Genomic DNA, 57,671 nt, shown 5'->3' on the forward strand with positions numbered 1-57,671 from the left:
AAGCTTGGCGGTTTTACCGAGAACTTCCATCAATTTCTGAGGATCTTGCAAACCTGGAACCTGAACCAGAATACGGTCATTTCCCTGACGCTGAATATTCGGCTCAGTCGTCCCCCCGAAGTCGATACGCTTACGAACAACCTCAATAGCCTGCCCTACAACACGTCGAATGCGATCATTAATGCCTTCATCGGTGTAATTGAGTTGAATGGCACCTTCAGGCGTTACAGTCACATCAATATTCTTTGGCCCACCAGAGAATGCGCCACCGATATCCTGTGGGATAGTCTCACGTATTTTCTTTAAAACACGTTCCTGGTCTGCACTTTGAGCCAGACGAATCTGCACGCCACGCGGAAGGGTCTGAATCCCCCCCTCAAGAGCGACACGTTCTGAACGAATAATATTACGCACATCATCACGAAGCTGCGCAACCATACCCGAACGACCACGGATAAGATCATTGGAATCAATTTCCAGCAGAACATGTGAGCCGCCTTGAAGGTCGAGCCCCAGTACAATTGCACGCTGCGGAACCAGCCAGTGTGGCACCCATCCCGGCAATGAGTTCATAAAGGCTTCGCGGCCTTTCTCATCCATAGTGCTTGGGAAGGCCAGAAGCAGACCAACGAGAATGACAGCAATTGTCGAAAACAGTTTCCATTTGGAAAAGCGAAGCATAACTTCCGGCTCACCTAAAGCTTATTAATACAGATAAAATCAGGTCACCCTGATACATCAAAACCAGAGCACATATCAAATACGTGCTCTGGATGATCAATTGAACAAGAAATAAGGCAAAATTATTTTACCTTATAGCCCTGTTTACTTCTTTTCAGTGGAAGCATCTTTGCCTTTGACAGGCTCGCTGCGGGTACGAACGTCTGCAATCATTGAGCGGACAAGCTGTACCTTAACGCCATTGCTGATCTCAACTTCGATATCAGACTGTTCGTCAGTTACCTTTGTGACCTTTGCAACAAGGCCACCGGCTGTAACGATTGTGTCTCCACGGCGAACGGCATTCAACATCTGGCGATGCTCTTTTGCCTTGCGCTGCTGTGGACGTATCATAAGAAAATACATCACAACGAAGATAAGGATAAAAGGTGCAAAGCTAATCAGCGGGTTAGGTGCCTCAGCTGCTGCAGCAGCACCTTGGGCAAAAGCAGGTGTAATCAAGCCAGTTTCTCCATTTATTAGTATGCGCTCGATACCAGAGAAAGGCGCTCTAAGCAAAGACCTTATGATCTGAGCGCCGTGTTTTCCGGGAAAATCGGTTCATAGTTATCTAAAACATGAGAATCGCCCCGTAAACAAGTACTTTCCCGACATTGAAGCATATTTGCAGCAAACGAATGTCTTGTATAAATAGGCAATGAATTCTGAAAGATAAAATCATGCCGCAGCAAACACCTGACACAGACCAGCTATTATTGCGTATCGCAGAAGCTTTAGAACGCCTGTCTCCTCCAAAAACAACTTCTGCTGATTTTGACGCAGCTGATGCCTTCATCTGGCAGCCTCAAACCAAACAGCTCATACCAGTCCCGAAAGTAAACCGGGTTGATATGGTGCTTTTGCGTGGCATTGATCAGGTGAGAGATATTCTGGAAGACAATACGAAACGCTTTGCCCGCGGGCTCCCTGCCAATAATGCATTGCTCTGGGGTGCGAGAGGTATGGGTAAATCATCCCTTGTGAAAGCAGTCCATGCGCATGTGAATACAGACAGTAACAGCAAAACAGCTCTCAAGCTGGTTGAAATTCACAGAGAAGACATCGACACCCTCCCCGATCTGATGACAAGCATCCGCCTGTCACAACACCGCTTTATCGTATTCTGTGATGATCTGTCTTTTGATGGCAATGACACAACTTACAAATCCCTGAAAGCTGTCCTTGAAGGTGGGATTGAAGGTCGCCCGGATAATGTGATCTTTTATGCCACATCCAATCGTCGGCATATTCTGGCCCGTGAGATGGTTGAGAATGAAAGTTCGACAGCTATTAATCCGGGAGAAGCCGTTGAGGAAAAAGTCTCCCTGTCAGACCGCTTCGGACTATGGCTAGGTTTCCATAAGTGCTCTCAGGATGATTATCTGGAAATGATCTTCTCTTACGTGAAGCATTTCAACCTGCCTATTGATGCTGAACAGGTACGCCGGGAAGCCCTTGAATGGTCAACAACACGCGGCTCACGTTCAGGCAGAACGGCATGGCAATATATTCAGGATTTAGCGGGTCGCCTTGAGCGCCCACTAACCAACTAACACAAATTAAAAGAGGACAGCGACTGAGCTTCGCTGCCCTCTTTTCGTGATCGGCTAAGGGTCTCGAGAAGCCGATCAATAGTGGTATCTGTGTTGAAATATACTTAAGACTTAGGTCAGTTTGTCTCTGGAACAAGTCCAGAGACTGTTTTTTAGCTACCCAGATATGGAACCGGATCAACCGGTGTCTGGCCTTTACGGATTTCAAAGTGCAGCTGCGGAGATGTTACATCACCCGTCTGTCCGGACTTCGCGATAACCTGACCGCGAGAGACTCGCTCACCACGCTTCACATTGAGAGAACCATTGTGAGCATAGGCACTGATGTAACCGTTATCATGCTTGATCAGTACAAGGTTGCCGTAAGATTTCACATCATCGCCAGCAAAGGTAACAGTACCAGCTTCCGTTGCACGGACTGGTGTTCCTTCCGGAACGGCAATATTGATGCCTTCATTACCACCGCCTGAGCCGAACCCGGAAATCACACGCCCTTTTGCAGGCCAACGAAAATCAGAAGAAGGTTTTGCAGCTGTTGCAATACTTGCTGTCTGTTCAGCATCTTTCTGAGCATTGGCAGTCGCAGCACTGGCTGTCCTTACAGGCTCTGCAACTGCACTCTGAGCAGTATTGGAAGCGGTCTGAACCTGTGTTTTTGCTGTAGCAACAGGCTGCGCAACCTGCTTCTCAGCAGCAGCTACCTTTGTATTAACAACCTGCTTGGCCTTACCGGTTGCATTTGTGGCAACAGCTTTTGCCTGATTATTCAGGGACGTTGCAGCCAGATTACCAGACTGCGAACGCACAGGAACCGGCACTGGCGTCGGAACAGCTGTTGAAGCTGCTGCAACCTTTGTTCCAGCAAGGTTGGAACTATAAACCGGAATGACGATATTCTTACCAGCAGCAACCTGAGAAGATGCTGTCAAACCATTCGCAGAGAGAATGGCATTAGCAGGAACACCGTAACGATTTGAAATGCTCGTCAGGTTATCACCCTGCCCAACGACAATGGCAGTACCACCGCTTGTCGTCCAACCACCACCAGCGACATTAGCTACCGGCTGCAGTGGCTGAGATGAATAGCTCGGAGTTGGCGCATATGTAGCCATCTGCTGCGGCGCAGGCTGATAAACAGGCTGCACAGGCGCTGATGCCACTTGCTGCGAAGCTCCGGCACTATTGTTAAAAGGATTCGAAAATGGATTCTCGGAAAACCGAGATGTATTATCACAAGCCGCAACCAATCCGCCAACAAGGCCAACCAGTGCGACACGAGATAACAAGGCTCCCCGCCCAGCACTCATCTGTTTACGCATCAACTAATACTCACACACAGTACGCAACTAAGATGAGAATAGTTAAATAGGATTTAGGTTAAGTAAGTGTTTCCAAAATCAAAAAACTTGGAGATTCTTATATTTTTTTGAATTATTTTTTTCCCTGCATGGTCAAAAATGGTAAATTTTAACCAAAAACAACGGCGTTCTCAGGAAGAAATCGTATCTTTATTAACCAAAGGAGATAATCGCAAAGGCGCTCCCAATTCCTGATGAAGTGTGCCTTTTTCCTGTTTGACGATTTTTACCAGCCTCGGAAACCCTTCAAGCGTTAATGCACCAACCAGCTTTGCGCCATCAGAGAGCAGATTCGTCATTGTCTGGGGAATCGCTAAGCCTGAGCCATTGAGAAGAATTCTGTCGTACTTCGTTCCACGCAGACGTGTGGCGAGCCCATCCCCAACCTCAAGGCTAATATATTGTTCATGCCCAGATATCTTGATTCTTTCCTGCGCACTTTCTGAAAGCTGTTCATAGCGTTCAACAGTTGTGACCTTTGCCCCCATCTGGGCAAGCAGTGCGGAAACGTAACCAGAGCCTGTTCCGACTTCGAGAACAGAATGCCCGGGCTGTACATCAAGAGCAGACAACATCAGTGCAATAGTCGTTGGCCCTGTCATTGTCTGACCACAGGGCAAAGGCAATGCCACATCGGTACGAGAAAGGTCGCGGAAACGCTGGGGAGCAAATAACTCGCGTGGTACCTGCTCCATAGCTCTCAACACAGGCGTATTACGAATGCCTTTTTCACGCAAAGCCAGCACAAATATAGCAGCACCGACATCAAGATCGGTACCGTCATGAAATTCATGCTGGTTTACGTCTGCATCCATTCTCTAACCTGTAGCCTGCTGAATAAATTATGAGCGTGATGCTTTATCAAGAAAGCCCTGAGCATATTGAGCCAGAACAGAGTGATCTGTCATATCAATGCGTAAAGGCGTTACAGCGATACAGCGGTTGTTAACGGCCCATAAGTCTGTGCCCTCTTCCCATGTTTCACTTCGGCCACCAAAAGTAAGCCAGTAGTATGGAATAGCACGCCCATCCTCACGCTTCTCAACCTGAATAATATCCTGACTGCGGCGCCCTTGGGTTACAACCTCAATACCTGCAACATCACCCGGTTCACATCCGGGGAAATTGACATTAATACACCCACCTTTTGGGATACCGATTTCAAGAATTTTGCGAACAACCTCTGCACCATGCATCTCAGCACAGTTCCACGGAACAGAGGCCCTTGCCCGATGGTCATAAGCCTGAGACATGGCAATAGCAGGAATGCCGATAATAGTTGCCTCAACAGCACCGGCAACCGTTCCTGAGTAAATAACGTCTTCTGCTATATTCTGTCCGCGGTTTACGCCGGATAGCACCAGATCCGGCGCCTTATCCTGCATAAGATGACGAACAGCCATAATCACACAATCTGATGGCGTACCACGAACAGCATAATGCTTTGGCGATATTTCCCGCAGACGCATGGGATCGTTCAGTGAAAGCGAATGAGATACACCACTTTGATCATAATCAGGCGCAACAACCCAGACATCATCGGATAGCTGTCTGGCAATATTTTCCAGAACCGATAAGCCCGGACCATGAACACCGTCATCATTGGTGCATAGGATTCGCATAATCACCCTCCGATTTTTGTTAGCCCACCCATATAAGGCACAAGTGCTGTTGGTATCGTGACACTACCATCCGAATTCTGATAGTTTTCCATAACAGCAATCAGCGCACGGCCAACGGCAATTCCCGAACCGTTCAGAGTATGGACGAAACGTGGGTTTTTACCCTCGCTAGGACGATAACGTGCATTCATACGGCGCGCTTGAAAATCCCCACAGACTGAACAGCTGGAGATTTCACGATAGGTTTTCTGCCCAGGCACCCAAGCTTCAATGTCGTATGTTTTCATGGAAGCAAAGCCCATATCACCTGTACACAGGGTCATGACACGATATGGAATATCCAGCTTTTTCAAAACAGCCTCAGCACAAGACAGCATACGCTCATGCTCTTCAGCTGACTGCTCTGGAGTTGTGATTGAAACAAGCTCACATTTCATAAACTGGTGCTGACGGAGCATACCGCGCGTATCACGACCTGCCGCCCCTGCCTCCGCACGGAAGCATGGTGTCAAAGCTGTAACGCGTAATGGAAGCTCTTCCTCACTCAGAAGGCTCTCACGAACCAGATTCGTCAAAGGTACTTCGGCAGTTGGGACAAGCCAGAGACCATTAGAAACAGCAAACTGGTCATCACGAAATTTTGGCAGCTGAGCTGTGCCATACATAGCTTCATCACGCACCAGAATTGGCGGGTTAACTTCTGTATAGCCATGCTCGGTTGTGTGCAGATCCAGCATGAACTGACCAAGAGCACGCTCAAGACGCGCAAGCTGGCCACGAAGAACAACAAAGCGAGAACCTGAGAGCTTTGCGGCAGCCTCAAAATCCATCAACCCCATAGCTTCGCCAAGCTCAAAATGCTGCTTGGGATCATCGATTTCACGCGGCGTTCCAAAATAATGGCGCTCAACGTTATCGGCTTCATCCTTACCCACAGGGGTGTCTGCACCTGGAGTATTCGGAATTGCAGACAGCAGCTCATCAAGCTCCTGCTGAATTTGCCGCTCTTCAGCCTCAAGCTGAGGAATAACCTCTTTCAGCTTTGCAACATCAGCCATTAACTGCTGGGCACGGGCCTCATCCTTGGCAGCCTTTGCCTGACCGATCTCTTTGGAAAGACTATTGCGCTTCTCAAGAGAATTCTGCAGTGTGGTAATTGCAGTTTTGCGGCGATCGTCCAGAGAAATGATGGATTGAGCCAATGGTTCCAGCCCACGGCTAGCCAATCCCTTATCAAAAAGCTCCGGAGTTTCCCGAATAAAACGGATATCGTGCATATTCGACCTGTAAATTCTGTTGAGGCTAATGAAATAGGTTCTAGCGGGAAAATCCCGCTATGTCACGCAAAGCAGGTTAGTTCTAACATTTATCTTGAGACTGAAGATATATCTTAAACCTGAAGGTCCTGCCCCGGCTCTGATGTCTCATCATTGCCACGACGTTTCTCTACCATACGCACGGCAAGGATACCTGCTTCATAGAGAAGTAAGGTTGGAATAGCCAAAGCAAACTGACTGATTACATCAGGTGGCGTAAAAATAGCAGCGATGACAAAGACAAACACAATCGCATGCCGACGCTTATCAGTCAGAAAAGTAGAGGTCACCATCCCTGCCCGCGCCAGCAAAGTCAGAACAACCGGCAACTGGAAGCAAATACCAAAGGCAAAAATCAAGGTCATAATCAATGACAGATATTCACCAACCTTTGGCATAAAGGTGATTGTTGGCGCCCCTTCTGCTGCAAGCTGCTGCATGCCGACAGAGAATCGCATTAACAGAGGCATTGCAATAAAATAGACAACGCATGCCCCGACAAAAAACAGGACAGGTGTCGCAACCAGATAAGGTACGAAAGCCTTACGCTCATCCTTATAAAGACCAGGGGCTACAAACTTGTAAATCTGGACAGCTATAACTGGAAAGGCAAAGAAACCGGCCCCAAAAGCAGCAACCCATAGCTTGGTCTGAAAGAACTCAAGACCATGGGTATAAATCAGATGCGCTTTTTCAGGGCTACCAACCGCATAAACATAGGGTTCAACAAGGATGTTATAAATTGGCGTCGAAACAGCAAAGCAGACGATAAACATAACAAAGAAAGCAGCAAGTGCTTTAATCAACCGTGCTCTCAGTTCGATCAGATGGTCGATCAAAGGCGCACGCGAAGCTTCGATATCATCTTCAATTTCACTCATTTCGCTTTTCCACCCGCCTTGGCTGTTTTAGCTGCTGTTGTTTTGCGGGGCTTTGCTTTTTCAGACGTTGTGGTCGCAGCTACCTTACGCGCCGGTGCCTTCTCTGCAGGAGGTTTGGCATTTGATGCTTTTGGCGCTGCTTTCTTAGGCTTGGCAGATACTTTCTGCTTCTCAGCTGCAGTTTCCGTTTTTGCCTCATCATCAAAGACTGGTGGCAAAAGTGTCGCCGGATTTTCAACCGCCTTCTGAATATCATCAGCTATATTCTGCAAAGGCTCAAAAGGATTAATTGAAGGGCCAGAATCTGTCACGTCAGAAGCTGCTTTTTTCAGCTCCTCAAGATCAGCCTCACGCATGGCTTCCTGAAACTGCGACTGAAACTCGCCAGCCATACGCTTGAGCTTCCCGACAGTGGTGCCAAGAGCTCGAAGTGTTTTCGGTAGGTCTTTAGGGCCTATGGCTATCAGTGCAACGCCACCGATAACCAGAATTTCCCCCCAGCTCATGTCAAACATGGTCCGGTTCACCTCTCAGGAAAAGTAGCGGCATCAGCCGCCACCAGATTAAGAGCTAGCCTTCTTACGTGTTGTAGAAGCTTTAGCTGCTGTTTTCTTTGCTGGAGCCTTTGCCTTTGAAGCTGCGGCCTTAGGAGCTGCTACTTTCTTAGGGGCTGCGACCTTCTTAGGTGCGGCAGCAGCTGTCTTCTTAGGAGCCGCAGCCTTTGCCTTTGGAGCTGCGGCCTTAGGAGCAGCCGCACGCTTGGCAGGAGCAGCAACTTTTGCAGCAGGAGCGCGCTTTTTAGCAACTGTTTTTACTGGCTCAGCAATTGCTGCTGGAGCTGGAGCGGCCTGCTCAATAACCTTTGCTTCGTCTGCGCGCGCCGGCTGAGCTGGCTGAGCAGGAGCTTCATCTTCACTAAGACCCTTCTTGAAGGATTTAATCCCCTTCGCGAAGTCACCCATAATGTCAGAAATTTTGCCACGTCCGCCAAACAGGACAAGTACAATTGCAATAACAATAAGCCAATGCCACAGACTTAAACCGCCCATAAAATCCTCCTGTGCCATCTCTTCAAGGCACTTTGAACACAAAAACTAATGCGAAAAACGCTTGTGTTCTAAATGATGTAACTTGCTATATCATACAATCTCAAGACTGTCGTCGTCCACAGAGCAAGCGCGTTCTGGAGTAAAAAAATCCTGCTTATGACTGTGCAGCTTCACTTTTTGATATCTTTGACCGACCTTTCGGTCGCCTTAGAGGCAAAAAGTCACACGACAGCGTAAAGTCAATTAGATTTCACCATCAGGTTCAGTCTCATCTTCATCCTGATTCTCAGTATCCATTCCGTAGAACAGATCTCCTTCATCCAACGGATCTTCGTCTGGTAACAGCGTATCGGTATCATTAGGTAATGGCAGATCAAGACCAGCAGGCAAACGCCCTTCAAGCAGCCCTGCCCCTTTAAGCTCTTCCAGACCTGGTAAATCTGTAATGGCATCCAGTCCGAAATGATCAAGGAAGACACGCGTTGTACCGTAAGTTACGGGCCTACCGGGGGACCGCCGGCGCCCTCTTAAACGTATCCAGCTTGTTTCCAGCAACGTATCAATCGTTCCTTTTGAGGTTGTAACGCCTCTTATCTCTTCAATTTCAGCACGTGTTACAGGCTGGTGATAGGCAATGATTGCCAGTGTCTCAATTGCAGCTCGTGAAAGCTTTCTGTTTTCGACGATATTTCTTGCCAGCATAAAGCCAAGATCAGTCGCCGTTCTAAAAGCCCACCCGCCTGCAACACGAACGAGATTAACCCCTCTCAAAGCATAAAACTGCTCAAGATCATTCAGAATACGTGCAACATCTGAACCTTCAGGCAAGCGACCGAGCAACTCCTCTTCCGTTACAGGAGCAGCTGAGGCAAACAATATTGCTTCTGCCAGACGAATACATTCTTCATGGGTTGGTGGAATAAGGGCCTGCCCCGCATCTGAACTGTGATGATTCTCAGGAGTATCCTGTTCCATATCACTCTTCTTTCTTCTTATTGGCTTTTAGCCAGACCGGGCCAAACGCATGATCCTGATGCACAGAAAAGCGCCCCTCTTTCACCATTTCAAGCGTGGCGGAAAGCGCGGAAGCTAAAACGGTCGGACGCATAGATGGCTCAACCAGATATTTTAGAAGATGCTCATCAAGGCTCACCCAGTCACTGGCATAACCTATTAAACGTTCAAGAGCCGTGCGCGCTTCGTCAAGAGACCAAACCTTTCGGCGTTTAAGCGTTACGCGGGCATTAAACTGTTTTTCCCTTTGTGAGGCATATGCAGCCAGTAGTTCATATAATGTCACATCCCACTTTGCCTGTGTTGTATCAACAACAGGCTCAGCCGCACCACGAGCAAAGATATCACGCCCCAAACGATCTCGCTCTGAAAGCAACTGCGCCGCCTCCCGGATAACCTCAAGGCGTTTAAGACGAGAAGCCAAAGCTGCAGCCAGCTCCTCAATACTGGGCTCATCATCCTTTGGTGGCTCAGGCAGTAATAATCTGGATTTCAGATAGGCAAGCCATGCCGCCATCACAAGATAATCAGCAGCAAGCTCAAGTCGTAAACGACGTGCTTCTTCAATATAGGCTAGATATTGCTCTGCCAGCGCCAGAATTGAAATGCGATGCAGATCAACCTTCTGGCGGCGCGCCAGCTCAAGCAAGAGATCCAGAGGGCCTTCAAAACCATCAATATCAATCAGCAGAGCATTTTCGCGCTCTGCCCGATCAATTGGTTCGTTGCCATCAAATTGGAGTTCTTGCTTCATGTCACTCCACTATAAGGCGAACGTACGATTAAACGTCAAGCAGAGAAAACAGAATTAAAACGTTGACGCATATCAGCCAGATCAACAGAAGGACGTGGCGCAGCAATCATTTCCAAAGCTGAAACAGCTCTTTTTAAAGCCTGCCCGTCCAGAGCCGGAACTTCAGCCATAACAGCAATCATTTCATCCATCTGGCCATTACAATGCAGGGCGACATCACAACCAGCCGCAAAAGCTGCTTTTGCGCGTTGACCAAGGCTGCCAGCCAGCGCCTGCATAGAAAGATCATCGCTCATTAGCAGGCCACTGAAACCTATATAACGACGAATGATTTCATCAATCACAATTTTGGATGTTGTTGCCGGATTATCTGCATCAATAGCGGAATAGATAACATGAGCCGTCATTGCCAACGGCATATCAGCCAGCTTCGTGAATGGTGCAAAATCCTGCTCCAGCTCTTCACGGGAGCACTCAACGATCGGCAAGCTCAAATGACTGTCAACGCCTGCCCGACCGTGTCCGGGTATGTGTTTGATAACCGGTAGAACTCCACCATCCAACAAACCGTTGGAAGCGGCCAGCCCAAGTGTTGCAACAATCTCAGGCTCATTTCCATAAGCACGGTTACCAATAACATCATGAGCACCCACAACCGGCACATCAAGAACCGGCAGACAGTCAACCGTAATGCCAACTTCTCGCAAGTCACTGGCAATCAGATGAGCACCAAAACGCGTCATCTCAATACCAAGTTTTTGATCGCGAGCATAAACCTCTCCATAAGCATTGCCCGTTGGATAGGCAGGCCAGTCTGGAGGCCCCATACGCTGCACGCGCCCCCCCTCCTGATCAATCAGGATTGGTGTATCATCGCGGCCCGTAATATTACGTAAGGCGTCACAAAGGCGACGAACCTGTTCACGATCAGCGATATTCCGCTTAAAGAGGATAAAGCCCCAAGGATTATTATCCTTGTAAAAAGAGATTTCATCCGGGCTCAGCTCAAGTCCGGAACAACCAATGATTGCTGCACTTATAGCCATGGCAATATCACTCTTTCAGCCAGATTAGTTTCTGGCCACGTAACAATCACCACCAGCAGCCTTAAAGCTGTTGCATAGTGAATTACTATCTTCACGGCTCATACCAACAGAACGAATGCGATAAATTGTTCGACCATTACTTTCAGCAGCCTGAATTGATGGTGAAACATTTGCAAGAACATCCGGATATTGCGCTTTCAGTCGATTGAACCGCGCCAATCCTTCAGCCTCACTGCTTCCCAGACCGAACTGAACAGCATATGGGCCAGTTGAACGCGCAGCCGATGCTGGTGTCTGGGCAGGTGCTTCAACAGCAGCAGTTCGTGTTGGCTGAGCAGGTGCGGTTGCGCGTGGCTCAGGCTGTGGTGCAGGAGCTGGAGATACAGGAGCCGGACTTTCATACGTATCTTCTGGCTCTTCCAGAGCCTGAGATGTCGCGGCTGACTGTGTCTGAATGCTAGTAGTGCTTGTACCAGGAGCAGCAGGCGAAGCTTCACCACCGATCACTGTTCCGTCTGGACGCACAGCAACCGTACGAACACGCCGTGCTTCACCAAGACTATTTACGAAAGCAGCGTTAGCCCGCGCCCCCGTTGCTTCCTGAACATCCACAGGCTGCTCTTCACGATTGACAACCTGAATATTTCCTTCTGAAGCAGCGTTACCCTGATAAATTTGCTTGTTCTGATCAGGAAACTCTTTTCCACCAGGCGTTTCGGGTGCAACCTTTGTAGGTTCATCAGAAGCCGTGACAAGTGGCGGCTCGTTATCTCCGACAATACCCGTATTACGAAGCATCATATAGCCACCAACGGCAGCTCCAGCAACGATTAAGGCCGCCAGACTGATTGCAAGTTTCTTTTTGCCAGACTTCTGAACGGGCATATGAGAGAGTTCTTCAGTCTCATAATAACCCGGCTGATATCCAAGATTTGGGTTGGCATAAGATGGCGTATAACTTTCTGGTGGCAATGTAGCCGACGGAGTCTCCGCAACCTCATCCTGATAAGCGGGTGCCTGAGAATCAAGGTATTGATCTTCCGGCAGAGCAGCCTGAGGAGCTGAAGGCTGGCGTGAATATGTGCCATAAGGACTAGCGGCTGGAGCTGCCTCTGGCTGCTTCACCCCTGCAAAGCCGTCAAATCCTGAGGAAGGCGGCAACGGAGAGTTTGAAAAGCCCTGAAACGGCTGGTTGCCAGCAGGCTTTGAAGCACCACCCAGAATATTTTTAAAAGGATCATCCTGCCCAACAATACGGGCCAGTTCCTGCAACGGATCCGGCATATTTTGTGCAGAAGGCTTAGGCGCAGGCTCCTGCGGCTGAGGCGGGAAGTCTGGCGCAACAGGCGGTAACGCCGGTTCGGCAGTCAAGGTTTCTGCCACAAAAGAATCTTCTGAAGCAGGCTTGATCTGAGGCATGGATGGCGCATTTATCGGCTCACCCGTGAATGAAGGCTCCTGCCGCACCTGTGTCGGCGACGCAGCCGCACGTCTTAGCTGACGATCAATTTCATCAAGATCAACAGTAAACCGCGGTTTTGTCGGCTCATTCATGCGGCCGCCCTCCTATTACTCAAATAAAAACTATCTCATCTCGTCTGGGGCTGAAACACCCAAAACACCAAGACCTGACGCCAAAATATCCCGAACAACAGTCACAAAGACCAAGCGGGCCTTTGTAAGCATTGCATCATCCTGATTAATAAACCGTAATTGCGGCAAGTCCTTGCCTTTATTCCACAAACTATTAAGGCAGCTAGCCAGTTCATAGAGATAAAAAGCCACACGATGGGGCTCATGACTTGCAGCCGCGGCTTCAATAAGACGCGGATACTGGGCAATAAAACGAAACAGCTCAATTTCTGAAGAATCACTCAGGGCAGAAAGATCGACATCTGAAAGCCCCTTAGCCGAAACATCCATGTCTGGCAGAAGTCTCTTCACTTCACGCAGAACGGATGCACAGCGAGCATGGGCATACTGCACATAAAACACCGGATTCTCTTTTGCCATCTCAACCACTTTGGCAAGATCGAAGTCTAACGTACCGTCATTCTTACGGAAAACCATCATGAAACGCACAGCATCAGGCCCGACCTCATCGACAACCTCACGCAGTGTTACAAACTCACCGGCACGTTTGGACATCTTCACCGGCTCACCATTCCGGAGCAAGCGCACCAACTGGCAGAGCTTTACATCAAGCTTGCCCTGCTGATTGGTAATGGCCTTTACAGCAGCCTGCATACGTTTGACATAGCCACCGTGGTCAGCGCCCCAGACGTCAATCATTGATGGGAAGCCACGCTCATACTTTGAATTGTGATACGCAATATCTGCAGCAAAATATGTGTACGACCCATCCGATTTCATCAGTGCACGATCAACATCATCACCAAAATCAGTTGATCGGAAGAGTGTCTGCTCACGATCTTCCCAATCTTCTGGCAGCTGGCCTTTTGGTGGCGGCAGGCGTCCCTCATAGATCAGACCGCGCTCACGCAACGTCTCAATTGTTTTGCGGATTTCATCTGTTCCATTCTGGGTCAGAGATCGCTCTGAGAAAAAGATATCGTGTTTGATATCAAGAGCAGCCAGATCTTCACGGATCATGTCCATCATGGCATCAATGGCGAAGTTACGAACCACTGGCAGCCATTCAGCTTCGCTTTGAGACGTCAGCTCATTGCCATATTTCTTGGCTAAAGACTGACCTACGGAAACAAGGTAATCTCCCGGATAAAGCCCTTCCGGAATTTGCCCGATCTCTTCACCAAGAGCTTCGCGGTAACGCAGATAAGCTGAGCGTGCCAAGACATCAACCTGTGCGCCAGCATCGTTGATGTAATATTCACGCGAGACATTATATCCAGCGAATGAAAGCAGACCTGCAAGAGCATCACCAAATACCGCACCACGACCATGACCTACGTGCATTGGCCCTGTCGGGTTTGCAGATACATACTCGACATTAACCGCCTGCCCCTTGCCCTGCTCGCTCCGTCCAAATTCCTGACCAAGTGCAAGAGCATCTTTCAGAACTTTATGAAACACTTCTGGGACAAGTGTCAGATTGATGAACCCTGGACCTGCAATATCAACCTTAGAAACAAACTCATCACTTTTGAGCTTTTCAATGATCATCTCAGCCAGTGCCCGCGGATTGCTCTTGGCATCTTTTGCGAGAACCATGGCAGCATTTGTTGCGAGATCACCATAAGTCGCATCCCGCGGAGGTTCGACAACAACGCGCCCGGTATCAAGCCCCTCAGGCAATCGCCCTTCGGCAACCAGTGTATTGATAATATCTGTTACGCGACGCTCAAAAAATGCAAAGATATTCATGATCTCTATTCGCAAGGATTCGTTCTGTTTCGGTATATGCAGGACTTAAGGCAGATGTTTACGACTAGCGCAAGCTGGGAACGCTGCCAAATAGCCTCTGATACGCAAGAATAGCATATCTATCAGTCATACCGGCAATATAATTGGCAACTTGCAGCGCTTTCTGAGGCATATCCTGTGTCTGCACCTGCCATTCTTCAGGCATATCACCCTCGTGCTCCATATAGTGCCGGAATAAACTCTCAACGATATTCTCAGCATCCTTGCGAACACTCATCACCCGCTCATGGCGATACATATGCGGATAAAGGAAACCTTTGATTGCCTGATCAGCGGCATGCATCTCAGCAGAAAATGTTACCTGTGTTTTTGATGCATGACGGATATCATCTGCGCTCTTTGGATTAAGAGCCGCAAGATTAAGATCACTTTCGCGTACAACATCTTCAACAAACCGGGTAATCAGCCGACGTGTCAGCTCATGACCACGGCGCTCAGTACTCAGATCTGGATAGCGGCTATCAATCTCATCAAGCAACGCATTCAACAGGGGAATTTCACGCAGCTCATCAAGCTCAAACAGGCCTGCCCGCAAACCGTCATCAATATCATGGGTGTTATAGGCAATATCGTCGGCAATTGCAGCGGCCTGCGCCTCACCGCTGGCATATGTATCCAGCCATAAATCCTGCTGTTTATTGTAATCCAGAATAAGCTGAGGAATACCACTGACTTTATAACGCTCGGTCGGCGTGCCATCCTTATTCAGCAACGGGCCATTATGTTTGACGAGACCTTCCAAGGTTTCCCATGTCAGATTCAGACCATCATGCTCGGCATAATGGTTCTCCAGTCTGGTCACAATGCTGAGTGCCTGCGCATTATGATCAAACCCACCATAGCTTTTCAGACAACGGTTTAAGGCATCCTCTCCGGAGTGCCCAAATGGTGTGTGACCAAGATCATGCGACAGCGCCAAAGCCTCTGCCAGATCCTCATCCAGCCCAAGTGACCGGGCAATAGCACGGGAAATCTGAGCAACCTCAATCGTATGCGTCAAACGTGTCCGGTAATGATCACCTTCGTGATAGACGAAAACCTGTGTTTTATGCTTAAGGCGACGAAACGCAGATGAGTGAATAATACGGTCTCTATCGCGTTGAAACTCACTTCTGGTCGGGGATGTATCGGTAGGAAAAAGCCGACCCCGGCTGTTTGCAGGATCACAAGCATAAGGAGCCCGCCACCTTTCACCAAAAGACTTCACCCGTTTCTCCTCCTGACACATCCATGTGTCACCACACACGACCTTTACGCATATATGAATATTCTTCTTCAGGGCTGCTTGAAGCTGCCATGATTAGTACTTAGTTTTAACAGTAAAGGATTCGCAGGAGAAAAACCTGCAAATTATGAAGCGGAAACAATGAGCATTACAGTTACTGAGCGTGCGGCAAAGCGCATTAATACCATTCTGGCGAAAGAACCTGAGGGAGCGATGCTCCGTATCAGCGTCAATGGTGGCGGCTGCTCAGGCTTTCAGTATGCCTTTGATATTTCACCAGATAGAAATGCCGATGATACTGCCATTGAAAAAGATGGCATCACCGTTCTGGTTGACGAGATTTCCCTGCAATATCTGGATGGTGCCACAGTTGATTTTATTGATGACCTGATGGGGCAATCATTCCGTATTGAGAACCCCCAGGCAACAAGCTCGTGTGGCTGCGGAACCTCCTTCTCAATATAAGTTTTCCTTAAAACAAAAAACCACCGGTTACATTCAACCGGTGGTTTTTCTTATATGACATCAGTTTTTAAACTGATCTTATTTCTCTGGCAGATTCAGACGAATGCTGAGTTCACGTAGCTGCTTTGGCGAAACGTTTGATGGGGCACCCATCATCAGGTCTTCTGCGCGCTGGTTCATTGGATAGAGAACAACTTCACGCAGGTTCTGCTCATCACACAGCAACATCACAATACGGTCAATGCCTGGTGCGATACCACCGTGCGGAGGAGCACCAAGGCTCAGGGCCTTCAGCATGCCACCGAACTTCTCTTCCAGAACATCACTGCCATAGCCAGCAATCTCGAAAGCCTTATGCATAATGTCCGGGCGGTGGTTACGAATAGCGCCAGAAGACAGCTCGTAACCGTTACAGACGATATCATACTGGAATGCATTGATTGACAGGATTGTATCCTTGTCATTCGGATCCAGAGCCATAAAGGCATCATGATCATAGTTTGGCATGGAGAATGGGTTGTGTGAGAAGTCGATGCGCTTCTCATCTTCATTCCATTCATACATTGGGAAGTCTGTGATCCAGCAAAGGATGAACTGGTCTTTATCACCAAGACCAAGGTCATCACCAATGCGGACACGTGCCTTACCAGCCAGAGAAACAGCCTTATTCTTTTCATCAGCGGCAAAAAAGACCGCATCACCAGCTTTAAGGCCTGCTTTCTTGGCGATGATTTCCTGTACGTTTTCAGGAACGAACTTGGCAATTGGCCCCTTACCGACCAGCTTGCCATCCTGCTCTTCAAAGATGATGTAGCCAAGACCTGGAGCACCCTCACCACGAGCCCAGTCATTGATCTTATCGAAGAATGAACGTGGCTGTGTTGCGGAGCCCGGAGCCGGAATGGCGCGAACCACACCGCCAGCTTTGACAACATTCTTAAAGGCATTGAAGTTGACATCATCACGAAGGAATTCTTCGGACACATCAACAATTTCAATCGGGTTGCGCAGGTCCGGCTTATCAGAGCCGTACTTCAACATAGATTCAGCATATGGAATACGCTGGAAGACTTTACTGACAGGACGTCCATTAGCGAATTCTTCAAAGACACCACGCAGAACCGGCTCAATCGCCTGGAACACATCTTCCTGAGTGACAAAGCTCATTTCAATATCGAGCTGATAGAACTCACCCGGGCTGCGGTCAGCACGCGCATCTTCATCACGGAAGCAAGGAGCGATCTGGAAATAGCGGTCAAAGCCCGCAATCATCGTCAGCTGTTTGAACTGCTGAGGAGCCTGAGGCAATGCGTAGAACTTGCCGGGATGCAAACGTGACGGCACGAGAAAATCGCGAGCACCTTCTGGAGAAGAAGCTGTCAGGATTGGCGTCTGAAACTCAAAGAAGCCCTGATTTTTCATACGCGTACGCAGCGAATCAATGATTGCACCACGCTTCATGATATTCTGGTGCAGCTTCTCACGGCGCAGATCAAGGAAGCGATAACGCAGGCGTACATCTTCCGGATATTCCTGATCACCGAAAACAGGCATTGGCAGTTCAGCTGCCGGGCCAAGAATTTCCATATCAGTGATAAAGATTTCAACCATACCGGTTGGCAGTTCAGGATTCTCGGTTCCTTCAGGACGCTTGCGTACCTTGCCATCAAAGCGGACGACCCACTCAGAGCGAACGGTTTCAGCCATCTTGAATGCTGCGGAATCCGGGTCAACAACACATTGTGTCATGCCATAATGGTCGCGCAAGTCGATGAAGAGCAAACCACCATGATCTCGGATACGATGGCACCAGCCTGACAATCTGACGGTTTCGCCAACGTGGCTTTCGCGGATATCTCCGCAGGTATGACTGCGATAACGATGCATGGTCTGATCTGCTCTTGTTGATCTGCTCGGTTGCCAGATTTCTCTGACAATGAATATGTTAGAAAACTAAAACACCCCACGCGCAAGAGCCCTTGCCAAACGTGAATGTTTCCAAGAAACATGACTTAGCCATTTATTCCCAAAAGACCAAGGCTAATTTGAATTTTTCTGACGAAACATACCCATATTTCCACGTTTCCCTAAAAAATTCCTTTTCTAATGCTTACAGATCAGGCAGTTACATACCCCAAGCACAGCTGAATCGCTGGTATATTATCTTGAGAGATAATAATCTTATAAGCAGTCAGCTTACGTCACTTAGGATATCTGAACGCTGCCCATGGAACTGAATACGACCCCAATAACAACAACAGATGCTTTGCGTGCAGTCTGTGACCGTCTGGCCCAACATCCTTTTATTACTGTCGATACAGAGTTTATGCGCGAAAGCACGTATTACCCTGTGCTTGACCTTATTCAGATTGCCAGTCTTGATGAAGCTGTTCTGATTGACCCGCTGGCAGACAAGATTGATCTTCAGCCATTTCTAGATCTCATGGCCAATGAGCGCGTGATTAAGGTTTTTCACTCCGCGCGTCAGGATCTCGAGATCATCTGGAATCTTGGACAGATTATCCCTACCCCGCTTTTTGATACCCAGATTGCCGCAATGGTTTGCGGCTACGGTGATTCCGTCTCTTATGAGCAGCTTTGCAATGATCTGGCGAATGCCAAGATTGATAAATCCTCCCGCTTCACAGACTGGTCACGTCGCCCACTCAGCGAAGCACAGCTGACCTATGCCCTGAGTGATGTCACTCATCTGACAAAAATCTACCAGAAGCTTATAGCTGAGTTGGAAGAAAGCGGACGCCTTGGCTGGATAGATGAGGAGATGAGCATCCTCACCTCCCCAGATACTTATAAGGCTGATCCTGAGAATGCATGGCGCCGTCTTGCTGGCCGGTTACGTAAATCAAAAGACCTGCCCGTACTAATGGAACTCGCAGCATGGCGTGAGCGGGAAGCCCAGAGAAGAGATGTCCCACGTGGACGTATCCTGAAAGATGAAGTGCTGGTTGATGTCGCGACATCTGCGCCACGTAGCGTGGATGCACTTGGAAAACTGCGTTCAATCCCAAAGGGTTTCGAGCGTTCCCAGACAGGTACGGATCTTCTGGAGGCGGTAGAACTTGGCCTGACACGTGACCCTGATACTGTTCCAAGGCTTGAAAAACATCGCCCGAAGAATGGCGGTGGAGCAACAGTCGAACTGCTAAAGGTGCTCTTAAAAGCAGTCTCAGAGCAGGAAAAAGTAGCCCCAAAAGTTATTGCCAATACTGATGATTTGGAAGCTATTGCCACAAATGATGAAGCAGATGTTCCAGCCCTACAGGGATGGCGGCGTCAACTGTTTGGCAATAAAGCCCTTGCCCTGAAAAAAGGGGAATTGGCACTTGCTATCTCTAAAGGGCGTGTCTCACTCATAGAGATTAACTGACGCTATCAGATAATCTCTATCCGTGTTTCCAGCTTCAAAAGTTTTCCAAGCTGACGCATACGTGTCTCTAAACGCTCTCCATTCAACTCTTCCAGATGTTTTGGAAGCTGAAGGACAATTGTATTGGCAACAACAGCCAATGGAGCCTGAGGTAATATTCCCTTGGTGGCAAACGAGATTGTATAAGCCACACGCATAAGGCCTGCCAGCAATCTGGCCCGCATGAACAGTTGTTCTCCTGCAAGCTCCCTCATTTCTGTACTGGCTTTTGAGGCTGCAATTCCTTCAAAGCGGAAAAAGACGGCAAGTGCCAGAAATGTCCGGCCAGGATGATCAATGCCGACAGTCGCAGCGTGCCCGATAACATTCAGGCTCTGTTCTCCCCGATAATCTGGATGTGAGCGCCAGCTGACATCAGAGAGAAGACAAGCCGCATAACGCAATCGCTGTTCGTATTCTGTTTCCTTGAGGGCTAAAGTCCCAATGAAACGATCGGTCCATAGCGCAAGCTCATGACCATGTTCAGGGCACCGTGATCGTGCAAAGTTAAAATCATTTGCAACAGAGAGAAGCGGATCAATTTTCTTCGTCTCTTCATCAAGCCCTTCAAACAGAAGCCCTTCACGAACACCGTTTGCAGAAATAATAATCTCTGATGGTTTGCCAAGACGAATGATCTCTTCCAGCACAACAGCGCCATAAGCCAGAAGCTGGTGACGGGCACTTGAAATACTATCAATATCCTTAAGTGTTTCAGTTTTTGCCTGCTCCAGCATTTCCAAAAAGCTGAGACTGTCATTCGGACGTATCAGATATCCATGCATCACATGTAAAGGATGGTTCACCTGAGCCTGATGTAGCTTGGCAATGGCACGCCATGTTCCACCAACGGCATAGAACCGGCGCCCTTGCAGGCGTTCCAGATAAGGGGCAGCATTCTTCAGGGTATCTATGGCAATCTTCTGGGCTTTCTTGACGGAGTTTCCAGAGAGATCTTTAAGGGCCAAACCGCCGAGCGGCATGGTAATTCCCTTACCGGTTTCCATACCATCGACTTCAACAAGCTCAAGGCTACCACCACCCAAATCACCAACAATACCATTGGGCTTGTAAAAGCTGGAAATGACTCCAAGACCAGATAAATAAGCTTCGCGTTCACCGGATATGAGCTCAACCTGCCGGCCAATAATCTTCTCGGCTTTTGCCAAGAAAGCAGGCCCATTGCTTGCATCGCGCGCTGCTGCTGTGGCCAGCACCCGAATATCCTGAACCTGTAGCTGTTCGCAGATCAGGCGGAAACGGGATAAGGCCTTTAAAGCCTTTTCCATTCCATCTGCTGGAAGTTTCTTTGTAATCTGGACATTGCGGCCCAAACCACAAAGCATCTTTTCATTATAAATCGGGCTTGGTGTCCGGACTGAGCCTTCATAGACAACCAGACGAACAGAGTTTGAGCCAAGGTCGACAATAGCAATAGGCTTGCTAAGAGCCGGATCACGGCGCATATCAACCTGTTGCTTAAAGAGAACTTCGAGTTCTTTCAGAGCCAATGTTTTATCCTGTCCGTTTTTTATGCTTTGCCAGACGCTTAGGGCTAGACTTGCGCAGAGATTTTCCGCGGCCCGAAAGCGATGGATTTGTCATAAAATACTGGTGGGCATTGAAGGGTTTTTCGTCATCGTCGCGTTTAATACGCGCGCTACCGCCTGATGGCAAGATTGCCCAGCTCTGCTCATTATCAAGGAGATTGGCTTGCATAATCTGATCAAGAACCTGCTCATGCACCGTCTCATTCAGTATTGGCAGTAAAACTTCCACACGACGATCAAGGTTGCGCGTCATCAGATCAGCTGAGGAAATATAGACATGAGCATTTGGGTTGGGCAGGCTTTCGCCATTCCCGAATGCATAGATCCGCTCATGTTCCAGAAAGCGTCCGACAATCGATTTAACGCGAATATTCTCAGAGAGACCTTTAATCCCCGGCCGCAGGCAACAAATCCCTCGAACAATAAGGTCAATCTGAACACCGGCATTACTGGCATCATACAACGCATCAATAATTGTTGGATCGACTAGCGAATTACACTTCAACCAGATGGCGGCAGGTCTCCCGTTCCGCGCACTGTCAATCTCTTCACCGATATGCTGGAGTATCCGCTTCTTCAGTGTCAGCGGTGAAATCGCCATGCGCTCAAGCCCAACTGGCTCGGCATACCCTGTGATAAAATTAAAGACCCGGGATACATCGCGTCCAACAACCGGATCTGCCGTGAAGAACGAGAGATCGGTATAGACCCGCGCTGTCTGCGGATGGTAGTTGCCTGTTCCAATATGGCAATAGCTAACGAGATTGCCACCCTCACGGCGCGCAACCAGCGACAGCTTGGCGTGTGTTTTCAGCTCAAGGAAGCCAAAAACAACCTGTGCCCCTGCCCGTTCCAAATCTTTTGCCCAACGGATGTTGGCTTCTTCATCGAAGCGCGCTTTCAGCTCCACCAAAGCCGTCACTGACTTACCTGCCTCAGCTGCCTCTGCCAGAGCGGCAACAATCGGTGAGTTTGATGATGTGCGATACAAAGTCTGCTTGATGGCAACCACATTCGGATCACGAGCAGCCTGCAGCAAAAACTGCACCACAACATCAAAAGATTCATAAGGGTGGTGAACAATGATATCTTTTTCGCGAATAGCTGCGAAGCAATCACCGCCCTTTTCCCGAACCCGCTCCGGAAAACGCGGATTATATGTTTTGAACTTCAGATCAGGACGGTCAACATCAACCAGCTGCGAGACATCGCGCAGTGCCAATAGACCTTCTGAAACCACAATATTCTCAAGCGGAATTTCTAGTTCTTCAGCCACGAAATAACGGAGCTCTTCCGGCATGGCCTGTTCGACCTCAAGCCGAATAACACTTCCGTGACGGCGCTTGCGTAATGCGCTTTCAAACACCCGCACAAGGTCTTCAGCCTCTTCCATGACTTCAAGGTCACTATCGCGGACAACACGGAAGGTTCCATAGCCAGCAAGCTTATATTCGGGAAAAAGCTTTCCGATGAACATAACAATGGTTTGCTCAAGGGTCACAAAACGTAACTCACCACTGCCCTGAAAGTCTGGGAGGCGGATAAATCTGTCTACCTTGCTGGGTGCACGCACAAGTGCGTTCAAGGCTTTACCTTTTGGCGCTATAAGCTTGAGGGCCAGAGCAGATCCTAAATTTGGAATGAAAGGAAACGGATGAGCTGGGTCAATCGCCAATGGTGTCAAAATGGGGAAGATGTGATTGAGGAAATATTCCTCAAGCCATTCATGATCAGCTTTATTGAGATTCTCGACCTCTGATAAAACAATGCCAACCTTTTCAAGCTCAGCGCGCAATGTCAGCCAACGCTGTTGCTGTTCAGACACCAACTCCCGAATATCGGTGCTGAGTTGTGCTAACTGTTCTTTTGGTGTCAGACCATCTTGCGACAGCGCCGAAACGCGTGAGCGTATCTGCCCTTTAAGGCCGGCAACCCGAACCATGATAAATTCATCAAGGTTATTCGCCGAAATTGTCAGGAAGCGAAGCTGTTCGAGAAGAGGATGATCTAGATTAGCAGATTCTTCCAGCACACGCCGGTTAAACTCAATCCAGGATTGTTCGCGATTAAAAAAGCGTTCGGGTAAAGACCTTATATCTTCATCCTTACCAGTCTCTATGGAAACGGCAGAGCCTGCTTTGGCCCTTCCGGCTGTATCCTTATCCATAAAAGCTCCTGCATAACAGACGGCTTCTCAGCCGCTTTTTATATTATGCTCTTATTCAATGAACTGTCCATTACGAAACAGTATTTAAACATCGTTCTCTTCACGGCCGAGAATGTCAGATACCATTGTTTTGGTTATACGCCGACGACGGCTCAATGCCTCTTTATCAAGGAGAGATACCAGCTTTTCAGCTCGCGAGAGTGAACGTGCAAGCCGCACAACGATATACTCAATGATCGAGGTATCAACGATCAGCTGCCGATCCATGAAAAGCTTCACCAATACGGCGCCCAACAATGCATTATCAGCCGCTTCCATAGAGACACTCGGAGCCAACCTTAACCGTGAGACGAGATCGGGCGTATTAAGCCCCCACTCACCTAAAGGTTTAGCCGCGGTGATAACCACATAACTTCCTTTTTCGCGTGTAAGGTTCAGCAGATGAAAGAAAGCAGCCTCATCAATCAGAGCCTGATCAGCATCCTCAATCAGCAAAGCCCCATTTGAGGCCAGATGTGGCACCCGATCTTTTGTCAGAGCGAAAGCATCTATTGTCCACGCATGCGCCTGCTCGGCCCAAATTGCAGCAAGGTGGCTTTTTCCACTTCCCTCAGGCCCGAATAACAAAAGAACATTATCGGGCCACTCGGGCCATGCCTCAAGAAGATTATAGGCAAGCTCGTTTGAGGGGCTAACGAGAAAGTCTTCTCTGCCAAATCTTGGTTCCATACCAAGATCAAAAGTAAGCTGTTTTGGATTATCAGTCATTTTTCTTACTTCTTGACGCTTTGGGTTTCTCTCCAAGATACAGGCTGCTTTCAAGATACTTTGTAGATGCAAAACGAACGAGCACCCCAATAACAGCAGCCATAGGAGCAGCAATTAAAAGACCACCAAAACCAAAGACAGAACCAAAGGCAAACAGCGCAAACATCAGCCAGACCGGGTGAACTCCGATAGCGTTGCCCACCAGTTTCGGCGAAAGAATATTTCCTTCAATGAACTGCCCACCCAAAAAGACACCTAGTGTTGCCGCAACCATAGGCCATTCTGGCCAGAACTGCGCAATAGCAACACCGACTGCAAGAACAAGCCCCGTCAAAGATCCGACATAAGGAATGAAACTTATTAGCCCGGCAACCAGACCAATCATGACACCAGAATTCAAGCCTATCAGCCACAGACCGGTTGCATAGATCAGTCCAAGGAGCAGACAAACCAAGAACTGGCCTCTGAAGAAGCCATCCAGAGCTGCACTGATTTCACGCCCCAACTGCCAAACCGTTTCCGCATGCTGGACCGGTATGTACGCATTTATCGTTTTCATCAGAGAACGCCAATCTACCAGCAGGTAGAAAACCACGACAGGTGTAATCACTACGAGAGAAGCGAACGAAACCAGAGCCTGCCCACCAGAAACGAGAGAACTCAGGAATGTACCAATCCAGGTTGCAGCCTGAGCTGTAAATTCTCCCATATTCTTCTGTATCTGGGGAACGAGATCATGACTGTTAAAGCGGTTGAGCAAATATGGAACAAACTCAGATATAAAAGCCTGTAACCGCTCAATATCTGAGGGCAACCTAGCGGCCAAAGCAGACAGTTGATGGACAAGTGCCGGGATTCCGAGAAGCAACAGAAAAGCCATGATCAGCACGATACCTGACATAATCAGCACCGTTGCCATTAAACGAGAGAAACGTTTGGTTTGAAGCCAATTCGCAATCGGATTTAACAGATATGTAATCACCAGTGCGACAATAAACGGTAAAGCGACACTCCATAGCAGCCATAGCGCGCCCAAAAAGACGACACCAATGACAGTCCAGAAAACAGTCTCCTTGTTGAATTTCATATTTATCTCTCGACATAAACTTTCTGGACTAGATGTAGCTTAAAGTTTTCTTTTAACAACACCAACATGGGATTTATACCTGTTATTCAGCCATCCATATGCCGCATCCACCCCATAAAATATGCTGAAGCAGAGGCAATTGTCAGAGCAGTTACCGTCAACATAAGTGCAAAATTAACGGCACTGATATCAATACCAAACGCATTTGCGCCAAGAAGAGCAGCTGCATACGATATCTGGGCGGCCGTATTGAGCTTACTGATAATCAGCGGTTTAATCTCTATCGGCTTATCCATAACCCAAGAAAGAATAACGGCACTGACAATCAAGATATCCCGAAAGACAACAATAATAACAAACCATGCAGGCAAGAGCTTGATTGCAGCCAGTGTTACAAAAATTGACACCATCAAAGCCTTATCAGCTAAGGGGTCAATATAGGCACCAAACTCACTTTGCATATTAAAGCGACGGGCAATAAAACCATCCAGCCCGTCTGATATGCCTGCAATAACAAATAAGGCAAAGGCAAAGCCCCAGTTCTCGGAAAGGATCATGACAATCACAACCGGAACAATGACGAGACGTGCTATCGTGATGAGATTTGGTATAGTCATTTCAATTACTTCGTTCAGTTCCCTAACTTAATCATCGCTCATCAGGATTACGAGGCCTGAATACAAAAGATTTATGACAAATCAATATCAAGGGGCGCAGGCGTGTTCATAATTCGTTGTTACTAATGAAAATTGCATCAATTCTCTTGCGCTTCGCCGCATAGAACTTTACTCACAACGGTATTCCGCCATCTTCCATGCAAGATGGATGCTGGTGCCCGTTTATATGTTGATACGGTATAAAACCGTAAAGGTGAAACCATGGCTGAGAATAGCAAAAATAGTATGACATACGCCCAGTCCGGGGTTGATATTGATGCTGGCAATGCCATGGTTGAGCAGATTAAACCACTTGTTAAAGCAACGCGCCGCTCTGGTGCAGATGCGGAAATTGGTGGGTTTGGCGGTCTGTTTGATCTTAAGGCGGCCGGATTTAAGGACCCAATCCTTGTTGCAGCCAATGACGGCGTTGGCACCAAGGTCAAGATTGCAATTGAGAGCGGCATTCACCACACAATCGGTATTGATCTTGTTGCCATGTGTGTGAACGATATCATCGTTCAGGGTGCTGAGCCCCTTCTGTTTCTCGATTATTTTGCCACAGGCAAGCTTGCCCCATCCGTTGGTGTTGAGATTGTCAGAGGTATTGCAGAGGGCTGTTTACAGGCAGGCTGTGCGCTCATTGGTGGTGAAACGGCAGAGATGCCGGGTCTCTATTCAGATGGCGACTATGATCTGGCCGGTTTTGCCGTTGGTGCGGCAGAACGTGGAACACTTCTGCCGAAGAATGTGTCTGAAGGTGATGTGCTGATTGGCCTTCCGTCCTCGGGTGTTCACTCAAACGGGTACTCACTGGTCAGAAAGATCGTTGAAGTTTCCAAGCTGTCATGGAATGACCCTGCCCCGTTTAAACCAGATTATCCACTTGCTCTCGCCCTGCTTGAGCCAACACGTATCTATGTGAAGCCGCTGCTTAAAGTGATCCGCTCAACAGGCGCTATTCACGGGCTGGTACATATTACAGGCGGTGGCTTCCCTGAGAATATTCCACGCATTCTGCCACAAGGCCTTGGCGCAAGACTGGACCTCTCCAGTTTCTCTTTACCACCTGTCTTTAAATGGCTTGCTCAGGTTGGCAATGTTGCAGAACATGAAATGTTGCGCACGTTCAACTGTGGTTTCGGCATGATTGTTGTCGCAGAGGCTGGCAGGGAAACTAAGGTTCTCTCAGCCTTGGAAGCAGAAGGCGAAAAAAAGCCTGTCATCATTGGCTCCATCGTCAAGCACCATTCTGGTGAACGCGTTGAAACCGTTGGTTCTCTCGCACTTTGAGGATTTCATGAACAAGACATCCGAGAAGAAAAGAATTGCAGTTCTGATTTCAGGCCGCGGTTCAAATATGCTTTCTCTCCTTAAATTGAGAAATGAAAGCGATTTTAACGGTCTGTTCTCTCTTGTCTTATCCAATAAAGCTGATGCGAAAGGCCTTGAGACCGCACGCAATGAAGGCATTGAAACGGTTTTTATTGATCATAAAGCTTTCCCAGATCGTGAGAGTTTTGACCGTGAGATGCATGCCACATTGCTAAACCACAAGATTGATTTTGTGGTTCTCGCAGGCTTCATGCGCATTCTCTCATCATGGTTTGTTGAGCAGTGGGAAGGTCGGATGATCAACATTCATCCATCCCTGCTCCCCTTATTTCGTGGCGTTGACACACACCGTCGTGCCCTTGAGGAAGGCGTTCGCCTTCATGGCTGCACCGTGCACTATGTTGTCCCTGAACTTGATGCAGGCCCAATCATTGCCCAAGCAGCCGTCCCTGTATTGCCTGATGACACCGAAGAAAACCTAGCCAGCCGTGTTCTTAAGCAAGAGCATATTCTCTATGCCCAGGCACTTAAAATGATATGTAACCACACGGTTTGCCTAGAGGGCGGTAAAGTCCTCTACCAAAAGAACGGCGCATTGCAGCAGGAAACGGCACAGTTAAGCGCACCGTTTGCATAGAAGATTACCCGCTAAAGCCCTCATATTCATGAGGTTTGCACTTTCTTAAAGACACATGATTGTCATGGAAGGCTGCGCCGCCATAGGGCGCTGGCGTATCCGCCCCTGTGAGGGTGTTAATACCACGCCCATCGGGATGCGCCTCATTTGGCCAGATGCCCTCTGCAATCAGAACACCCGGCTTAACACCATCAAACACCCGGGCTCGCAGCAAGACACTACCACGTTTATTTTCCAGACAAACCCATTCATCTGTAGCAACCCCTGCGGCACGTGCATCATCTGGATGCACCATCACTTGCGGATAAGCTTCTTTCGCAATGGAGCTAGGCGTTTCAGTAAAACTGGAATTCAGAAAATTTCTGGCTGGTGAAGTTGCCAATCTGAACGGGTAGAGATTGGTTGCCTCCTCAATAACGTCCCAATGGTCAGGCATCTTTGGCATCTGCTGCCAAGGGCCTGTAAGGCCGTTATTCTTGTTCGGAACAGTCGCCCAGTCCGGTTTAAAGCGAAACTTGCCGTCAGGAAAACCAAAACCTTTAATAAAATGCCCATCTTCAAAGGTTACAGGAATAATCTTGTGAACCTCTTCCTCAAGCTGCTCCAATGTTCCCCAACCAGAATCCTCTAAAATACGATCGGCAACTTCGCGAGACGTCTGCTTAAAAGCGCTGTAGTCTACGTCAAGCCTGTGAGCGAGATCAGATATAACATCATGGTTTGAGCGGCATTCTCCGGGTGGCTCAATCAGCTTGGGGCCAGACTGAATATTGGACTGTCCACCAGCTGAATAGATATCATCATGTTCAACAAATGTTGTTGCTGGCAGTACAATATCAGCCATCAACGCCGTTTCTGTCATAAACTGCTCGTGGACACAGACAAACAGATCATCCCGTAAGAAGCCCTGCTTTACCAGCTCCTGCTCAGGTGCAACCGAAACCGGGTTGGTGTTCTGTATCAGCATGGCTCGAACTGGAGGCCCATTTCTCAGCGCTTGAGCATCGCCTGTCAGCACACGTCCGATCTGTGATTGATCCAATTGCCTGACGGAAGGATCAACATAGCTCTCAGCCTCAATGACCTTTCTATCCCAATGATAGATGCCGCCATAATTAAAGAAAGCACCGCCTCCTTCATATTGCCATGCACCTGTAACAGCCGGAATGCTCAAGGCGGCATGCATATTGACAGAGCCATTGCGCTGACGTGCAAATCCGTAGCCTAAACGGAAGAATGTCTTTTTCGTCTCACCAATAAGCTTGGCAAACGCCTCAATCTCTTCAAAGCTTAGGCCCGTAATATCAGATGCCCATTGTGGGGTTTTGTCTGCCAGATGCTGATGCAGCTCATGGGGATGGTCCGTATAGCGTTCAAGATACTCCCAATCAGCGAAGCCGTCCCGAAACAGAATATGCATAACAGCACAGGCGAGCGCACCATCAGTCCCCGGGCGTAATATCAAAGGCATATCGGCCTGTTTGACCGTCGCGTTGTCATAGATATCAATGACAACAAGCTTGGCACCTCGCTCTTTGCGTGCCTTCATGACATGGGTCATGACATTAACCTGCGTGTGAACAGGATTTGTTCCCCAGATCACGATACAATCGGATTGTGCCATCTCAAGAGGATTAACACCCAGCATTGTACCCGTACCGGCAAGATATCCTGTCCAGGCAAGTGTCGTGCAGATTGTTGAGTATTGTCCGGAATATTTCTTGATATGCCGCAGAGCATTTATGCCATTACGCATAACATGGCCCATTGTGCCGGCATAATAATAAGGCCAGACTGCTTCTGAACCATACGCCTCTTCCGTCTCACGGAATTTTGAGGCCACAACCGTCATGGCTTCATCCCAACTGATGCGCTCAAACTGGCCAGAGCCCTTGGGCCCGACACGCTTTAACGGATACAGAAGACGGTTTGGATTATGAACACGCTCGGCATAACGGGCAACCTTGGCGCAAATAACACCAGCGGTATACGGATTACTTTTCGCACCATAGACACGGCCAATTCGGCCACCGTCATGAATATCAATTTCCAGAGAACACGTTGAAGGGCAATCATGCGGGCAAACCGAAGACTTACGCTCAACGGATATTTTGCGTGCGACAGGCATCTTTACAAATCATCCCTGTTTTCTGGAAACAGATATGACAATGTAAATTTTTACGACACAAGGCAATAAAAAAGGCGACCATCCGGCCGCCTTTTTAGATAAAGTTTATAGAATTTAGCCAACAATCTCATTACCAGCAAAGAACTGGGCAATTTCAATTGCAGCATTTTCACGGCTGTCAGAACCGTGAACGGTATTTTCGCCAACCGACAGCGCAAACAGCTTACGGATTGTACCTTCAGCAGCATTTGCAGGGTTTGTTGCACCCATAACATCACGGTAACGGACGATAGCGTCTTCACCTTCGAGAACCTGTACAACAACAGGGCCAGAAACCATGAAATCAACCAGCTCACCAAAGAACGGACGCTCACGGTGAATGGCATAGAATGTTTCCGCCTGAGCACGTGTCATCTGAACACGCTTCTGCGCAACGATCCGCAGACCAGCCTTTTCAATAACAGCATTAACCGAACCTGTCAGGTTACGCTTTGTTGCATCGGGCTTAATAATTGAAAAGGTATGTTCTACAGCCATCTTAGGTATCCCGTTTGTTTATAGATTAAAATCGGTGCGTCTCTATATCGCTTAAGCAAGCAAACGACAAGCTCTGTCTGATACTCACGCGAACACCGAAATATTGCTCAAGTACCATAGAAATAAAGAAATAGCGGAGTATTCGAATACTCCGCTATCCTAATGTATTATCTGGCTTTTTGACCGAACAGAACAGCCTGAACTGCAGGATCCTGCATATTATTAGCCTCACGGGACGCTTCACTTAAAGCCAAGCCCTTCTGTACGGCAGGGCGAGCCAAGACATCTTCAAGCCAACGTTTAACATGAGGAAAATCTTCAATGTTCTGGCCTTGTCGTTCCCAAAGTTTAGCCCAGCCAACGATAGCCATATCAGCAATTGAATAGTCACCTGCAACAAACTTATTATCTGCAAGACGCTTATTAAGAACTCCATACAAGCGATTGGTTTCATTTGTATATCGTTCAATTGCATATGGTACTTTCTCAGGGGCATAAACACGAAAATGATGTGTCTGCCCCAACATTGGTCCAAAGCCTGCCATCTGCCAGAACAGCCATTCATCAACCAGGACACGCGCTCTTTCATCCTGCGGATAGAACTTCCCGGTCTTGCGACCGAGATACTGAAGGATCGCTCCAGATTCAAAAATAGATATTGGTTTTCCGTCTGGACCATCAGGGTCGATAATTGCCGGCATCTTGTTGTTTGGAGAAATCTTCAGGAAGTCAGATTTGAACTGATCTCCCTTACCGATATTGACCATATGAACATTATACGGCAGCCCGCATTCTTCAAGCATGATGGAGATTTTCCAACCATTCGGAGTTGGCCAGTAATACAGTTCAATCGGATTAGACATCTTTTTCTCCTCTGAGGCTGCGCAAGATCGCCCTCAGTATTTAAGGCCATTCATTCAGCTACAAGCTTTACCCTATGAAAAAATGGCTTGCATAGTATGCAGCTAATTGCCTGAAAGTAGCAATCAAAAGCTCTTGTCAAACGCAATAAAAATAGAACAAATAAAGAACAAACAATTTCTACCGCCTATATTACTAATCAATTTCACAACCATCAACTTTGAAAAGGGTTCTTACATGCGCCTGTTTCTTTCCCTTCTTTTGTCGGCATCTCTCATTTCTTTTACCCCTGCTCTTTCAGTTGCCCAGACAGCAGCGAAAAAGCCAGAAGTTCAGAAAGGCCAAACTGAAAAGGTAATCAGTCCCGGTCAGCTGGCAGCACGGGAACGCCAGAAGACCTGCGGCGTGGAATGGAAGAAAATCAAAGGAACAAAAGCTGCTGACGGTAAGGCCTGGCCACAATTCTGGAGTGAGTGCAACAAACGCCTGAAAGGTCAGCAGGCTTAAACCCCCTTAAAATGAGAACGCCGCCTTTCGGCGGCGTTCTCATCGCAATCATTCAATACCAAGTTTGCTCTTAAGCAGTTCATTCACCGCCTGCGGGTTGGCCTTACCGCCCGTAGACTTCATAACCTGCCCCACGAACCAGCCAAGCAATGTTGGCTTTTCCTTAGCCTGTTCAACTTTATCCGGATTGGCAGCAATGATTTCATCAATTGCCTTTTCAATGGCACCGGTGTCTGTCACCTGCTTCATGCCGCGCTGTTCAACGACGTCGCGTGGGTTACCACCTTCAGTCCAGATAATTTCGAACAGATCTTTAGCAATCTTGCCTGAAATAACCTTTTCGCCGATCAGATCAACGATTTCGCCAAGCTGAGCAGCTGAAACCGGAGAATTCTCAATATCAAGGCTTTCCTTGTTCAGACGGCCAAACAGCTCGTTAATGACCCAGTTCGCAGCAATCTTGCCATCACGGCCCTTAGCAACTTCTTCATAGAAATCACCAAAGACGCGCTCCAGAACCAGAACTCCGGCATCATAGGCTGGAATTCCGTATTCTGCCATGAAGCGGGCTTTCTTTTCATCAGGAAGCTCTGGCAGGTCTTTCGCCAGATTATCGATGAATGCCTGATCAAATTCCAATGGCAACAGATCTGGATCCGGGAAGTAGCGGTAATCGTGTGCTTCTTCCTTGGAGCGCATGGAGCGTGTCTCACCCTTGGATGGGTCAAACAGGCGTGTCTCCTGATCGATCTCGCCACCATCTTCGAGAATACCGATCTGGCGACGGGCTTCATATTCGATAGCCTGACCGATAAAGCGGATAGAGTTGACGTTCTTGATCTCACAACGCGTACCAAGCGGCTCACCCGGGCGACGAACAGAAACGTTTACGTCTGCACGCAGATTGCCCTTTTCCATGTCACCATCGCAGGTACCGAGGTAACGCAGAATGGTGCGGAGCTTTGCAACATAGGCCTTGGCTTCATCAGATGAGCGCATATCAGGCTTGGAAACAATCTCCATCAGGGCAACGCCAGAACGGTTCAGATCAACAAAGCTCATGGTTGGATGCAGATCATGGATTGATTTACCGGCATCCTGCTCAAGATGCAGACGTTCAACGCCCACATTGATTGTTTCATCTTCTGAAACGTCAACAGTCACAACACCCTCACCGACAATCGGGTATTTGAACTGGCTGATCTGGTAGCCTTGTGGCAAATCAGGATAGAAGTAGTTTTTGCGATCAAAAACAGAGCGTTTATTAATCACGGCATTCATGCCAAGCCCGGTACGAACGGCCTGACGCACGCATTCCTCGTTAATAACGGGAAGCATGCCTGGCATGGCTGCATCAACGAATGATACGTGATCGTTCGGCTCACCACCGAACTTTGTCGAGGCACCAGAAAAAAGCTTTGCTTCACTGGCAACCTGAGCGTGAATTTCCATACCGATAACGACTTCCCAGTCGCCCGTTGCTCCCTTGATGAGCTTCTTCGGATTGATCGGTGCGTTCATGTGTTATCTCGTCTCGTATAAGCGATTAACGGGGTTATCATTTCCCGCAAAGGAGGCTGGCAGACAGGTGCCAGCCAGATTCAATTACCACCAGCGTTCTGGCAGCTGGCTGACGCCTGCTGCATTTTCAAGAACCTGACCGGCTGCAAAGAGTGTCTCTTCGTCAAACGGCTTGCCAATCAACTGCAAGCCAAGTGGCAGCCCTTGGGCATTGTGTCCAGCAGGAACCGTAATGCCTGGCAGACCAGCCATGTTGACGGTTACGGTGAAGACGTCATTGAGATACATCTCAACCGGATCAGCAGATACCATTTCACCAATGCCAAATGCAGCTGTTGGTGTCGCTGGTGTCAGAATCGCATCAACGCCGGAAGCGTAGACATTATCGAAATCCTGCTTAATCAGTGAACGAACCTTCTGGGCCCGTACGTAGTAAGCATCATAATAGCCGGCAGAGAGAACATATGTTCCGATCATGATACGGCGCTTCACTTCAGCACCAAAACCTTCTGCACGGGTATTCTCGTACATCTCGTTGATGTCCTTGCCGAGTGAACGTTGGCCGTAACGGACGCCATCGTAACGTGCAAGGTTTGAAGAAGCTTCTGCAGGTGCAACAATGTAATACACAGCAAGAGCTTCACGGGTATGGGGCAGAGAAATCTCAACAATCTCAGCACCGGCATCACGCAGCCACTGCGCCCCCTTGCTCCAAAGCCCATCAATCTCTGAAGACATGCCTTCCATACGGTATTCTTTCGGAATACCAATCTTGAGGCCCTTCACACCGCGATTAATGGCAGCTTCAAAATCCGGAACAGCCATGGAAACAGATGTTGTATCCTTTGCATCCGGGCCAGACATGGAGCGCAGCATAATGGCAGCATCCTGAACCGTTCTGGTAATCGGACCGGCCTGATCAAGGGATGATGCAAAGGCGACAACGCCCCAGCGTGAGCAACGACCATAAGTCGGTTTAATACCAACCGTACCCGTAAAAGCAGCTGGCTGACGGATAGAACCACCAGTATCAGTCGCTGTTGCACCAAGGCAAAGACGTGCAGCGACAGCCGCAGCAGAACCACCGGAAGAGCCACCCGGCACAATCTTTGCTGTATCGTTGTTGCGGCGCCAAGGAGAAACCACAGGGCCAAAAGCGCTGGTCTCGTTGGATGACCCCATAGCAAACTCGTCAAGATTGAGCTTACCGAGCAGAACTGCACCGTCACGCCACAGTTGCGATGTCACGGTTGATTCATACTGAGGAATAAAGCCCTTTAAAATCTTGGAAGCAGCTGTCGTCTGCACATCCTTCGTGCAGAAAAGATCTTTAATGCCAAGCGGGATACCCTCAAGCGGGCCAGCTTCGCCTTTTGCAATACGCTCATCCGAGGCCTTTGCCATAGCAAGGGCCTGCTCTGGAGTTTCCGTAATATAGGCGTTCAGCTCACGAGCCTTCTCGATAGCTTCAATATGCGCCTTAGCCAGTTCAACCGCCGAATATTCTTTGGCTGCAAGCCCCTTACGGGCACCGGCAATGGTGAGATTGGTAAGATCGGTCACGGAATTCATTCCTTAAATGCCCGCCATTTTGCTTGTACGGACGTCATCTTAAAAAATCGCTGAAGTGGTCGAATGTTTACTCAACCACTTTTGGAACGACAAAGAAGTTGTCTTCTGTCTCAGGAGCATTACGCACGATAAGCTCAGCATAACCGCCATCGGTTACACCATCCTGACGCTTCTTCATCTCCATCGGAATGACTGAGGTCATTGGCTCAACGCCATCAACATTAACCTCACTCAATTGCTCGACGAAGGAGAGCATAGCATTCAGCTCATCCTGCAAATGAGGAACAGCTTCCTCGGCAACAGCGATACGCGCCAGTTTGGCGATACGACGTACAGTGGTCTGATCAACCGACATTGTGTCTGTTCATCCTTGAATATCGTTACAAAAATAGTCTGGAAACGGCTATAACACCGCCATAGCGCAAACTGCAATGGAGCATTTTGCGTTATCTGTTAGATGGTTACTCTTAATCCCTTCTGCGGGACAATAACCTGAATACCGGAATCATCCATTGCAGCAACAAATTTATCTGCATTTGGCTCAATAATTGGGAATGAGCCATAGTGACACGGGATAACAGCTTTTGGCTTGAAGAACTTTTTAATTGCCAGAGCGGCAGTCTCCGGCCCCATCGTAAAACGGTCACCGATCGGAGCGATGATCACATCAGGGGCATAAATCTCATTGATCAATGCCATATCGCCAAAGATATCCGTATCACCCATATGATAGACTGTCGGCTCACCATCAGCCCGTACAACAAAACCATTCGCACTTCCAAGCGGGAAACCAACATCCTGCTCAATCAAACCTGCTGAATGATCTGCCCGCACAAGACTTGCCCTAAAACCACCCTGATCAGTTGTGCCACCTGTGTTCATCGGATCAAGGTTCTCAATCCCTTGGTTGCCAAGATATGTGCAGAGATCAAAGTTGGTGACAATCTTAGCACCGGTTTTCCTGGAAATCTCAGGCGCATCGCCAATATGATCCCCATGTCCATGGGTAATCAGAATATGCGTAACACCTTCAGCAGCCTGATCAACAGTTCCCTGAAAAGCTGGATTATCTGTAAAATATGGGTCAATCAGGACAACCTTATCAGCAAAATCAAGCCTGAAGGCAGAATGCCCAAACCATGTTATCTTCATTGTCGAACCTCGTGATCCGAATTTAAAGTGAATGCCAGCTTGTAACGTGAAGCGGCTCAGAATATTGAACTGAAGGACAGACTGCCATTTTATGGTTGTGGCGGCAAGAGATTGAAACGGTAGATTAATGCTAAATGCGCAGGATCAGGCACTTCTGGAACTTTTCGGAAAGCTCACCAAAGGCAACCGCCTCATAGGCATTGATCTTGGCACCAAGACAATTGGCCTTGCCCTGTCTGACATTGAATACCGCATCGCCTCACCACTAGAGACGATCAAACGTGTAAAGTTCACACCTGATGCAATCAAGCTCAAGAGCCTGATTGAGCAGTTTAATGTGGGCGGGTTGGTCTTTGGCCTTCCGCTGAACATGGATGGTTCTGAAGGCCCACGCGTTCAGGCAACCCGTGCCTTTGCCCGTCAGTTCAAAACCATACTGGATATCCCTGTCCTGTTCTGGGATGAGCGGATGTCAACGCTTGCTGTTACACGAACCCTGCTTGAAGCCGATGCTTCACGGGCCCGACGCGCAGAACTCGTCGATAAAATGGCAGCATCCTATATTCTGCAAGGTGTTCTCGACAGATATCAGGCCCTGCAACGTAAAACGGCTGAAAACGATCTGTAATCAGCCTGATTTAGCCGTTACCGGAATCATCGTTCCCTGCATGATTGCAACATGCTTACGCTGCCCGGCATCGTCTTCTGACCAGATATCCGCAGATACAACGACAAGACGCCGCCCTGCTTTGATAACACGACCATCTGCAATAAGGCGGCCTGTTCCCGGTGAAAGCAGGTTGATTTTCAGTTCCACAGACATGACATCGGCATCTTCCGGCATAACACTCAAAGCGGCGTAACCTGCAGCAGAATCACCAAGCGCAAAGATCAACCCAGCATGGGCAACACCCTGCTGCTGCTTGAAACCATCATTTACGGGTGCGGCAATGACAACACGGCCCTGCTCTATTGAGACAAGATTTGCCCCAATAGAACCCATCATGGCCTGACGCTTAAAATTCTCTGTTATCCGGTTTTGTATCTCAACACTTGCATTCATCATCAGGCCACTTACCCCATTTCAGGCATCATTCTTATACGGGCTACTATGGCGTATTTAGTGAGTTGGCAAGCACAGCGCCCAATCTGGCAATAGCCTGATTGCTATCCTGCATGGATGCTTCTGTCTGCGTGATATAGATACCAACAACCAACGGCTTTTTCTCTGGTGGCCAGATAACGGCTATAATTGAACGTGAGCCATGCTCACCAGCGCCTGTCTTGTCTGCAATCTTCCATCCCTTGGGTAGCGTTGAGCGCAAGAGTGCATCGGCAACTTTATCATCAACCATCCACTGACGAAGCAGATCTCTTGAAGCCTCAGACAATCCATCACCAAGGGTTAGCTTTTTTAAGGTCTTTACAACGGCATTCGGTGTTGTCGTATCACGCAAGTCACCGGGCGTTGCCTCATTCAAATCAGGCTCAAGACGATCAAGCCGCGTCTCAGTATCACCGATTGAGCGTAAATATGCTGTTAGGCCTTCTGGCCCGCCAATCTGTTCCAAAACCAGGTTGATAGCCGTGTTATCGCTGTATTCAGTCGCAGCAACACACAGCTCACCGAGCGACATGCCTTTACTGACGAACTTCTCTGTCACAGGTGAATAGGTCACAAGATGGGTTTTATTGAACGAGATAATCTTACTTGGTGCCAGTTCCTTGGCATCAGCCTTTGCCAGCATAGCGCCACAGGCAAGAGCCTTGAAGGTACTGTTAAGCGGGAAACGCTCATCACCTCGATAATTCCAGCTCTGATCTGTCTGGGTATTAATAACGGAAATTCCGATACGCGCTTTCAGCGTTGTTTCTTCAGCTTTGGCAGCTTCTGTCAGTTTTTCGGCATCCAGCGCATAGGCTGACGACATGGTAAGAGCAAAAGTACCGACAACAGCAAGGTTACGCAGCAAACTTATCTTCAATTTCAATCTCCATTCATGAATGGCGGCATGAAGCAGTTACGATTTTATCCGTGTTCAAATTGTGGCTGATTTCTTCAAAGTTTAAGCAGATAGGGCAACACGGTTTCCCGCACTTCTCTCCAGACGACCGGTAAGTTCCAGCTCAAGAAGGGCTGTCTGGATGACACGAAAAGATAAACCTGACATCTGCACAATATCATCAACACTCGTTGGAACCGGGCTTAAAAACTGCAAAACCTTTTCTGTTTCCTGAGGGCTCGGCAGGTGATCTGTCAGTAGCTCAGAATGTTCTGGCAAACTGGCTTCCTGTTTCTGTGCACTCAGTCGTCCCAGCCCCAGTACAGGCTCCAGAGCTTCAATAATGTGCTCAGTACTCCCGCAAAGTATTGCCCCCTGTCGGATCAGCTCATTTGGCCCCTCTGCCCTTGGGTCTAGAGGTGAGCCGGGCACAGCAAAAACCTCCCGCCCCTGATCAAGAGCCAGATTAGCAGTGATCAGAGAACCAGAGCGTTTAGCCGCCTCCACCACGACAACCCCATAAGAAAGGCCGGAAACAATTCGGTTGCGACGAGGGAAATCCCGTGCACGAGGCTCCCAGTTCAATGGCATCTCACTGATAACAAGACCACCATTGTCCACGATCGCATCTGCAAGCGGGATATTCTGGGACGGGTAAACTTTCATATGTCCACCCGCAATAACAGCAATTGTCCCCCTAACAAGACTTGCCTGATGGGCTTTCGTGTCAATGCCACGAGCTAACCCTGATACAACCGTAAAACCAGCCTCACCCAGTTGCCGCGCCAGCCTCTCAGTCATACGTAGACCGGCAGCAGATGCATTACGGGAACCAACAATGGCAACCATTGGCCTATGCAAAGCCTGCATATCACCTTTCATTGTGAGCAAGGGCGGAGCTGTATCAATTTCCCGAAGTAAGCTTGGGTAGCGCTCATCACATGATGGAATAAAGGTAATACCTGAAAGCCGTGCCAGCGCCAGCTCCTTCTCAGCTTCAGATTTATCTGGAATCCTGATGAAAAGCTTACCACTCCGCCTTGCCAGTTCTGGCAAAGCATCAACTGCATTTGCAGCTGTCCCGAATTGCGCAACAAGCGACTGAAAAGTTTTCGGCCCGATATTGTCAGAGCGAATGAGGCGTAACCAATCTATCAGTTCCTCATCGCTTAACTGCAAGAGCCTATCCTTTCTGACCGATCTTGCCTTCCTTGCCATCCAGAAGGCGTCTGATGTTATCCTGATGCTTCCACCATAAAAGCAGAACCATCAGCAGCGCGATACACGCCATAAGGCTAGTGCCAAAATAGAATAGCGAAAGAGCTGAAACGACACTGGCGCAAAGTGCGGCTAATGATGAATAGCGGCTTATAAAAGCAACCCCAAGCCAGACAACGGCAAAAACAAGTGCTGCCGGCCAGCAGAGGCCCAGCAGGCAGCCAAGGAATGTTGCAACACCCTTACCGCCCCGGAAATGAAGCCAGACAGGAAACAGATGTCCGATGAAAGCTCCCAGAGCTGCGGCAATGCAGGCATAGTAAACATATTCAGGAAAAAACAGCACTTTTGTCAGAAGAACAGCAAAAGTTCCTTTAAGGGCATCCCCCAACAGCGTTGCAACAGCGACGCCCTTTCGACCAGTACGCAAAACATTGGTCGCCCCGATATTTCCCGAGCCAATGCTGCGGATATCACCCAGACCAGCCATGCGGGTAAAAATCACGCCAAAAGGAATGGAGCCACAAAGATAGCCGAAAACAAGCCCACCTGTCATGAAGAATACAACAAGTGTCCAGTGCGTTATAATTACTGAATAAAGGCTTTCATGCATTTCTGGCTTTATCCTTCTACCTCCTCATCCGGGACATAGTTCTGCTCCGGGTGCAGAGTATCGAATACAATTTTGCCAGCCACCATTGTCAAAACCACACGCCCCTGTAAACGGGCATCTTCAAATGGCGTGTTCTTTGAACGGGAAAACAGCTTATCTTTATCGACCACATAAGGCTCGTCAGGATCAAAGACAATAATGTCAGCAGGCGCTCCGGGACGCAGACGCCCTCCGGGCAGCCCCAGAATTTCAGCAGGCCGAGTGGAAAGCGCACGCATGAGCTTAGCCAGTGAAATATGACCGGAATGCACCAGACGCAAAGATGCCGACAGCAATGTCTGCAAACCAATGGCACCATTAGCAGCATCTGCAAAAGGCAACCGTTTGGTCTCGACGTTCTGTGGGTTGTGATCAGACACAATCACATCAATAAGCCCTTCAGAGAGAGCCGCAATCACTGCCTGACGGTCATCTTCATCACGTAGCGGTGGGGTCAGTTTAAAGAAGGTTCGGTAATCACCGATATCATTTTCGTTGAATGTCAGATTATTGATTGAAACGCCACAGGTGAACGGCAGGCCATTCTCTTTGGCTTTACGTGCAATATCAATTGAATCTGTGCAGGAAATCATCGCTGCGTGATAGCGTCCACGTGTGAGACGTACGAGCCGGATATCCCGCTCCAGCATAATCGTCTCGGCTTCACGTGGAATACCTACCAGACCAAGGCGCGATGCAAGCAGCCCCTCATTCATGACCCCATTAGCAACGAGATGCGGATCTTCAACATGCTGACAAACCAGTGCACCAAGATCTGCAGCATAAGTCAAAGCGCGGCGCATGACCTGAGCATTGGTAACACTACGGCTGCCATCGGTGAATGCAACAGCACCAGCCTCCCTCAGAAGCCCGAACTCTGTCATCTCCTGCCCCAACGTACCCTTCGTCAGGGCAGCCATCGGCCTGATATTGACGATTGCCGTATCGTGAGCGCGCCGCAGGATATAATCAACAGTTGCCGGTGTATCGACAACCGGGTTTGTTTCCGGCATGGAAATAACTGTCGTAATACCCCCAGCCGCCGCAGCTTTACTGGCTGTCAGCAGGGTTTCTCGTGAAGCTGCACCCGGCTCGCCAATGAAGGCACGCATATCAATCAGACCAGGAGCAACGATACGTCCTCCGCAATCAATCACTTCATAATCAGCCGAGGCCTTGGGGCGCGGACTTTCAGAAATTCCCTTGATCAGCCCATCCCGGATTGTCAGACTTCCCGGAACTGGTTTCTCGTTTACTGGGTCGAGTATCTGCGCATTGACAAGCAGCAGCGGACGTTCATTCGCTTTCATATTAAGCTCCTTATCAATCAGCCGTTTGGCAAATGGGTTGCAAGTGCTTCGAGCACGGCCATACGTACGGCAACACCCATTTCAACCTGTTCACAAATTAGCGATTGCGGCCCGTCAGCAACTTCAGACGAGATTTCGACACCCCGGTTCATTGGACCCGGGTGCATCACAAGCGCGTCTTCTTTTGCAAAAGACAGCTTTTCAGCATCAAGCCCGTAGTAACGGAAGTACTCAGAGACTGACGGGATGAAGGAGCCACTCATACGCTCAAGCTGCAAACGCAGCATCATGACAATGTCAACGCTTCGCAGACCTTTACGCATGTCCGTAAAAATCTCAAATCCGAATTTCTCAATTCCCGGTGGCATCAGGGTTGTCGGCCCAATCAACCGGACGCGTGCCCCCATCGCTCCAAGAAGCAGCATATTCGATCGTGCAACGCGGGAGTGTAGAATATCACCACAGATTGCAACTGTTAGTCCCTGCAACTGCCCCTTGTTCCGGCGGATGGTGAGGGCATCGAGCAGTGCCTGAGTCGGATGTTCATGCGCACCATCACCGGCATTGATCACTGAACAGTCAACCTTGCGGGCCAGAAGATGGACGGCACCAGCTGACTGATGTCTTACAACAATCAGATCAGGCCGCATGGCATTAAGCGTTGCGGCCGTATCAATCAGGGTTTCGCCCTTTTTGACCGATGATGAGGCAACAGACATGTTCATGACATCAGCCCCCAAGCGCTTGCCCGCAATCTCAAAGGAAGATTGCGTTCGGGTGGAAGGTTCAAAGAACAGATTGATCTGTGTGCGGCCGCTGAGTGTGTTTTTCTTCTTCTCAATTTGTCGTGAAACACCGACCTGTTGGTCTGCTAGATCGAGAAGATAGTTGATATCCAAGGGGCTGAGCCCCTCAATGCCAAGCAAATGGCGATGCGGGAAAGAAGGCTTTAAAGTTTTCATCTCAAAGAACTGGCTATAGACGGAAGTTAGTCATCCCGCAAGAAAAGATGCTCAAGCCTAGCTATCGACATAGGTCTTATATTACCATCCAATAGTCGAAGATTTCATGCAGCAGCGTGTTAAGTTACAAACTCAAGGGTTGAAAATGCGATATTTTCCTACAAAAACATTAGCTCTCAGCCTCTCTGTAAGCCTCATCGCATTGACTGCACATGCCGCAGAATCATCCGCTCCTGTTACGAGTGTTCGCCTCTCATCTGGCGGCCTGGCAGAAGTAAGCAGGGAAATATCTGTTAAAGGACAAACTGACTTCGCTCTCACCGTACCACTTGAGCATGTCAATGATGTTCTCAAAACCATAAGCATCAACGATCCGGCCAAGGCCAGAAACAGTGTGACATTGGCAAGTGTCAAAAATCCATGGAAAGCTTTCCAGAATGTACCGGGAGCATCAGATTTAACAATAAACCTCGGTAGCTTCCTGCAGGCCTTTAAGGGCCAGACGGTAACAGTCACCAACAATGGTAAATCTGTAACAGGTCAAATTGTAACAATTGAGCAGCAAACCCTGGAAACGACAAAAGAGCAAAGCAGGAAAACATATCTTCTGACCATTTTCAGCAACGGCAAACTGTCAACATTTGATCTTCAACAGGTCGAAGTCAGCTTTAATGACCCTGCCCTGCGCACAAAAATGCAATCTGCTTTTACTGATATGGCAGCAACACAATCCAGCAACACCCGTAATATTGACATTCATTTTGATGGTGAAAATGAACGGAAAGTGGCTCTCAACTATATCGTTCCGGCCCCCGTCTGGAAAGCAACATACCGCCTCATATTAAAGCCTGACAATAAAAACGCAGAATTACAAGGATGGGCGATTATTGAAAATGACACCAGTGATGACTGGAATGACATTCAGCTAACCCTTTCTTCCGGTAGCCCTGTCACGCTCTACCAGAAGCTGTATCAGTCCTATTATACCTCTCGCCCGGAAATTCAGATTTATACGCCTAAGGGAATTGTGCCCCGCGCAACCAACCCGCAGGAATTCAATCTGAGTCTGAATAAAGATGAGTCTGACTCTGTTGCATCAGACGTAAGAGAAAGAAAAAAACTCTCAGGGCAGATGCGACAACAAAAAGAGATAGCTTTAAGCAGGAATACTGCACTTATGGGAGCAGACGCACCTTTATCGCCCCCTGCACCGGAATACGCAGCAAAGCCAGTTTCTCTGTCAAACAGCATTGAATCTGATGTCTCTGCAACCTTCACGCTTGCTCAACCTGTAACCCTTGCTCAAGGACAATCACTGACAACCCAGTTCTCCAGTAATGACATTTCTGCAAGTCGCGTCTCTGTCTTTCAGACACAACTCGGCATACCTAACCCGGTTGCCGGCCTTATTTTGGAAAATACCAGCGGTTCATCCTTCCCCTCTGGGATCATGACAGTGTTTGATCCCGAAACCGGCTACGTCGGTGACGCGCAACTCATTAATCTGTCAGCAAAGGACATCACCACAGTTTTGTTTGCGACAGATAAAAAGGTTACAATCTCAAGTGAGGCTGAACAAAATAATATTGTGTCGAAAGTTACTTTTGCGAATGGCCTGCTAAAAACGCAGACATCCCAGCAGTACAAAACCACCTATACAATTAAAGGTGCTTCCGATGATGACCGGACGATCATTATCGAGCATCCGCGCAGATCAGGCTTTACATACAGCAGTCCAGACTTAAGCAGTGACACGGGAAAATTTGCCCGCCTGAAAGTCTCGGTTAAAAAGGGTGAGACCGTAAAATCAGTACTGACTGAAACAAGAATATTAGAGCAGAGTTACTCGGCAATTGACCTTGAAAATTCAGCACCACAACTCGCCCTGTTACTGAAGAATGCTGCTCCTGAAGTGAAGGACTCTGAAAAAATTGCAATCATTGAGAGTATAATGACCAAGATTGCGACCGAGAAACAGGCCTTCTCAAGCTATGAGACAGAAATCAGCCGGATCAATAGCGATCAGGCCCGTATACGCTCAAACTATCAGGCCATATACGGCAAGGGTGATCTTGCAGAGCAATATCTGAAAACAATGGCAGAACAGGAAAAACAGCTACAGAAAATTGCAAACGCAAGAGCCATCATCGAGAAGAACCTTCAGACACTCAGAAATGAGCTGGCTGAAAAGCTAAAGACTTTATAAGAAAGACCTATTAAGTCTGATAATATCAATCAGATTTTTGTAATAAATTTCACTCTTAAAAAATGGCTTGTTAATACTCTCAGGCCATATTCACCGACTGTGATAACGGCAAAGAAGCAAACAAGTACAATTGACTCTTTGCCTGTTATCACCCACTTATCCGCCTGTAGCTGGTATGCTTTACCAGTCATTTACTTCATGCGAAGCTTGAATAAGACTTCATAAGATCAGGATATTGCTCATGAAAGTCCTTGTCGTCGAATCTCCGGCGAAGGCCAAGACAATTAATAAGTACCTCGGAAAGGACTACGAGGTAGTGGCGTCATTTGGCCATATCCGTGATCTTCCCCCAAAAGACGGCTCTGTGGAACCAGAGAATGACTTTGCCATGAAATGGCAGCTTGATGCCCGCGGCTCAAAGCAGGTTTCCGAGATCGTGAAGGCCGTTAAGGGCGCAGATAAACTGATCCTCGCAACCGACCCTGATCGTGAAGGTGAAGCTATCTCATGGCACGTTCTGGAAGCCCTTAAGGAAAAGAAGGCTCTTAAGGGTATTCCAGTTGAACGCGTTACATTCAACGCCATTACGAAAGATTCAATTCAGGCCGCCTTACGCCAGCCTCGAGAGATTGATCAGGCTCTGGTTGACGCCTATCTGGCACGCCGCGCTCTCGATTATCTCGTCGGTTTCAATCTCTCTCCTGTTCTGTGGCGCAAACTTCCGGGTGCCCGCTCGGCGGGGCGCGTACAATCTGTTGCCTTGCGTCTTGTCTGTGATCGTGAGCAGGAAATTGAAACCTTTAAGACACAGGAATACTGGTCTCTGGTTGCAACGCTGGCCACAGAAGCAAAGGCCAATTTTGAAGCCCGCCTTATTGGTGCCGATGGGCAGAAAATCCAACGCCTGACCATATCTTCCGGTGCAGAAGCTGAGGCTTTCAAGCGAGATCTTGAGCTCGCAACATTTAAAGTTGCGAATATCGAATCCAAGCCTGCCAAGAGAAATCCGTCACCACCGTTCACAACCTCGACCCTTCAGCAGGAAGCATCACGTAAACTTGGGTTTGCCCCAGCACAGACCATGCGTATCGCCCAGCGTCTTTATGAAGGCATTGATATTGGTGGCGAAACGATTGGTCTCATTACCTATATGCGTACCGACGGCGTGGACATGGCACCGGAAGCTATCAGTTCCGCTCGTAAGGTTATTGGGCAGGAGTACGGTGAGAAATACGTTCCAGCCTCCCCGCGCAAATATACGGTTAAAGCCAAAAATGCGCAGGAAGCTCACGAAGCCATCCGTCCAACCGATATTAGCAAACTACCAAAGCAGGTTGCCCGTCATCTTGATACGGAACATGCCAAGCTTTATGAGCTGATCTGGACGCGTACAATTGCCAGCCAGATGGAATCGGCTGATCTGGAACGAACAACCGCTGATATTCTTGCAACCGTTGGCCCGCGTAAGCTTGAACTGCGTGCAACTGGTCAGGTTATTCGTTTTGATGGCTTCCTGACCCTTTATCAGGAAGGCAAAGACGACGAAACGGAAGAAGAAGACAGACGCCTGCCGCCAATGCGCAAAGGCGAAATGCTGGAGCGCAAGGAAATTGCAGCCAACCAGCACTTCACGGAACCACCACCGCGCTTTTCTGAAGCCAGTCTTGTCAAGCGCATGGAAGAACTCGGCATTGGCCGCCCTTCCACTTATGCTTCCGTTCTGGCTGTTTTACGTGATCGGGAATATGTTCGCATTGAAAAGCGCCGCCTTGTCCCTGAAGACAAGGGCCGCATTGTTACGGCATTCCTTGAAAGCTTCTTCCGCCGTTATGTAGAATACGATTTCACCGCCGATCTGGAAGAAAAGCTCGACTTAATCTCCAACCATGAAATTGACTGGAAAAAAGTTCTGGCTGATTTCTGGAAAGAGTTTTCTGCTGCAATTTCCGGCACAAAAGAGCTTCGGATTACCGAAGTACTTGATGCTTTGAATGATCTTCTCGGTGCGCATATTTTCCCACCTAAAGAAGATGGCAGCAATCCACGTCTCTGCCCGAAATGTAACAGCGGTCAGCTTTCTCTCAAACTCGGCAAGTTCGGCTCCTTTGTTGGCTGCTCGAATTATCCTGAGTGCAGCTATACCCGCACACTTTCCGCATCAGAAGCAGATGCTGACAATCCGGATGGTAACAAACCAGGCGCAAAAGTTTTAGGTGAAGATCCTGAAACAGGCCTTGAAGTCAGCCTGCGCGATGGGCGCTATGGACCATTCATTCAGCTCGGAGAGGAAGAAAAGCCAAAGCGGGCCTCCGTACCGCGTGGCATGTCTCCCTCATCTATTGATCTGGAAAAGGCGCTCGCGCTTCTCAGCCTGCCACGTGAAGTTGCAAAGCATCCGGAGACAGGACAGCCCATTCTCGTCAATATCGGACGGTTTGGCCCTTATGTTCAGCACGCTAAAACCTATGCCAGTATTGGAAAAGATGAAGATGTTCTGGAAATTGGCGCCAATCGTGCGATTGATCTGATTGTACAGAAGGAAACCACTGGCAAAGGCGCTTCGGACCCCGGTCGAGAACTTGGAACAGAGCCAGAAACGGGTGCAACCCTGATCGTGAAAAGCGGTCGTTACGGGCCATACGTGACAGATGGCAAGACAAACGCAACCTTGAGCAAATCAATGTCAGTCGACACGATTACTCTGGAAGAAGCCATCCCGCTTATTGTTGCACGACGCGCAATTGCTGCCAGCAAGAAACCTTCCAGAAAGGCATCTGCACCAAAAGCAGCAACAGCGAAAAAGGCAGCACCGAAGAAAACTGCTGCCGGGAAGAAAACCACAACGGCCAAATCTAAAACGGCCGCCAAAAAAGCCACCCCGAAAAAGGCCTCTTCAAAAAAGGCAGAATAAAGGGTAAGAATGACAAAAGCTGAGAAATCTTTGGATTTCTCAGCTTTCATTCCAATTTGTTCTTAATTCGTTCTCTGTTTTGCAGTATCATTCCAGATATTGCAAATAGCGAATCACAAGATATAGAAACGCATGACAGACGATAGCGATCTTTTTGGCTCCGGCCCGGCAACCCCTGCTGCTGCGCTTCCAAAAAGCTCCCCAGCACCAAAAACAACGAAGCCCGCTCCCTCTGCCTCTGCAGAGAATGGAGGCTATGACGCGTCATCGATTGAGGTGCTTGAAGGTCTGGAACCTGTCCGTCGTCGCCCTGGTATGTATATCGGCGGCACAGATGACAAAGCCTTACACCATCTGTTTGCCGAAGTTATTGATAATGCGATGGACGAAGCCGTCGCCGGACATGCAAGCTTCATCGAAGTTGAACTGGAAGAGAGCGGCTTTCTGGTTGTAACAGATAACGGCCGTGGTATCCCGGTTGATCCCCATCCGAAGTTTCCGGATAAATCAGCCCTTGAAGTCATTATGACGACCCTCCACTCTGGTGGTAAGTTTGACTCAAAAGCTTATGAAACCAGTGGTGGTCTGCACGGCGTTGGTGTTTCTGTCGTCAATGCGCTCTCCGAGCTGACAGAAATTGAAGTTGCCCGAGGTCAGACTCTTTATCGCCAGACATTCTCTCGCGGTATTCCAACCACTGGTCTGGAAACAATTGGTAAGGTTCATAACCGTCGCGGTACACGCGTTCGCTTTAAACCGGATGCCCAGATATTCGTAACGGGAGCACGCTTCAACCCACGACGCCTTTTCAAGATGGCACGTTCAAAGGCCTATCTGTTTGGTGGTGTTGAAATCCGCTGGAAATGTGCACCTGCACTGCTTGAGGGCTTGGAAAATGTTCCGCCTGAAGCAACCTTCCATTTCCCCAATGGTCTCAGTGATTATCTGGGTGCTGAAATTGAAGGAAAGTCTCAGGTCTCAGATCAGATTTTTTCTGGAAAGAGCACAAAATCAGGCGGCCATGGTTCCCTCGAATGGGCAATCACATGGCTGACAGCTGAAGACGGCTATACCCTTTCCTATTGTAATACAATCCCGACCCCTGAAGGCGGAACACACGAGAATGGCCTGCGTATCGCTCTCCTGCGCGGTCTGCGGGATCATGCCGAGCGCCTTGGTCAATCCAAGCGTATGGCCGCGGTTACCGCTGATGATGTGATGGCAACCTGTGTTGCCATGCTCTCTGTCTTTATTCGCGAACCTGAATTTCAGGGGCAGACCAAAGATAAACTGGCAACGCTTGAAGCTGCACGCATTGTTGAAACTGCGGTTCGTGATGCTTTTGACCATTGGCTTGCCGCTTCGCCACAACAAGCAACAAAGCTGCTTGAGTGGGTCTTTGACCGGGCAGAAGAGCGCCTGCGTCGCCGACAGGAAAAAGAAGTTGCCCGCAAGACAGCCACTCGCAAGCTTCGCCTCCCCGGCAAGTTGGCTGACTGTTCCTCAGCAGGTGCAGAATCTTCCGAATTATTTATCGTTGAGGGTGACTCGGCTGGTGGCAGTGCCAAGCAGGCACGCGACCGCGTTACTCAGGCCGTTCTGCCTCTGCGAGGCAAGATTTTGAACGTTGCTTCCGCAACCCGTGAAAAGGTTCACCAAAGCCAGACCATTTCAGATCTCATTCAGGCACTCGGCTGTGGTATTGGCAGCCAGTACAAGGAAGATGATCTGCGCTATGGCAAGGTTATCATCATGACGGATGCTGACGTCGATGGTGCACATATTGCAACATTGCTGATGACCTTCTTCTACCGACAGATGCCAAAGCTGATTGATAAAGGCCATCTTTATCTCGCAGTCCCGCCACTTTATCGTCTCAGCCATAACGGCAAAGCTGTTTATGCCCGGAGCGAGGAAGATCGTGACCATCTGCTGAAAACAGCTTTCAAATCCAATGCCAAGGTTGAAATCAGCCGTTTTAAAGGCCTTGGTGAGATGATGGCATCTCAACTGAAAGAGACAACCATGGACCCTAAGAAGCGTACGCTTCTGAAAGTTATGGTTGCTCCGGAAGATAGAGATGACGCGGCAGATGCCGTTGAACGCCTGATGGGTAATAAGCCTGAAGCACGCTTCGTCTTCATTCAGGAACGCTCTGCTTTTGCCGATGAAGATCAGCTTGATATCTGATCTTTTGCAATACATGAGAGAGTATCAACACATCTCACGTGTACTTCGTGGATCAAACCATACTATATTATTGACAAGTGGCACACTTGTCTTATGGTTCGAGCCATTCATGCTGCTCTACGTGAGTAGATCGGCCAACTGCTGCAAAGCTGCTTATTCTAATCGTAGAATTAAGTAAGAAATGCAGCCACCCATGGTTTTCGCTATATGTCATTTGCTGAACTTGGACTGAGCGATAAAGTTCTTAAAGCTGCAGAATCTGCAGGCTACACATCGCCTACTCCTATCCAGAAACAAGCCATCCCGCATGTGCTTGCCCGTAAAGATGTTCTGGGCATTGCCCAGACAGGTACCGGTAAAACAGCCGCATTTACCCTCCCAATGCTGACACTGCTTGAAAGTGGTCGTGCCCGCGCCCGGATGCCAAGGACATTGATCCTTGAGCCAACGCGCGAGCTTGCAGCTCAGGTTGAGGAAAACTTCGTTAAATACGGCAGTGAACACAAGCTTTCCGTCGCTCTGCTGATTGGCGGTGTCTCTTTTGGCGATCAAGATGCCAAGATCATGCGTGGTGCTGATGTCCTGATTGCAACTCCTGGCCGCCTGCTAGATCATTTCGAGCGTGGCAAGCTTTTGCTGACAGGTGTTGAACTGTTCGTCATCGACGAGGCAGACCGTATGCTGGATATGGGCTTCATTCCCGATATTGAGCGTATCGCAAAGCTCATTCCATTTACACGTCAAACTCTTTTCTTCTCGGCAACCATGCCGCCAGAAGTTCAGAAGCTGGCTGATACGTTCCTGCATAATCCTGTAAAGGTTGAAGTTGCTCGTGCCTCGTCAACGGCCACAACGATTACGCAGCGTCTGGTCTCAACAGGTCCGGAACCACATCAGAAACGCGCAACTCTGCGTGATCTGATCAGAGGTGCCAAGAACCTCCAGAACGCGATCATCTTCTGCAATCGCAAACGTGATGTCGCTACCCTGCATCGTTCTCTTGCCCGCCATAACTTCTCAGCTGTTGCACTACACGGAGATATGGACCAGCGTGCCCGTATGCAGGCACTGGATCAGTTCCGTAATGGCGACGTAGCCATTCTGGTTGCCAGTGATGTTGCCGCGCGTGGCCTCGATATCCCAGAAGTCAGCCACGTCTTCAATTATGACCTGCCCTTCCATGCGGAAGATTACGTTCACCGTATTGGTCGCACAGGCCGTGCTGGCCGTGATGGCGCAGCTTACTCACTCGTTGCCCGCGGTGATGAAAAGCATCTGGAAGCAATTGAGCAGCTGATCTCTCAAAAGGTTGAATGGGAAGGCAAGCCCCTGTCAGAACGGACAGAGGAAGACGATTCCTTCTCTGCACCTGATCGCGGCAAAGGCTGGAAAAAGGATGGCGACAACCGTCATCACAATAACAGACAGCATGGCAAAGGTGGTCAGCACCAGAAGAACCGTGGCCCTTCGCATAATAATAATGACCGTCATGGCAACAATAATCGTCATGATAATGCGAACAGAGACGATAATCGTCAGGAAAACCGCCATAACAATAACCGGAATGATCGCAACAATCGCCGTCATGACCGTTATGACAATGAGCCGGATATTCCAGTCGTTGGCTTTGGTGATCACGTTCCGGCATTTATTGCCGGTGCATTACCAGCTCAATCGACAGCAACGATTATCCCTATTGGCGAACGCAAGCCTGTTACACCAATCTCCAACCCTCCTGCCAAACTGGTAGAAGAACAGGAAATTTCTGTAACAGAGGAAAAGAAAGCCAAGCCAGCAGCTCGTAAAAAATCTGCTCCAAAGAAGGAAGCAGCAGCTGAAGAAGTTATGTCTGCTAAAAAACCAGCTCGGAAACGGACAGCACCAGCAAAGAAAGCAGAGGCTGAAACGACCGTAGAAAAGGCTGAGGCAAAGCCTAAAGCAACAAAAGCGAAAGCTGCACCGAAGAAGGTAAAAGCCGAAACGGATACTGTTGCTGAAGAGCCAAAGAAAACAACCCGGACTAAGAAGGCTGCTCCCAAAACAGCCGAGAAGGAGCCAAAGGCTAAAGCAACAAAAGCTCCAGCCAAAAAGGCTCCGGTAAAACGGAAAAAGACAGAAGAAGCGGAGTAATCACTCCAATAAAAAACCGCGGTCTGTACCGCGGTTTTTTATTAGGCCGGAAGTTTTACCGGCTCAATCGCAACAGACTCTCCACAGCCACAGGCTGATGTCTGATTGGGATTATGAAAGGTAAACTGAGAGGCAAACTTTGTTGTCTCAAAATCAAGTTCAGTTCCAAACATGAACATGACGGCCTTCGGGTCGATCAAAAGCTTGATGCCCTTATCTTCGACGACCTCATCAGTCGGCTCAATACTCTCTGCATATTCCATCGTGTAGGCCATACCAACACAACCGGAGTTCTTCACTCCGACCCGGATACCAGCGATATCCTTGTCTGCATTGATAATGATATCCTTGAGACGCGCAGCAGCCGCGTCACTTACACTTAAAATCTTTGGTTTGGCCAATGCCATCTTCTTAAACTCCATACCCCGGGTTAAAGGCCCGGTCTCAGGACTGACTATTCTTATATAGTAACCCCGGACAGAATTACGAGACCTCTCGTAACTCCATTTTCAATTACCACATGTCCAGCGCGACTTTTGCCTCGTCTGACATACGGCTCTGATCCCATGGCGGATCGAAAACCATATTGACTGTGACGTCCTGCACCCCCTGAACAGAGCGCACAGCCCCTTCAACCCAACCGGGCATTTCACCCGCAACCGGGCACCCGGGAGCTGTCAACGTCATATCGACAGTCACATCACGATTGTCAGAAATATCAATTTTATAAATCAGCCCCAGTTCAAAAATATCAACCGGAATTTCCGGGTCATAAACTGTCTTGAGCGCAGCAATGATATCATCAGCCATGCGATCAATCTCTTCCGGAGGAAGAGCGGAAGGTGCGCTGACAGTTGGTGAATTAGGGAGATTATCTGTACTCACGTGGTATCCTCATGCGAACATGGTTTCGGCTTTTTTCAAAGCCTCAGCCAGCATATCAACTTCTTCCATCGTATTGTAAAGAGCAAACGATGCCCGGCAAGTTGATGTAACTCCGAAACGTTGGAGCAAAGGCATAGCACAATGTGTCCCTGCCCGTACAGCAACGCCGTATCTATCAATTATCGTAGCAACATCATGGGCATGGGCATTCTTCATCTCAAAAGCGATAATAGCGCCCTTGCCTTTGGCACAGCCAAAGATGCGTAACGAATTCATGGCCCCCAAACGCTCATGCGCATAACGCGAGAGTGCCTGCTCATGTTTATGAATGTTGTCCAGCCCCATATCCATCATGAAGCGGACGGCTGCACCTAAACCAATCCCTTCAATGATTGGTGGCGTACCGGCCTCAAAACGATGCGGTGGCTGGTTATAGGTCACGTTGTCCATCGTAACCTGATCAATCATTTCACCACCGCCCTGATAAGGCGGCATACGTTCCAGCCACTCTTTCTTGCCGTACAGAACGCCAATACCAGTCGGGCCATAGACCTTGTGTCCGGTAAAAACATAAAAATCGGCATCAAGATCCTGCACATCAACGCTCTGGTGAACAGCCCCCTGTGCGCCATCAACCAGAACAGGCACGCCATGAGCGTGGGCTATACGGATGATGTCTTTTATTGGTGTCACCGTCCCAACAACGTTGGACATATGCGTAATGGAAACGAATTTCGTTTTTTTGGTGAAGAGCTTTTCAAACTCATCAAGCTGAAAATTACCCTCATCATCAATTGGAGCCCATTTCAGTACCGCCCCTTTTCTTTCTCTCAGGAAATGCCAGGGAACGATATTGGAGTGATGCTCCATAATGGAGAGAATAACTTCATCTCCCTCACCAATTGGCAACAAACGACCAAGACTGTTGGCAACAAGATTATAGCCTTCTGTTGCCGACTTGGTAAAAATGATCTGATCGACAGAAGGGGCATTGAGGAACGCACGAACGCTTTCGCGCGCATCCTCAAAAGCTTCAGTAGCGGCATTAGCCATATAATGCAGGCCACGATGGACATTGGCATAGCCTCGTTCCATCGTATTGACCATAGCATCAATAACTGCCTTTGGTTTCTGTGCAGATGCTGCATTGTCGAGATATACGAGCGGCTTCCCGTAAACCTGTTGCGACAGGATAGGAAACTGCTGCCTCACGGCATTAAGATCGTACGGAGGCGTATATTCCGACATTAGCTTCACCTGCGGGTCATTAACCAGTTTGAAAGATGGGCAATCAGCTCATCCTTGACGTCTTCATTCTCGACCATCTCAATGACCTCACCAACGAAGGCCTGAATAAGAAGACTTTCAGCCTCGACGCGCGGCAAGCCACGAGATTCGAGATAGAACAGCAGCTCTTCATCAAGCGCACCACAGGTTGCCCCGTGACCGCACTGGACGTCATCAGCAAAAATCTCAAGCTCAGGCTTGTTATACATAGCGCCATTGTCTGAAAGCAGAAGGCAGGCAGACATCATCTTGCCATCTGTTTTCTGGGCTTCCGGGTCAACGTTGATACGCCCCTGGAAAACACCAACAGCCTCATCATCAATAACCGTCTTGAACAGTTCGCGACTATCGCAACCCGGCGCAATATGGTCTACAACCAGAGTGCTGTCTGAATGCTCAGAGCCTGTGAGCAGTGCCGTGCCATTAACAACGGCAGATGACTTCTCACCTTCAAACGCCAGATAGACCTGATGACGTGCTACTTTCGAGCCAAAAACGTTATTAACGGTCGAGAAGTATGCATGTGCACCAATACGTGCTGTCAAAGTCGAAAATGCCAGAGCATCCTGCCCTTCGGCATTAACACGGACATGCTGAACACGGGCATCGTTCGCAATGATAAACTCAGCGACGTCATTGAGCTGTGCTGCAATACCATTCCGGCTTTCATGGGTTTCCAGAATTGTAATCTCTGCCCCCTGTTCAACCAGTACAAGTACGCGAGATGCAGATGCCAGAGCCTTACTGGAATTCAGGAAGCGCAGATGTAGAGGTTTATCAAGCTTTACGCCCTTACCGACACGAATAACGACACCGTCAGCCATCAGGGCACTGTTAAGCTGGTAAAGCGGATTATCATTCACCTTAACCAATGAACCTAATTCTTTCAGAATTGGGTTCTTGCTCTGAAGTGCATCAGCCATCGCCAGAACTTGAACACCAGCAACAGAACAGCCTGTTGAAAAATGGCCATCAACCAGCGTGATACAATCCGCATTAAGCTTGGAGAAGAAGTGAGCACCTTCCTCTGCAGCCTTGACATCACTTGCCTGCGGAATGGGGGCCATAGCACCAACTTCGCTCCAGAATGAGCGGACATCAGTGTATTTGAACTCTTCAACCCGCTTGTTCGGCAAGCCTTTTGCAGCGAACTTATCAAAGGCAGACTGGCGCATCTCGGTCAGACCCGGCAAATTCGCCTTGCTATTATTAAAGTGCTCGGCGAGCTTCTGCTCACCTGCACTTTTCAATGCAGTTGTCATATCAGCCATCCTTTAAGCAAGTTCAGCTGAACGGTAATCAGCATAACCATTGGCTTCCAGTTCGAGAGCCAGCTCTTTACCACCTGTCTTCACAATCCGGCCATTGGACATGACGTGGACCGTATCTGGAACAATGTGGTTCAGCAGGCGCTGATAGTGGGTAATGATAAGGAAGCTGCGATCAAGTGAACGAAGAGCATTAACGCCTTCAGACACGATACGGAGCGCATCGATATCGAGACCGGAATCTGTCTCATCAAGAATGCAGAAGCTCGGCTGCAGAAGTGCCATCTGGAGAATTTCCATGCGCTTCTTCTCACCGCCAGAAAAACCGACATTCAGTGCACGCTTCATCATTTCCTTAGAAATTTCAAGCTTCTCTGCAGCTGCGTTCACCTGCTTAATGAAGTCTGGTGTCGAGAGTTCCGGCTCACCACGGGTCTTGCGCTGGGCATTCATGGCAGCCTTAAGAAAGGTCATTGTACCAACGCCCGGGATTTCCAGCGGATACTGGAAAGCAAGGAAGACGCCGGCTGCTGCACGCTCAGATGCTTCCATCTCAAGAATGTTTTCGCCATTCAGAAGAATTTCGCCATCCAGAACTTCGTAATCTTCATTACCGGCAATCACATAGGAAAGCGTCGACTTTCCAGAACCATTCGGGCCCATGATGGCAGCGACTTCACCCTTGGCAACTTTCAGGTTCAGGCCATTGATGATCTGCTTATCTTCGATGGAAACGACCAGATTTTTAATCTCAAGCATTACTATAATCCATAATTTGCCCGCTATCGGGCGCGTGTAGTTGTAACTCGGGAAATCTATTGGCTGTCCTCAGCCAACCGAACCTTCGAGCGAAATGGAAATGAGCTTCTGAGCCTCAACCGCGAACTCCATCGGGAGCTGCTGCAGGACCTCTTTCACAAAGCCATTGACGATTAGTGCAATTGCCTCTTCTTCAGAGAGGCCACGCTGCATGCAGTAGAACATCTGATCTTCAGAGATCTTTGAGGTTGTTGCCTCATGTTCAAAAATGGCTGTTGAATTGCGGCTCTCAATATAAGGCACTGTATGCGCACCACACCGGTTACCAACGAGAAGAGAGTCACAGTTGGTAAAGTTACGGGCGTTTGTTGCCTTACGGTGAGCTGAGACCAGACCACGATAGGTGTTCTGCGAACGACCAGCCGAAATCCCCTTGGAGATGATCTTGCTGGTTGTATTCTTGCCCAGATGGACCATCTTGGTACCGGAATCGACCTGCTGCATCCCGTTGGAGATCGCGATTGAGTAGAACTCACCAACCGAATTTTCACCACGCAAGATACAGGATGGGTATTTCCATGTAATGGAAGAGCCGGTTTCAACCTGTGTCCATGAAATCTTCGAGTTCTTGCCACGGCAGTCACCGCGTTTTGTCACGAAATTATAGACACCACCCTTACCTTCAGCATCACCAGGATACCAGTTCTGAACGGTCGAATATTTGATTTCAGCATCATCAAGCGCAACAAGCTCAACAACAGCTGCATGTAACTGGTTCTCATCACGCTGAGGCGCTGTACATCCCTCAAGATAAGAAACGTAGGAGCCCTTATCTGCAATGATCAGTGTACGCTCGAACTGTCCTGTGTTCTTCTCGTTGATACGGAAATACGTTGACAGTTCCATTGGGCAGCGAACTCCCGGCGGAATATATACGAATGAACCATCCGTAAATACGGCACTGTTCAGTGTTGCGAAGAAGTTATCAGACTGCGGAACAACTGTTCCAAGATACTGGCGAACCAGTTCAGGATGCTCACGCATAGCCTCGGAGATTGAGCAGAAGATAACACCAGCTTTGGCAAGTTCTGCCTTAAAGGTTGTCACAACTGATACAGAATCGAAGACGGCATCAACCGCAACGCGGTTTTTAGGCTCAATGCCAGCAAGAATTTCCTGCTCGCGGAGCGGAATGCCAAGCTTTTCGTATGTCTTCAGAATTTCCGGATCAACCTCATCAAGAGATTTTGGAGCCGGATTATTCTTTGGAGCCGCATAATAATAAATATCGTTATATTTAACAGGCTCATAGTCAACACGCGCCCAGGTTGGCTCGGTCATTGTCAGCCAACGACGATAGGCTTCAAGGCGCCATTCAAGCATCCATTCAGGCTCACCCTTCCGTTCTGAAATAAAACGGATGACTTCCTCTGAAAGACCCTTAGGGGCCTTCTCCATCTCGACCTCAGTCTCGAAGCCATACTTGTACTGATCGACGTCAATCGATCGTACCTGATCAATTGTTTCCTGCACTGCAGGCATTGCACTCTCCTACCTCCCCGGTTTCAAGGACCGAA

50 protein-coding genes and 1 pseudogene (1 of these 51 only partly in view) are annotated in these 57,671 nt (G+C 48.7%); 11 read left to right on the forward strand and 40 right to left on the reverse strand.

Features of this window, described 5'->3' with window-relative positions; genetic code table 11:
* Both secD and yajC read right to left on the reverse strand, forming a co-directional pair.
* Positions 1-681, reverse strand: the 5' portion of a protein-coding gene (gene secD, locus WJT86_RS07535) for a protein translocase subunit SecD (RefSeq protein WP_346336929.1). The gene continues 933 nt to the left of window position 1, outside the view; 681 of the gene's 1,614 nt are visible here — the first part of the coding sequence; its start codon is at positions 679-681; its stop codon lies beyond the left edge, outside the window.
* Positions 682-825: 144 nt separating this feature from the next.
* Entirely contained in the window at positions 826-1,182 is a 357-nt protein-coding gene (gene yajC, locus WJT86_RS07540; RefSeq protein ID WP_346336930.1) for a preprotein translocase subunit YajC, read from the reverse strand.
* A 218-nt stretch (positions 1,183-1,400) separates the two neighbouring features.
* Between yajC and WJT86_RS07545 the strand changes: the two genes are divergently transcribed.
* A complete protein-coding gene (locus WJT86_RS07545; RefSeq protein ID WP_346336931.1) occupies positions 1,401-2,273 on the forward strand; it encodes an ATP-binding protein in 873 nt (290 codons plus the stop codon).
* Positions 2,274-2,425: 152 nt separating this feature from the next.
* Here the strand turns inward: WJT86_RS07545 and WJT86_RS07550 are convergent, their stop codons facing one another.
* The 13 genes and pseudogenes from WJT86_RS07550 to WJT86_RS07610 form a co-directional block, all read right to left on the reverse strand.
* Positions 2,426-3,592: a peptidoglycan DD-metalloendopeptidase family protein gene (locus tag WJT86_RS07550; protein WP_346336932.1), complete on the reverse strand. Its 1,167-nt coding sequence runs from the start codon at positions 3,590-3,592 to the stop codon at positions 2,426-2,428.
* 170 nt (positions 3,593-3,762) lie between these two features.
* Positions 3,763-4,446 (reverse strand): protein-L-isoaspartate O-methyltransferase family protein, encoded by a 684-nt coding sequence (locus WJT86_RS07555; RefSeq protein WP_346336933.1) that lies wholly within the window; start codon positions 4,444-4,446, stop codon positions 3,763-3,765.
* A gap of 27 nt (positions 4,447-4,473) precedes the next feature.
* Positions 4,474-5,253, reverse strand: coding sequence for a 5'/3'-nucleotidase SurE (surE, locus tag WJT86_RS07560; RefSeq protein WP_346336934.1), 780 nt, complete (start codon positions 5,251-5,253; stop codon positions 4,474-4,476).
* Between the two features lie 2 nt (positions 5,254-5,255).
* A complete protein-coding gene (gene serS / locus WJT86_RS07565) occupies positions 5,256-6,530 on the reverse strand; it encodes a serine--tRNA ligase (RefSeq protein WP_346336935.1) in 1,275 nt (424 codons plus the stop codon).
* Positions 6,531-6,643: 113 nt separating this feature from the next.
* A complete protein-coding gene (gene tatC / locus WJT86_RS07570) occupies positions 6,644-7,450 on the reverse strand; it encodes a twin-arginine translocase subunit TatC (RefSeq protein ID WP_346336936.1) in 807 nt (268 codons plus the stop codon).
* Entirely contained in the window at positions 7,447-7,965 is a 519-nt protein-coding gene (gene tatB, locus WJT86_RS07575; RefSeq protein WP_346336937.1) for a Sec-independent protein translocase protein TatB, read from the reverse strand. Before tatB ends, tatC begins: the two co-directional genes overlap by 4 nt.
* 324 nt (positions 7,966-8,289) lie before the next feature.
* Positions 8,290-8,499: pseudogene (locus tag WJT86_RS12295) on the reverse strand (twin-arginine translocase TatA/TatE family subunit); the annotation flags it as partial.
* Between the two features lie 243 nt (positions 8,500-8,742).
* Entirely contained in the window at positions 8,743-9,474 is a 732-nt protein-coding gene (gene scpB / locus WJT86_RS07585) for an SMC-Scp complex subunit ScpB (protein ID WP_346336939.1), read from the reverse strand.
* Between the two features lies 1 nt (position 9,475).
* Positions 9,476-10,267: a segregation and condensation protein A gene (locus WJT86_RS07590; protein WP_346336940.1), complete on the reverse strand. Its 792-nt coding sequence runs from the start codon at positions 10,265-10,267 to the stop codon at positions 9,476-9,478.
* Positions 10,268-10,302: 35 nt separating this feature from the next.
* The gene (gene nagZ / locus WJT86_RS07595) at positions 10,303-11,313 is read right to left on the reverse strand and encodes a beta-N-acetylhexosaminidase (protein WP_346336941.1); all 1,011 of its coding nucleotides are present in this window, start codon (positions 11,311-11,313) and stop codon (positions 10,303-10,305) included.
* Positions 11,314-11,337: 24 nt separating this feature from the next.
* Positions 11,338-12,867 carry an SPOR domain-containing protein gene (locus WJT86_RS07600; RefSeq protein ID WP_346336942.1) on the reverse strand — a complete coding sequence of 510 codons (1,530 nt, stop codon included), beginning with the start codon at positions 12,865-12,867 and terminating at the stop codon, positions 11,338-11,340.
* A gap of 30 nt (positions 12,868-12,897) precedes the next feature.
* Positions 12,898-14,658 (reverse strand): arginine--tRNA ligase, encoded by a 1,761-nt coding sequence (gene argS / locus WJT86_RS07605; RefSeq protein ID WP_346336943.1) that lies wholly within the window; start codon positions 14,656-14,658, stop codon positions 12,898-12,900.
* Positions 14,659-14,722: 64 nt separating this feature from the next.
* On the reverse strand, positions 14,723-15,946 hold the full coding sequence (locus WJT86_RS07610; RefSeq protein WP_346336944.1) for a deoxyguanosinetriphosphate triphosphohydrolase: 1,224 nt from the start codon (positions 15,944-15,946) through the stop codon (positions 14,723-14,725).
* Positions 15,947-16,084: 138 nt separating this feature from the next.
* Here WJT86_RS07610 and erpA point away from each other — a divergent pair, with 138 nt between their 5' ends.
* The gene (gene erpA / locus WJT86_RS07615; protein ID WP_346336945.1) at positions 16,085-16,408 is read left to right on the forward strand and encodes an iron-sulfur cluster insertion protein ErpA; all 324 of its coding nucleotides are present in this window, start codon (positions 16,085-16,087) and stop codon (positions 16,406-16,408) included.
* Positions 16,409-16,486: 78 nt separating this feature from the next.
* Here erpA and aspS read toward each other — a convergent pair whose 3' ends face one another.
* Positions 16,487-18,295 carry an aspartate--tRNA ligase gene (aspS, locus tag WJT86_RS07620; protein ID WP_346336946.1) on the reverse strand — a complete coding sequence of 603 codons (1,809 nt, stop codon included), beginning with the start codon at positions 18,293-18,295 and terminating at the stop codon, positions 16,487-16,489.
* 340 nt (positions 18,296-18,635) lie between these two features.
* Here aspS and rnd point away from each other — a divergent pair, with 340 nt between their 5' ends.
* On the forward strand, positions 18,636-19,796 hold the full coding sequence (rnd, locus tag WJT86_RS07625; protein ID WP_346336947.1) for a ribonuclease D: 1,161 nt from the start codon (positions 18,636-18,638) through the stop codon (positions 19,794-19,796).
* Between the two features lie 5 nt (positions 19,797-19,801).
* Here rnd and ppx read toward each other — a convergent pair whose 3' ends face one another.
* The 5 genes from ppx to WJT86_RS07650 all read right to left on the reverse strand — a co-directional run bounded on the left by ppx (position 19,802) and on the right by WJT86_RS07650 (position 26,024).
* Positions 19,802-21,346: an exopolyphosphatase gene (ppx, locus tag WJT86_RS07630; protein WP_346336948.1), complete on the reverse strand. Its 1,545-nt coding sequence runs from the start codon at positions 21,344-21,346 to the stop codon at positions 19,802-19,804.
* 4 nt (positions 21,347-21,350) lie between these two features.
* Positions 21,351-23,552: an RNA degradosome polyphosphate kinase gene (locus WJT86_RS07635; protein ID WP_346336949.1), complete on the reverse strand. Its 2,202-nt coding sequence runs from the start codon at positions 23,550-23,552 to the stop codon at positions 21,351-21,353.
* 84 nt (positions 23,553-23,636) lie between these two features.
* Positions 23,637-24,320 carry a P-loop NTPase family protein gene (locus WJT86_RS07640; protein WP_346336950.1) on the reverse strand — a complete coding sequence of 228 codons (684 nt, stop codon included), beginning with the start codon at positions 24,318-24,320 and terminating at the stop codon, positions 23,637-23,639.
* Positions 24,313-25,407 carry an AI-2E family transporter gene (locus tag WJT86_RS07645; RefSeq protein ID WP_346336951.1) on the reverse strand — a complete coding sequence of 365 codons (1,095 nt, stop codon included), beginning with the start codon at positions 25,405-25,407 and terminating at the stop codon, positions 24,313-24,315. Before WJT86_RS07645 ends, WJT86_RS07640 begins: the two co-directional genes overlap by 8 nt.
* 86 nt (positions 25,408-25,493) lie before the next feature.
* Positions 25,494-26,024 carry a CDP-alcohol phosphatidyltransferase family protein gene (locus tag WJT86_RS07650; protein ID WP_346336952.1) on the reverse strand — a complete coding sequence of 177 codons (531 nt, stop codon included), beginning with the start codon at positions 26,022-26,024 and terminating at the stop codon, positions 25,494-25,496.
* A 261-nt stretch (positions 26,025-26,285) separates the two neighbouring features.
* On the opposite strand from WJT86_RS07650, the gene purM reads away from it, so the two are divergent.
* Both purM and purN read left to right on the forward strand, forming a co-directional pair.
* Complete coding sequence (purM, locus tag WJT86_RS07655; protein WP_346336953.1) at positions 26,286-27,356, forward strand: phosphoribosylformylglycinamidine cyclo-ligase; 1,071 nt, start codon at positions 26,286-26,288, stop codon at positions 27,354-27,356.
* Positions 27,357-27,363: 7 nt separating this feature from the next.
* A complete protein-coding gene (gene purN, locus WJT86_RS07660) occupies positions 27,364-28,035 on the forward strand; it encodes a phosphoribosylglycinamide formyltransferase (protein WP_346336954.1) in 672 nt (223 codons plus the stop codon).
* Between the two features lie 4 nt (positions 28,036-28,039).
* Here purN and WJT86_RS07665 read toward each other — a convergent pair whose 3' ends face one another.
* From WJT86_RS07665 to WJT86_RS07675, 3 genes are all read right to left on the reverse strand, one after another.
* Positions 28,040-30,163, reverse strand: a complete 2,124-nt coding sequence (locus tag WJT86_RS07665; protein WP_346336955.1) for a molybdopterin-containing oxidoreductase family protein — start codon at positions 30,161-30,163, stop codon at positions 28,040-28,042.
* Between the two features lie 114 nt (positions 30,164-30,277).
* The gene (ndk, locus tag WJT86_RS07670) at positions 30,278-30,700 is read right to left on the reverse strand and encodes a nucleoside-diphosphate kinase (protein WP_346336956.1); all 423 of its coding nucleotides are present in this window, start codon (positions 30,698-30,700) and stop codon (positions 30,278-30,280) included.
* Positions 30,701-30,867: 167 nt separating this feature from the next.
* Positions 30,868-31,563 (reverse strand): glutathione S-transferase N-terminal domain-containing protein, encoded by a 696-nt coding sequence (locus WJT86_RS07675; protein ID WP_346336957.1) that lies wholly within the window; start codon positions 31,561-31,563, stop codon positions 30,868-30,870.
* Positions 31,564-31,798: 235 nt separating this feature from the next.
* Between WJT86_RS07675 and WJT86_RS07680 the strand changes: the two genes are divergently transcribed.
* On the forward strand, positions 31,799-32,068 hold the full coding sequence (locus WJT86_RS07680; RefSeq protein WP_346336958.1) for a hypothetical protein: 270 nt from the start codon (positions 31,799-31,801) through the stop codon (positions 32,066-32,068).
* Between the two features lie 48 nt (positions 32,069-32,116).
* Here the strand turns inward: WJT86_RS07680 and gatB are convergent, their stop codons facing one another.
* The 4 genes from gatB to WJT86_RS07700 all read right to left on the reverse strand — a co-directional run bounded on the left by gatB (position 32,117) and on the right by WJT86_RS07700 (position 36,313).
* On the reverse strand, positions 32,117-33,589 hold the full coding sequence (gatB, locus tag WJT86_RS07685; protein ID WP_346336959.1) for an Asp-tRNA(Asn)/Glu-tRNA(Gln) amidotransferase subunit GatB: 1,473 nt from the start codon (positions 33,587-33,589) through the stop codon (positions 32,117-32,119).
* Positions 33,590-33,673: 84 nt separating this feature from the next.
* Positions 33,674-35,152: an Asp-tRNA(Asn)/Glu-tRNA(Gln) amidotransferase subunit GatA gene (gene gatA / locus WJT86_RS07690; RefSeq protein WP_346336960.1), complete on the reverse strand. Its 1,479-nt coding sequence runs from the start codon at positions 35,150-35,152 to the stop codon at positions 33,674-33,676.
* 76 nt (positions 35,153-35,228) lie between these two features.
* Positions 35,229-35,516 (reverse strand): Asp-tRNA(Asn)/Glu-tRNA(Gln) amidotransferase subunit GatC, encoded by a 288-nt coding sequence (gene gatC, locus WJT86_RS07695; RefSeq protein ID WP_346336961.1) that lies wholly within the window; start codon positions 35,514-35,516, stop codon positions 35,229-35,231.
* Positions 35,517-35,614: 98 nt separating this feature from the next.
* The gene (locus WJT86_RS07700) at positions 35,615-36,313 is read right to left on the reverse strand and encodes a metal-dependent hydrolase (protein WP_346336962.1); all 699 of its coding nucleotides are present in this window, start codon (positions 36,311-36,313) and stop codon (positions 35,615-35,617) included.
* A 127-nt stretch (positions 36,314-36,440) separates the two neighbouring features.
* Here WJT86_RS07700 and ruvX point away from each other — a divergent pair, with 127 nt between their 5' ends.
* Positions 36,441-36,941, forward strand: a complete 501-nt coding sequence (gene ruvX / locus WJT86_RS07705; RefSeq protein WP_346336963.1) for a Holliday junction resolvase RuvX — start codon at positions 36,441-36,443, stop codon at positions 36,939-36,941.
* Here ruvX and WJT86_RS07710 read toward each other — a convergent pair whose 3' ends face one another.
* The 6 genes from WJT86_RS07710 to WJT86_RS07735 all read right to left on the reverse strand — a co-directional run bounded on the left by WJT86_RS07710 (position 36,942) and on the right by WJT86_RS07735 (position 42,458).
* On the reverse strand, positions 36,942-37,379 hold the full coding sequence (locus WJT86_RS07710) for a PaaI family thioesterase (RefSeq protein WP_346336964.1): 438 nt from the start codon (positions 37,377-37,379) through the stop codon (positions 36,942-36,944).
* Between the two features lie 43 nt (positions 37,380-37,422).
* A complete protein-coding gene (bla, locus tag WJT86_RS07715; protein WP_407066933.1) occupies positions 37,423-38,244 on the reverse strand; it encodes a class A beta-lactamase in 822 nt (273 codons plus the stop codon).
* A 135-nt stretch (positions 38,245-38,379) separates the two neighbouring features.
* On the reverse strand, positions 38,380-39,495 hold the full coding sequence (dprA, locus tag WJT86_RS07720) for a DNA-processing protein DprA (protein WP_346336966.1): 1,116 nt from the start codon (positions 39,493-39,495) through the stop codon (positions 38,380-38,382).
* 4 nt (positions 39,496-39,499) lie between these two features.
* The gene (gene plsY / locus WJT86_RS07725) at positions 39,500-40,147 is read right to left on the reverse strand and encodes a glycerol-3-phosphate 1-O-acyltransferase PlsY (RefSeq protein WP_407066921.1); all 648 of its coding nucleotides are present in this window, start codon (positions 40,145-40,147) and stop codon (positions 39,500-39,502) included.
* Between the two features lie 8 nt (positions 40,148-40,155).
* Positions 40,156-41,496 carry a dihydroorotase gene (locus tag WJT86_RS07730; protein WP_346336967.1) on the reverse strand — a complete coding sequence of 447 codons (1,341 nt, stop codon included), beginning with the start codon at positions 41,494-41,496 and terminating at the stop codon, positions 40,156-40,158.
* Positions 41,497-41,513: 17 nt separating this feature from the next.
* On the reverse strand, positions 41,514-42,458 hold the full coding sequence (locus WJT86_RS07735; protein WP_346336968.1) for an aspartate carbamoyltransferase catalytic subunit: 945 nt from the start codon (positions 42,456-42,458) through the stop codon (positions 41,514-41,516).
* A gap of 145 nt (positions 42,459-42,603) precedes the next feature.
* Here WJT86_RS07735 and WJT86_RS07740 point away from each other — a divergent pair, with 145 nt between their 5' ends.
* The 4 genes from WJT86_RS07740 to WJT86_RS07755 all read left to right on the forward strand — a co-directional run bounded on the left by WJT86_RS07740 (position 42,604) and on the right by WJT86_RS07755 (position 51,895).
* A complete protein-coding gene (locus WJT86_RS07740) occupies positions 42,604-44,664 on the forward strand; it encodes a DUF4139 domain-containing protein (protein WP_346336969.1) in 2,061 nt (686 codons plus the stop codon).
* A gap of 241 nt (positions 44,665-44,905) precedes the next feature.
* The gene (gene topA / locus WJT86_RS07745; protein ID WP_346336970.1) at positions 44,906-47,575 is read left to right on the forward strand and encodes a type I DNA topoisomerase; all 2,670 of its coding nucleotides are present in this window, start codon (positions 44,906-44,908) and stop codon (positions 47,573-47,575) included.
* A gap of 132 nt (positions 47,576-47,707) precedes the next feature.
* Entirely contained in the window at positions 47,708-49,765 is a 2,058-nt protein-coding gene (gene parE, locus WJT86_RS07750; RefSeq protein WP_346336971.1) for a DNA topoisomerase IV subunit B, read from the forward strand.
* A 207-nt stretch (positions 49,766-49,972) separates the two neighbouring features.
* Positions 49,973-51,895, forward strand: a complete 1,923-nt coding sequence (locus WJT86_RS07755) for a DEAD/DEAH box helicase (RefSeq protein ID WP_407066922.1) — start codon at positions 49,973-49,975, stop codon at positions 51,893-51,895.
* 41 nt (positions 51,896-51,936) lie between these two features.
* Here WJT86_RS07755 and WJT86_RS07760 read toward each other — a convergent pair whose 3' ends face one another.
* The 6 genes from WJT86_RS07760 to sufB all read right to left on the reverse strand — a co-directional run bounded on the left by WJT86_RS07760 (position 51,937) and on the right by sufB (position 57,636).
* Positions 51,937-52,302, reverse strand: coding sequence for a HesB/IscA family protein (locus tag WJT86_RS07760; RefSeq protein WP_346336972.1), 366 nt, complete (start codon positions 52,300-52,302; stop codon positions 51,937-51,939).
* Positions 52,303-52,408: 106 nt separating this feature from the next.
* On the reverse strand, positions 52,409-52,780 hold the full coding sequence (locus tag WJT86_RS07765; RefSeq protein WP_407066923.1) for an SUF system Fe-S cluster assembly protein: 372 nt from the start codon (positions 52,778-52,780) through the stop codon (positions 52,409-52,411).
* Between the two features lie 9 nt (positions 52,781-52,789).
* A complete protein-coding gene (locus tag WJT86_RS07770) occupies positions 52,790-54,028 on the reverse strand; it encodes a cysteine desulfurase (protein ID WP_346336973.1) in 1,239 nt (412 codons plus the stop codon).
* Positions 54,029-54,033: 5 nt separating this feature from the next.
* On the reverse strand, positions 54,034-55,329 hold the full coding sequence (gene sufD, locus WJT86_RS07775) for a Fe-S cluster assembly protein SufD (protein ID WP_346336974.1): 1,296 nt from the start codon (positions 55,327-55,329) through the stop codon (positions 54,034-54,036).
* 12 nt (positions 55,330-55,341) lie between these two features.
* A complete protein-coding gene (gene sufC / locus WJT86_RS07780; protein ID WP_346336975.1) occupies positions 55,342-56,094 on the reverse strand; it encodes a Fe-S cluster assembly ATPase SufC in 753 nt (250 codons plus the stop codon).
* A 69-nt stretch (positions 56,095-56,163) separates the two neighbouring features.
* On the reverse strand, positions 56,164-57,636 hold the full coding sequence (gene sufB, locus WJT86_RS07785) for a Fe-S cluster assembly protein SufB (RefSeq protein ID WP_346336976.1): 1,473 nt from the start codon (positions 57,634-57,636) through the stop codon (positions 56,164-56,166).
* Positions 57,637-57,671 lie beyond the last annotated feature (35 nt).

The sequence above is a fragment of the Hohaiivirga grylli genome (genome assembly GCF_039655745.1).
In the GTDB taxonomy this organism is placed as follows: domain Bacteria; phylum Pseudomonadota; class Alphaproteobacteria; order Rhizobiales; family Beijerinckiaceae; genus Hohaiivirga; species Hohaiivirga grylli.

What these genes read in the sequence shown, in the direction of transcription:
- WJT86_RS07545 (WP_346336931.1), top strand. Translation starts at nt 1,401, where the DNA reads ATGCCGCAGCAAACACCTGACACAGACCAGCTATTATTGCGTATCGCA.
- WJT86_RS07550 (WP_346336932.1), bottom strand. Translation starts at nt 3,592, where the DNA reads ATGCGTAAACAGATGAGTGCTGGGCGGGGAGCCTTGTTATCTCGTGTC.
- WJT86_RS07555 (WP_346336933.1), bottom strand. Translation starts at nt 4,446, where the DNA reads ATGGATGCAGACGTAAACCAGCATGAATTTCATGACGGTACCGATCTT.
- surE (WP_346336934.1), bottom strand. Translation starts at nt 5,253, where the DNA reads ATGCGAATCCTATGCACCAATGATGACGGTGTTCATGGTCCGGGCTTA.
- serS (WP_346336935.1), bottom strand. Translation starts at nt 6,530, where the DNA reads ATGCACGATATCCGTTTTATTCGGGAAACTCCGGAGCTTTTTGATAAG.
- tatC (WP_346336936.1), bottom strand. Translation starts at nt 7,450, where the DNA reads ATGAGTGAAATTGAAGATGATATCGAAGCTTCGCGTGCGCCTTTGATC.
- tatB (WP_346336937.1), bottom strand. Translation starts at nt 7,965, where the DNA reads ATGTTTGACATGAGCTGGGGGGAAATTCTGGTTATCGGTGGCGTTGCA.
- scpB (WP_346336939.1), bottom strand. Translation starts at nt 9,474, where the DNA reads ATGGAACAGGATACTCCTGAGAATCATCACAGTTCAGATGCGGGGCAG.
- WJT86_RS07590 (WP_346336940.1), bottom strand. Translation starts at nt 10,267, where the DNA reads ATGAAGCAAGAACTCCAATTTGATGGCAACGAACCAATTGATCGGGCA.
- nagZ (WP_346336941.1), bottom strand. Translation starts at nt 11,313, where the DNA reads ATGGCTATAAGTGCAGCAATCATTGGTTGTTCCGGACTTGAGCTGAGC.
- WJT86_RS07600 (WP_346336942.1), bottom strand. Translation starts at nt 12,867, where the DNA reads ATGAATGAGCCGACAAAACCGCGGTTTACTGTTGATCTTGATGAAATT.
- argS (WP_346336943.1), bottom strand. Translation starts at nt 14,658, where the DNA reads ATGAATATCTTTGCATTTTTTGAGCGTCGCGTAACAGATATTATCAAT.
- WJT86_RS07610 (WP_346336944.1), bottom strand. Translation starts at nt 15,946, where the DNA reads ATGTGTCAGGAGGAGAAACGGGTGAAGTCTTTTGGTGAAAGGTGGCGG.
- erpA (WP_346336945.1), top strand. Translation starts at nt 16,085, where the DNA reads ATGAGCATTACAGTTACTGAGCGTGCGGCAAAGCGCATTAATACCATT.
- aspS (WP_346336946.1), bottom strand. Translation starts at nt 18,295, where the DNA reads ATGCATCGTTATCGCAGTCATACCTGCGGAGATATCCGCGAAAGCCAC.
- rnd (WP_346336947.1), top strand. Translation starts at nt 18,636, where the DNA reads ATGGAACTGAATACGACCCCAATAACAACAACAGATGCTTTGCGTGCA.
- WJT86_RS07635 (WP_346336949.1), bottom strand. Translation starts at nt 23,552, where the DNA reads ATGGATAAGGATACAGCCGGAAGGGCCAAAGCAGGCTCTGCCGTTTCC.
- WJT86_RS07640 (WP_346336950.1), bottom strand. Translation starts at nt 24,320, where the DNA reads ATGACTGATAATCCAAAACAGCTTACTTTTGATCTTGGTATGGAACCA.
- WJT86_RS07645 (WP_346336951.1), bottom strand. Translation starts at nt 25,407, where the DNA reads ATGAAATTCAACAAGGAGACTGTTTTCTGGACTGTCATTGGTGTCGTC.
- WJT86_RS07650 (WP_346336952.1), bottom strand. Translation starts at nt 26,024, where the DNA reads ATGACTATACCAAATCTCATCACGATAGCACGTCTCGTCATTGTTCCG.
- purM (WP_346336953.1), top strand. Translation starts at nt 26,286, where the DNA reads ATGGCTGAGAATAGCAAAAATAGTATGACATACGCCCAGTCCGGGGTT.
- purN (WP_346336954.1), top strand. Translation starts at nt 27,364, where the DNA reads ATGAACAAGACATCCGAGAAGAAAAGAATTGCAGTTCTGATTTCAGGC.
- WJT86_RS07665 (WP_346336955.1), bottom strand. Translation starts at nt 30,163, where the DNA reads ATGCCTGTCGCACGCAAAATATCCGTTGAGCGTAAGTCTTCGGTTTGC.
- ndk (WP_346336956.1), bottom strand. Translation starts at nt 30,700, where the DNA reads ATGGCTGTAGAACATACCTTTTCAATTATTAAGCCCGATGCAACAAAG.
- WJT86_RS07675 (WP_346336957.1), bottom strand. Translation starts at nt 31,563, where the DNA reads ATGTCTAATCCGATTGAACTGTATTACTGGCCAACTCCGAATGGTTGG.
- WJT86_RS07680 (WP_346336958.1), top strand. Translation starts at nt 31,799, where the DNA reads ATGCGCCTGTTTCTTTCCCTTCTTTTGTCGGCATCTCTCATTTCTTTT.
- gatB (WP_346336959.1), bottom strand. Translation starts at nt 33,589, where the DNA reads ATGAACGCACCGATCAATCCGAAGAAGCTCATCAAGGGAGCAACGGGC.
- gatC (WP_346336961.1), bottom strand. Translation starts at nt 35,516, where the DNA reads ATGTCGGTTGATCAGACCACTGTACGTCGTATCGCCAAACTGGCGCGT.
- WJT86_RS07700 (WP_346336962.1), bottom strand. Translation starts at nt 36,313, where the DNA reads ATGAAGATAACATGGTTTGGGCATTCTGCCTTCAGGCTTGATTTTGCT.
- ruvX (WP_346336963.1), top strand. Translation starts at nt 36,441, where the DNA reads ATGCTAAATGCGCAGGATCAGGCACTTCTGGAACTTTTCGGAAAGCTC.
- WJT86_RS07710 (WP_346336964.1), bottom strand. Translation starts at nt 37,379, where the DNA reads ATGATGAATGCAAGTGTTGAGATACAAAACCGGATAACAGAGAATTTT.
- bla (WP_407066933.1), bottom strand. Translation starts at nt 38,244, where the DNA reads ATGTCGTCAGCCTATGCGCTGGATGCCGAAAAACTGACAGAAGCTGCC.
- plsY (WP_407066921.1), bottom strand. Translation starts at nt 40,147, where the DNA reads ATGCATGAAAGCCTTTATTCAGTAATTATAACGCACTGGACACTTGTT.
- WJT86_RS07730 (WP_346336967.1), bottom strand. Translation starts at nt 41,496, where the DNA reads ATGAAAGCGAATGAACGTCCGCTGCTGCTTGTCAATGCGCAGATACTC.
- WJT86_RS07735 (WP_346336968.1), bottom strand. Translation starts at nt 42,458, where the DNA reads ATGAAAACTTTAAAGCCTTCTTTCCCGCATCGCCATTTGCTTGGCATT.
- WJT86_RS07740 (WP_346336969.1), top strand. Translation starts at nt 42,604, where the DNA reads ATGCGATATTTTCCTACAAAAACATTAGCTCTCAGCCTCTCTGTAAGC.
- topA (WP_346336970.1), top strand. Translation starts at nt 44,906, where the DNA reads ATGAAAGTCCTTGTCGTCGAATCTCCGGCGAAGGCCAAGACAATTAAT.
- parE (WP_346336971.1), top strand. Translation starts at nt 47,708, where the DNA reads ATGACAGACGATAGCGATCTTTTTGGCTCCGGCCCGGCAACCCCTGCT.
- WJT86_RS07755 (WP_407066922.1), top strand. Translation starts at nt 49,973, where the DNA reads ATGTCATTTGCTGAACTTGGACTGAGCGATAAAGTTCTTAAAGCTGCA.
- WJT86_RS07760 (WP_346336972.1), bottom strand. Translation starts at nt 52,302, where the DNA reads ATGGCATTGGCCAAACCAAAGATTTTAAGTGTAAGTGACGCGGCTGCT.
- WJT86_RS07770 (WP_346336973.1), bottom strand. Translation starts at nt 54,028, where the DNA reads ATGTCGGAATATACGCCTCCGTACGATCTTAATGCCGTGAGGCAGCAG.
- sufD (WP_346336974.1), bottom strand. Translation starts at nt 55,329, where the DNA reads ATGACAACTGCATTGAAAAGTGCAGGTGAGCAGAAGCTCGCCGAGCAC.
- sufC (WP_346336975.1), bottom strand. Translation starts at nt 56,094, where the DNA reads ATGCTTGAGATTAAAAATCTGGTCGTTTCCATCGAAGATAAGCAGATC.
- sufB (WP_346336976.1), bottom strand. Translation starts at nt 57,636, where the DNA reads ATGCCTGCAGTGCAGGAAACAATTGATCAGGTACGATCGATTGACGTC.